The organism is Collinsella tanakaei (assembly GCF_030373545.1).
GTDB lineage: Bacteria > Actinomycetota > Coriobacteriia > Coriobacteriales > Coriobacteriaceae > Collinsella > Collinsella tanakaei_C.
This window is the reverse complement of sequence record NZ_JAUDCO010000003.1, coordinates 228,682-275,874: the sequence shown is the minus strand read 5'-3', so window position 1 is coordinate 275,874 and position 47,193 is coordinate 228,682. Positions and strand designations below refer to the sequence as shown.

50 protein-coding genes (1 of these 50 only partly in view) are annotated in these 47,193 nt (G+C 65.4%); 46 read left to right on the top strand and 4 right to left on the bottom strand.

Annotated elements, in window-relative coordinates; translation table 11 throughout:
* Positions 1 to 274: 274 nt before the first annotated feature.
* The 23 genes from rplE to QUW00_RS04005 all read left to right on the top strand — a co-directional run bounded on the left by rplE (position 275) and on the right by QUW00_RS04005 (position 15,842).
* Entirely contained in the window at positions 275 to 832 is a 558-nt protein-coding gene (gene rplE, locus QUW00_RS04115; protein ID WP_289613125.1) for a 50S ribosomal protein L5, read from the top strand.
* Between the two features lie 84 nt (positions 833 to 916).
* On the top strand, positions 917 to 1,102 hold the full coding sequence (locus QUW00_RS04110; protein ID WP_087205372.1) for a type Z 30S ribosomal protein S14: 186 nt from the start codon (positions 917 to 919) through the stop codon (positions 1,100 to 1,102).
* Positions 1,103 to 1,228: 126 nt separating this feature from the next.
* Positions 1,229 to 1,627, top strand: coding sequence for a 30S ribosomal protein S8 (gene rpsH / locus QUW00_RS04105; RefSeq protein ID WP_289613124.1), 399 nt, complete (start codon positions 1,229 to 1,231; stop codon positions 1,625 to 1,627).
* Positions 1,628 to 1,660: 33 nt separating this feature from the next.
* Complete coding sequence (gene rplF, locus QUW00_RS04100) at positions 1,661 to 2,197, top strand: 50S ribosomal protein L6 (RefSeq protein ID WP_289613123.1); 537 nt, start codon at positions 1,661 to 1,663, stop codon at positions 2,195 to 2,197.
* Between the two features lie 69 nt (positions 2,198 to 2,266).
* Positions 2,267 to 2,629 (top strand): 50S ribosomal protein L18, encoded by a 363-nt coding sequence (gene rplR / locus QUW00_RS04095; protein ID WP_289613122.1) that lies wholly within the window; start codon positions 2,267 to 2,269, stop codon positions 2,627 to 2,629.
* A gap of 14 nt (positions 2,630 to 2,643) precedes the next feature.
* The gene (rpsE, locus tag QUW00_RS04090; protein WP_289613121.1) at positions 2,644 to 3,168 is read left to right on the top strand and encodes a 30S ribosomal protein S5; all 525 of its coding nucleotides are present in this window, start codon (positions 2,644 to 2,646) and stop codon (positions 3,166 to 3,168) included.
* Between the two features lie 2 nt (positions 3,169 to 3,170).
* The gene (gene rpmD / locus QUW00_RS04085) at positions 3,171 to 3,353 is read left to right on the top strand and encodes a 50S ribosomal protein L30 (protein WP_072415187.1); all 183 of its coding nucleotides are present in this window, start codon (positions 3,171 to 3,173) and stop codon (positions 3,351 to 3,353) included.
* Positions 3,354 to 3,355: 2 nt separating this feature from the next.
* Complete coding sequence (rplO, locus tag QUW00_RS04080; RefSeq protein ID WP_289613120.1) at positions 3,356 to 3,805, top strand: 50S ribosomal protein L15; 450 nt, start codon at positions 3,356 to 3,358, stop codon at positions 3,803 to 3,805.
* Complete coding sequence (gene secY / locus QUW00_RS04075; RefSeq protein WP_289613119.1) at positions 3,799 to 5,088, top strand: preprotein translocase subunit SecY; 1,290 nt, start codon at positions 3,799 to 3,801, stop codon at positions 5,086 to 5,088. Before rplO ends, secY begins: the two co-directional genes overlap by 7 nt.
* A gap of 15 nt (positions 5,089 to 5,103) precedes the next feature.
* Positions 5,104 to 5,730: an adenylate kinase gene (locus QUW00_RS04070; RefSeq protein ID WP_289613118.1), complete on the top strand. Its 627-nt coding sequence runs from the start codon at positions 5,104 to 5,106 to the stop codon at positions 5,728 to 5,730.
* Complete coding sequence (gene map / locus QUW00_RS04065; protein ID WP_289613117.1) at positions 5,727 to 6,515, top strand: type I methionyl aminopeptidase; 789 nt, start codon at positions 5,727 to 5,729, stop codon at positions 6,513 to 6,515. Before QUW00_RS04070 ends, map begins: the two co-directional genes overlap by 4 nt.
* 570 nt (positions 6,516 to 7,085) lie before the next feature.
* The gene (infA, locus tag QUW00_RS04060; protein ID WP_009141477.1) at positions 7,086 to 7,304 is read left to right on the top strand and encodes a translation initiation factor IF-1; all 219 of its coding nucleotides are present in this window, start codon (positions 7,086 to 7,088) and stop codon (positions 7,302 to 7,304) included.
* 154 nt (positions 7,305 to 7,458) lie between these two features.
* Positions 7,459 to 7,572, top strand: a complete 114-nt coding sequence (gene rpmJ, locus QUW00_RS04055) for a 50S ribosomal protein L36 (protein WP_006363204.1) — start codon at positions 7,459 to 7,461, stop codon at positions 7,570 to 7,572.
* Positions 7,573 to 7,587: 15 nt separating this feature from the next.
* Complete coding sequence (gene rpsM, locus QUW00_RS04050; RefSeq protein ID WP_204559653.1) at positions 7,588 to 7,962, top strand: 30S ribosomal protein S13; 375 nt, start codon at positions 7,588 to 7,590, stop codon at positions 7,960 to 7,962.
* A gap of 16 nt (positions 7,963 to 7,978) precedes the next feature.
* Positions 7,979 to 8,389 carry a 30S ribosomal protein S11 gene (rpsK, locus tag QUW00_RS04045; protein WP_289613116.1) on the top strand — a complete coding sequence of 137 codons (411 nt, stop codon included), beginning with the start codon at positions 7,979 to 7,981 and terminating at the stop codon, positions 8,387 to 8,389.
* A gap of 23 nt (positions 8,390 to 8,412) precedes the next feature.
* A complete protein-coding gene (gene rpsD, locus QUW00_RS04040) occupies positions 8,413 to 9,006 on the top strand; it encodes a 30S ribosomal protein S4 (RefSeq protein ID WP_235421744.1) in 594 nt (197 codons plus the stop codon).
* Between the two features lie 32 nt (positions 9,007 to 9,038).
* On the top strand, positions 9,039 to 9,980 hold the full coding sequence (locus tag QUW00_RS04035) for a DNA-directed RNA polymerase subunit alpha (protein WP_289613115.1): 942 nt from the start codon (positions 9,039 to 9,041) through the stop codon (positions 9,978 to 9,980).
* A gap of 31 nt (positions 9,981 to 10,011) precedes the next feature.
* A complete protein-coding gene (rplQ, locus tag QUW00_RS04030) occupies positions 10,012 to 10,512 on the top strand; it encodes a 50S ribosomal protein L17 (RefSeq protein ID WP_289613114.1) in 501 nt (166 codons plus the stop codon).
* Positions 10,513 to 10,624: 112 nt separating this feature from the next.
* A complete protein-coding gene (locus QUW00_RS04025; protein ID WP_289613113.1) occupies positions 10,625 to 12,292 on the top strand; it encodes an ABC transporter ATP-binding protein in 1,668 nt (555 codons plus the stop codon).
* Positions 12,289 to 13,089 carry an energy-coupling factor transporter transmembrane component T family protein gene (locus tag QUW00_RS04020; RefSeq protein WP_289613112.1) on the top strand — a complete coding sequence of 267 codons (801 nt, stop codon included), beginning with the start codon at positions 12,289 to 12,291 and terminating at the stop codon, positions 13,087 to 13,089. Before QUW00_RS04025 ends, QUW00_RS04020 begins: the two co-directional genes overlap by 4 nt.
* A gap of 23 nt (positions 13,090 to 13,112) precedes the next feature.
* Positions 13,113 to 13,952: a tRNA pseudouridine(38-40) synthase TruA gene (gene truA, locus QUW00_RS04015; protein WP_289613111.1), complete on the top strand. Its 840-nt coding sequence runs from the start codon at positions 13,113 to 13,115 to the stop codon at positions 13,950 to 13,952.
* 155 nt (positions 13,953 to 14,107) lie between these two features.
* A complete protein-coding gene (locus tag QUW00_RS04010; RefSeq protein WP_289613110.1) occupies positions 14,108 to 15,163 on the top strand; it encodes a glycosyltransferase family 2 protein in 1,056 nt (351 codons plus the stop codon).
* A 241-nt stretch (positions 15,164 to 15,404) separates the two neighbouring features.
* Entirely contained in the window at positions 15,405 to 15,842 is a 438-nt protein-coding gene (locus tag QUW00_RS04005; RefSeq protein ID WP_289613109.1) for an arginine repressor, read from the top strand.
* A 322-nt stretch (positions 15,843 to 16,164) separates the two neighbouring features.
* Here QUW00_RS04005 and QUW00_RS04000 read toward each other — a convergent pair whose 3' ends face one another.
* Positions 16,165 to 18,399, bottom strand: coding sequence for a transglycosylase domain-containing protein (locus QUW00_RS04000; protein WP_289613108.1), 2,235 nt, complete (start codon positions 18,397 to 18,399; stop codon positions 16,165 to 16,167).
* 184 nt (positions 18,400 to 18,583) lie between these two features.
* Here QUW00_RS04000 and QUW00_RS03995 point away from each other — a divergent pair, with 184 nt between their 5' ends.
* The 3 genes from QUW00_RS03995 (at position 18,584) to QUW00_RS03985 (ending at position 23,565) form a co-directional block, all read left to right on the top strand.
* The gene (locus QUW00_RS03995) at positions 18,584 to 20,626 is read left to right on the top strand and encodes a U32 family peptidase (RefSeq protein WP_289613107.1); all 2,043 of its coding nucleotides are present in this window, start codon (positions 18,584 to 18,586) and stop codon (positions 20,624 to 20,626) included.
* 191 nt (positions 20,627 to 20,817) lie between these two features.
* Complete coding sequence (gene tyrS / locus QUW00_RS03990) at positions 20,818 to 22,032, top strand: tyrosine--tRNA ligase (protein WP_289613131.1); 1,215 nt, start codon at positions 20,818 to 20,820, stop codon at positions 22,030 to 22,032.
* A gap of 468 nt (positions 22,033 to 22,500) precedes the next feature.
* A complete protein-coding gene (locus QUW00_RS03985) occupies positions 22,501 to 23,565 on the top strand; it encodes a zinc-dependent alcohol dehydrogenase (RefSeq protein WP_289613106.1) in 1,065 nt (354 codons plus the stop codon).
* A gap of 97 nt (positions 23,566 to 23,662) precedes the next feature.
* Here QUW00_RS03985 and QUW00_RS03980 read toward each other — a convergent pair whose 3' ends face one another.
* Together QUW00_RS03980 and QUW00_RS03975 are read right to left on the bottom strand one after the other, a co-directional pair.
* Positions 23,663 to 24,514 carry an HAD family hydrolase gene (locus tag QUW00_RS03980; protein WP_289613105.1) on the bottom strand — a complete coding sequence of 284 codons (852 nt, stop codon included), beginning with the start codon at positions 24,512 to 24,514 and terminating at the stop codon, positions 23,663 to 23,665.
* A 24-nt stretch (positions 24,515 to 24,538) separates the two neighbouring features.
* Positions 24,539 to 24,826, bottom strand: a complete 288-nt coding sequence (locus QUW00_RS03975) for an ACT domain-containing protein (protein ID WP_289613104.1) — start codon at positions 24,824 to 24,826, stop codon at positions 24,539 to 24,541.
* A gap of 228 nt (positions 24,827 to 25,054) precedes the next feature.
* On the opposite strand from QUW00_RS03975, the gene rpmE reads away from it, so the two are divergent.
* A complete protein-coding gene (gene rpmE, locus QUW00_RS03970) occupies positions 25,055 to 25,495 on the top strand; it encodes a 50S ribosomal protein L31 (RefSeq protein WP_289613103.1) in 441 nt (146 codons plus the stop codon).
* Between the two features lie 293 nt (positions 25,496 to 25,788).
* Here rpmE and QUW00_RS03965 read toward each other — a convergent pair whose 3' ends face one another.
* Positions 25,789 to 26,286 (bottom strand): pyridoxamine 5'-phosphate oxidase family protein, encoded by a 498-nt coding sequence (locus QUW00_RS03965; protein ID WP_289613102.1) that lies wholly within the window; start codon positions 26,284 to 26,286, stop codon positions 25,789 to 25,791.
* Between the two features lie 411 nt (positions 26,287 to 26,697).
* On the opposite strand from QUW00_RS03965, the gene secA reads away from it, so the two are divergent.
* From secA to QUW00_RS03870, 19 genes are all read left to right on the top strand, one after another.
* On the top strand, positions 26,698 to 29,598 hold the full coding sequence (secA, locus tag QUW00_RS03960; RefSeq protein ID WP_289613101.1) for a preprotein translocase subunit SecA: 2,901 nt from the start codon (positions 26,698 to 26,700) through the stop codon (positions 29,596 to 29,598).
* On the top strand, positions 29,598 to 30,716 hold the full coding sequence (gene prfB, locus QUW00_RS03955) for a peptide chain release factor 2 (protein WP_289613100.1): 1,119 nt from the start codon (positions 29,598 to 29,600) through the stop codon (positions 30,714 to 30,716). The genes secA and prfB overlap by 1 nt, the downstream gene beginning before the upstream one ends.
* 64 nt (positions 30,717 to 30,780) lie before the next feature.
* Complete coding sequence (locus QUW00_RS03950; RefSeq protein WP_289613099.1) at positions 30,781 to 31,671, top strand: YitT family protein; 891 nt, start codon at positions 30,781 to 30,783, stop codon at positions 31,669 to 31,671.
* Between the two features lie 387 nt (positions 31,672 to 32,058).
* Complete coding sequence (locus tag QUW00_RS03945; protein ID WP_289613098.1) at positions 32,059 to 32,880, top strand: transketolase; 822 nt, start codon at positions 32,059 to 32,061, stop codon at positions 32,878 to 32,880.
* Positions 32,881 to 32,883: 3 nt separating this feature from the next.
* Positions 32,884 to 33,825, top strand: a complete 942-nt coding sequence (locus tag QUW00_RS03940; RefSeq protein ID WP_289613097.1) for a transketolase family protein — start codon at positions 32,884 to 32,886, stop codon at positions 33,823 to 33,825.
* A gap of 191 nt (positions 33,826 to 34,016) precedes the next feature.
* Positions 34,017 to 35,387, top strand: a complete 1,371-nt coding sequence (locus tag QUW00_RS03935) for a hypothetical protein (protein ID WP_289613096.1) — start codon at positions 34,017 to 34,019, stop codon at positions 35,385 to 35,387.
* A 93-nt stretch (positions 35,388 to 35,480) separates the two neighbouring features.
* Positions 35,481 to 36,722: a radical SAM/SPASM domain-containing protein gene (locus tag QUW00_RS03930; RefSeq protein WP_289613095.1), complete on the top strand. Its 1,242-nt coding sequence runs from the start codon at positions 35,481 to 35,483 to the stop codon at positions 36,720 to 36,722.
* A 107-nt stretch (positions 36,723 to 36,829) separates the two neighbouring features.
* Positions 36,830 to 37,351, top strand: coding sequence for a hypothetical protein (locus QUW00_RS03925; protein ID WP_289613094.1), 522 nt, complete (start codon positions 36,830 to 36,832; stop codon positions 37,349 to 37,351).
* An 11-nt stretch (positions 37,352 to 37,362) separates the two neighbouring features.
* The gene (locus tag QUW00_RS03920) at positions 37,363 to 37,614 is read left to right on the top strand and encodes a helix-turn-helix domain-containing protein (protein ID WP_289613093.1); all 252 of its coding nucleotides are present in this window, start codon (positions 37,363 to 37,365) and stop codon (positions 37,612 to 37,614) included.
* A gap of 220 nt (positions 37,615 to 37,834) precedes the next feature.
* A complete protein-coding gene (gene ftsE / locus QUW00_RS03915) occupies positions 37,835 to 38,995 on the top strand; it encodes a cell division ATP-binding protein FtsE (RefSeq protein ID WP_289613092.1) in 1,161 nt (386 codons plus the stop codon).
* Complete coding sequence (gene ftsX, locus QUW00_RS03910) at positions 38,985 to 39,932, top strand: permease-like cell division protein FtsX (RefSeq protein WP_289613091.1); 948 nt, start codon at positions 38,985 to 38,987, stop codon at positions 39,930 to 39,932. Before ftsE ends, ftsX begins: the two co-directional genes overlap by 11 nt.
* A 143-nt stretch (positions 39,933 to 40,075) precedes the next feature.
* Positions 40,076 to 42,166: a ribonuclease R family protein gene (locus QUW00_RS03905; RefSeq protein ID WP_289613090.1), complete on the top strand. Its 2,091-nt coding sequence runs from the start codon at positions 40,076 to 40,078 to the stop codon at positions 42,164 to 42,166.
* Positions 42,167 to 42,194: 28 nt separating this feature from the next.
* Positions 42,195 to 43,091, top strand: a complete 897-nt coding sequence (locus QUW00_RS03900) for a tetratricopeptide repeat protein (protein ID WP_289613089.1) — start codon at positions 42,195 to 42,197, stop codon at positions 43,089 to 43,091.
* Positions 43,084 to 43,554 carry an SsrA-binding protein SmpB gene (smpB, locus tag QUW00_RS03895; RefSeq protein ID WP_289613088.1) on the top strand — a complete coding sequence of 157 codons (471 nt, stop codon included), beginning with the start codon at positions 43,084 to 43,086 and terminating at the stop codon, positions 43,552 to 43,554. Before QUW00_RS03900 ends, smpB begins: the two co-directional genes overlap by 8 nt.
* Before the next feature lie 22 nt (positions 43,555 to 43,576).
* The gene (locus QUW00_RS03890) at positions 43,577 to 44,476 is read left to right on the top strand and encodes an ankyrin repeat domain-containing protein (protein WP_289613087.1); all 900 of its coding nucleotides are present in this window, start codon (positions 43,577 to 43,579) and stop codon (positions 44,474 to 44,476) included.
* Positions 44,477 to 44,568: 92 nt separating this feature from the next.
* On the top strand, positions 44,569 to 45,072 hold the full coding sequence (locus QUW00_RS03885) for a flavin reductase family protein (protein WP_289613086.1): 504 nt from the start codon (positions 44,569 to 44,571) through the stop codon (positions 45,070 to 45,072).
* Between the two features lie 138 nt (positions 45,073 to 45,210).
* Entirely contained in the window at positions 45,211 to 45,351 is a 141-nt protein-coding gene (locus tag QUW00_RS03880) for a rubredoxin-like domain-containing protein (protein ID WP_066834651.1), read from the top strand.
* A 192-nt stretch (positions 45,352 to 45,543) separates the two neighbouring features.
* Positions 45,544 to 46,233 carry a Bax inhibitor-1 family protein gene (locus QUW00_RS03875; RefSeq protein ID WP_289613085.1) on the top strand — a complete coding sequence of 230 codons (690 nt, stop codon included), beginning with the start codon at positions 45,544 to 45,546 and terminating at the stop codon, positions 46,231 to 46,233.
* A 371-nt stretch (positions 46,234 to 46,604) separates the two neighbouring features.
* Positions 46,605 to 47,193, top strand: the 5' portion of a protein-coding gene (locus QUW00_RS03870; protein ID WP_289613084.1) for an ABC transporter substrate-binding protein. 569 nt of this gene lie beyond the right edge of the window; the window shows 589 of its 1,158 coding nt (coding positions 1-589); its start codon is at positions 46,605 to 46,607; the stop codon falls past the right edge of the window.

Genomic DNA, 47,193 nt, shown 5'->3' with positions numbered 1-47,193 from the left:
AGATGTGTATAAGAGACAGCCCCCGCGGCCACCTGCCCGGTCCCGCGCTAAATGTGGATTTCCGCGGCACAAAAGCTTTTGCTGGCAATCGGTGCCACATGCGCGTATCATACCGACTCGTATTGCCCGGCTCCTGTCGGTCAATCGTCATGCCGGTCAGCCATAGCCGGCATGCACGCGACAGGAGGCACGAGGACAGCAACGCGCGAGGTCGTGCATACCGACCGACAAGCGCAGCGCACAGCCCCGTGCTTAAAACCCCAAAGGAGTGAACATGGCAGAAGAAAAGTACGTCCCGCGCCTCAAGGCCAAGTACGAGAACGAGGTCAAGCAGCAGCTGCATGACAAGTTCCAGTACAAGAACGTCATGATGATCCCGAAGTTCGAGAAGATCGTCGTGAACATGGGCGTCGGCGAGGCCGCGACCGATTCCAAGGCGATCGAGGGCGCTGTGCGCGACCTGCGCGCTATCACCGGCCAGCAGCCGATGGTCACCCGCGCCCGCAAGTCCATCGCTTCGTTCCACCTGCGCGCCGGCATGCCGATCGGCGCCAAGGTCACCCTGCGCGGCGACCGCATGTGGGAGTTCTTTGACCGCCTGACCTCGGTGGCCATCCCCCGTATCCGCGACTTCCGCGGCATCTCCGCCAAGAGCTTCGACGGCCGTGGCAACTTCTCCATGGGCGTCACCGAGCAGCTGATCTTCCCCGAGATCGACTTCGACTCGATCGATCGTACCCGCGGCATGGACATCACCATCGTCACGACCGCGAAGACCGACGAGGAGGCCAAGGCCCTTCTCGACGCCTTCGGGTTCCCGTTCAAGAAATAGGTTCATCTGCCCCGGCTCCGGGCGGCGCGCAACCGGCGCGCCGCCCGTCCGGCGCTTTGATACATACAGGTGAGGAGGAAATAAGTGGCTAAGACATCGATGATCGTCAAGCAGCAGCGCAAGCAGAAGTTCTCGACGCGTGAGTACACGCGTTGCCAGCGTTGCGGCCGTCCGCACTCGGTCTACCGTAAGTTCGGTCTGTGCCGTGTCTGCTTCCGCGAGCTCGCGCTCAAGGGCGAACTTCCCGGCATCAAGAAGGCCAGCTGGTAAGTCACTGCCAGCGCATCGCGCCCGAACAGGCGCGATGCACGGAAGATCGTGCCAGCTCAAGGCTCGTCCGCTAAGGGTGGGCGAGAACCAGTGGCACAGGTTCATCAAGAACGAAGGAGAATCTGCATGAACGTCACAGACCCGATCGCAGATATGCTTACGCGCATTCGCAACGCGAACTCTGCGAACAAGGCCGAGGTCTCCATGCCGAGCAGCAAGAAGCTCGTGGAGATCGCACGCGTCATCTACGAGGAGGGCTACATCGAGGGCTACACGGTGGAGGACACCACCCCTCAGAAGACCCTTCACATCACCCTCAAGTACGGCCCCAAGAAGACCAAGGTCATCAAGGGCATCAAGCGCATTTCCAAGCCCGGCCTGCGCAAGTACGCCGGCGTTGCCGACCTTCCCCGCGTCCGCGGTGGTCTGGGCACCGCCATCATCTCGACCAGCCGCGGCGTTATGACCGACCGCGACGCCCGCGCGACGGGTGTCGGCGGCGAGATCGTCGCATTCGTCTGGTAGTCGTTTCGGCGCGTAGAAGGAAAGGATACACCCGTGTCTCGTATCGGTAATAAGCCTGTCCAGATTCCCGCCGGAGTCGAAGTGGCAGTCGACGGCAACCACATCGCCGTCAAGGGTTCCAAGGGCACCCTGGAGATGGACTTCTACAACAAGCTGTCCGTCAACATTGAGGACGGCGTTCTGACCGTCTCCCGTCCCGACGACGAGCGTGAGACCCGCGCTCGCCACGGCCTCACCCGCGCCCTCATCGCCAACATGGTCGAGGGCGTCTCCGAGGGCTTCACCAAGTCCCTCGAGCTCGCGGGCGTCGGCTACCGTGTTCAGCTCAAGGGCACGACCCTCGAGCTCTCCCTCGGCTATTCGCACCCCGTGACCTACCCTGCTCCCGAAGGCATCACCTTCGAGGTGCCCGACAACACGCACATTCACGTGAAGGGCATCAGCAAGCAGCAGGTCGGCCAGGTCGCGGCCGAGATTCGCTCCAAGCGTCCGCCTGAGCCTTACAAGGGCAAGGGTATCCACTATGTCGGCGAGCACATCCGCCGCAAGCTCGGTAAGGCCGCTAAGTAGTAGGCGTTCCCACGCCGGTAAGACCGGCACCCCGTCAGGTGCCGGCACAGTACTTCTAAGGAGTTTCGCATGGATAAGAACAAGGCGAAGAGGGAAGGCCTCAAGCGCCGTCAGCGTCGTGTCCGCGGCAAGATCTTCGGTACCCCCGAGCGTCCGCGCCTGCGCGTCACCCGCACCAACGCCAACATCTACGCTCAGATCGTCGACGACACCAAGGGTCACACCATCGTGTCCGCCTCGACGCTCGAGAAGGAGTTCGAGGGCATGACCACCTCGAACAAGGAGGCTGCCGAGAAGGTCGGCGAGCTCGTGGGCAAGCGCGCCCTCGAGGCCGGCATCGAGGCCGTCACCTTCGACCGCGGCGGCCGCATCTATCACGGCCGTGTCAAGGCCCTCGCCGATGGCGCCCGCGCCGCCGGCCTGAAGTTCTAGGAGGTATGTAGCAAATGGCTCGCAACATCAAGCAGCAGCGCGAGGCCTCCGAGTTCGAGGAGCGCGTCGTCTTCATCAACCGTGTGTCCAAGACCGTCAAGGGTGGTCGCCGCATGTCGCTCGTGGCCCTCGTGGTCGTCGGCGACGGTAAGGGCAACGTCGGCCTCGGCATGGGCAAGTCCGCCGAGGTGCCCCTGGCCATCTCCAAGGCCTCGATCGACGCCAAGAAGAACATGTTCCATGTTCCCGTGACCGAGGAGGGCACCATCCCGCACGAGGTCATCGGTCACTTCGGCGCCGGCCGCATCATCATCAAGCCCGCTGTCGAGGGTACCGGCGTTATCGCCGGCGGCGCTGTGCGTCCCCTCTTCGAGCTCGCGGGCATCAAGAACGTCCTGTCCAAGTCCCTGGGTACCGACAACGGCCTGAACATCATCAAGGCCGCTGCCGAGGGCCTGAAGGAGCTCTCCAGCCCCGAGGATGTCGCTGAGCGTCGCGGCCTCACCGTTTCCCAGATGTTTGTCGGGAAGGAGAAGTAGGCATGGCTAAGACCATCAAGATTCAGCAGGTCCGCAGCATCAACGGCTGCAAGGAGGACCAGAAGAGGACCGTGCGCGCGCTCGGCCTGCACCGCATCCGTGAGGTGCGCGAGATCGCCGACAACGAGAGCGTTCGCGGCATGATCTTCAAGGTCAAGCACCTTGTCGAGATTGTAGAGGAGTAGCAATGCAGCTTCATGACCTTAAGCCCAGCGAGGGCTCTACTCACAAGCGCAAGCGCATCGGTCGCGGCAACTCTTCCGGCCAGGGCACCTATGCCGGCCGTGGCCAGAACGGCCAGGGTTCCCGCTCCGGCGGCACCAAGGGTGCCGGCTTCGAGGGCGGCCAGACCCCGCTCGCGATGCGTCTGCCCAAGCTCCCCGGCTTCAAGAACCCCCGTCGCATCGAGTTCGCCGCTGTGAACGTCTCCCGTCTCGAGGAGAAGTTCGAGGACGGCGCTGTGATCGACGGCGCCGCGCTCAAGGCCGCCCGCATCATCAAGAACGAGTTCGAGCCCGTCAAGGTGCTCGGCAACGGTGATATCACGAAGAAGTTCACGGTCAAGGTCGACAAGGTCTCGGCTTCCGCCAAGGCCAAGATCGAGGCCGCCGGCGGAAAGGTCGAGCTCCCGTGCTAACTGGTCTTAAAAACGCATTCCGTATCAAGGAGCTGCGCGACAAGATCATCTTCACCATTGCCATGCTCGTGGTGTACCGCATCGGTGCCCACGTTCCCGTGCCCGGTATCCCCTTCCAGGGGATGCTGGGCCTTTTCGAGGCTACCGGCAACACGGTTGCCTCGGGCGCAATGGCGCTGCTGAACCTTTTCTCGGGCGGCGCGCTCTCCTATGTCTCGGTGTTCTCGCTGGGCATCATGCCCTACATCACGAGCTCCATCATCCTGCAGATGCTGCAGAGCGTCGTTCCCTCCCTGCACGAGCTCGCCCGCGAGGGTGAGGTCGGTCAGACGAAGATCACTCAGTACTCGCGTTACCTGACGCTGGCGCTGGCGATCCTCAACGCCATCGGCTACCTGTTCCTCTTCAAGAGCTTCGGCATCTCCTTCACCGGCGCCGACGCTCCCGAGGTCATCCTGGACATCATGGTCGTCGGCACGCTCGTTGCCGGCGCGATGCTCATCATGTGGATCGGCGAGCTCATCACGCAGCGCGGCATCGGCAACGGCATGAGCCTGATCATCTTCGCCAACATCATGGCGGGCCTGCCCCAGGCGATCTTCAGCTCCGTGTCCGATGGCTCCACCGCCAGCATCATCCTCACCGCGGTCATCGTGGTGGTCATCCTGCTGGTCATCCCCCTGATCGTGTACCTGGAGCGCGGCCAGCGCCGCATCCCGGTGCAGTACGCCAAGCGCGTCGTGGGTCGCCGCATCATGGGCGGCCAGTCTACGTACCTGCCGATCAAGGTGAACACCGCGGGCGTCATCCCCATCATCTTCGCGAGCGCCATCCTGTACCTGCCCGCCCAGCTTGCCGTGTTCTTCCCCGGCATTGGCTGGATCCAAGCGGTCGCCGGCGCGCTCTCCTCGGGTTGGCTCAACTGGATCCTCAACGTGGTCCTCATCGTGTTCTTCGCGTACTTCTACACCTCCATGGTGTTCAACCCCGATGACACGGCCGAGAACCTCAAGAAGCAGGGCGGCTTCATCCCGGGCGTCCGTCCGGGTCGCGCCACGGCCAACTACATCAAGAACGCCCTGAACAAGATCACGCTTCCGTCGGCCATCTTCCTGGCGCTCATCGCCATCGTGCCGTCCATCGTGTTCTCGTTCACCGGCAACCAGCTCATCCAGGCCTTCGGTGGCACCTCGGTGCTCATCATGGTCGGCGTGGTGCTCGACACCATCGCCAAGCTGGAGAGCCAGCTCAAGATGTACGACTACGACGGTTTCTTCAAGTAAGGGTTAGGAGTACCAATGAATCTTGTGCTTTTGGGAGCTCCCGGTGCCGGCAAGGGCACCTTGGCCCAGCAGCTCGTCGCTGAATTCGGCATCGCTCACATCTCCACCGGCGACCTGCTTCGCGCCGCCGTCAAGGGTGGCACCGCCCTTGGCATCCAGGCCAAGAAGTATATGGACGCCGGCGAGCTCGTTCCCGACCAGCTCGTGATCGACCTGGTCAAGGAGCGCCTGGCTGCCGAGGACGCCCAGAAGGGCTTCATCCTCGACGGCTTCCCGCGCAACACCATGCAGGCTGTCACGCTCGACTCCGAGCTGTCCGGCCTCGGCCGTGCGCTCGACTGCGCGCTGCTCGTGGATGTCGCCTCGAGCGTCATCATCGACCGCCTGTCCAGCCGTCGCGCCTGCCGCGACTGCGGCTACACCGGCACCGCCTCCGACGAGGTCTGCCCCAAGTGCGGTGGCGAGATGTACCAGCGCGATGACGACAAGCCCGAGACCATCGCCAACCGTCTGGACGTGTACGAGAAGAACACCGCCCCGCTCGTGGAGTACTACCGCGGCCAGGGCAAGCTCAAGATCGTCGACGGCCAGGGCAAGATCGATGAGGTCTACGCCGCTGCGAAGGAAGTCCTCGGTCTATGATCAAGATCAAGTCTGCAGAAGAAATCGAGCAGATGAAGAAGGCTGGAGCGCTGTCTAAGATGGCGCTCCGCCGCGTTGGAGCCATGGTGCGCCCCGGCGTCTCCACCTTCGAGCTCGATCAGCTCGCCGAGCAGATCATCCGCATGCACGGCGGCGTGCCTGCCTTCAAGGGGTACGGCGGTTTTCCCGGCACCATCTGCGCGAGCGTGAACGACCAGGTCGTCCACGGCATCCCCAATCCGGATGTCATCCTGCGCGACGGCGACATCGTGTCGGTCGACACCGGCGCGATCGTTGACGGCTGGGTAGGCGACAACGCGTGGACCTTCTACTGCGGCACGCCCTCGCCCGAGGTGCAGGCCCTGTGCGAGATCACGCGCGACTGCCTGATCGCCGGCATCGAGCAGGCCGTTCCGGGCAACCACATCGGCGACATCGGTCACGCGGTCCAGACGCTCGCCGAGGAGCACGGCTACGGTGTGCTGCGCGATTATGTCGGTCACGGCGTCGGCCGCAACATGCATGAGGACCCCAACGTCCCGAACTATGGTAAGAAGGGACGCGGTGTCCGCCTGCAGGCCGGCATGGTCATCGCCATCGAGCCGATGATCACCCTGGGCACCAACCATGTGACCACCGGCGCCGACGGCTGGGTCGTCACGACCAACGACCACCTGGCTGCTGCCCACTACGAGAACACCATTGCCATCACCGATGACGGTCCGGTTATCCTGACGGTCGACGAGCGCGGCCCTTGGTGCTCTATGCAGGGCGGCCAGCTCTAGCGGTCCGATCCCAAACGGCTCCTGGGGGCCCCGGGATATCCTTCCGTGCTCAAACAGTCCTCGCGCTTCGCGCTGCGGAACTGCGCCGTAAGGATATCCCGGGGCCCTTCTTGTAACGGGGACGGCCCGCGTGTCGCCTGGGGGCGAGTTGCAGCGGCGGGTCGGGCGCTTATCAGCGCCGCTCCCCGCCGCCGGCGCATGCCGGGGCATGCGCTCCTCCATTCCAAGCGTTAACTCGGGCGGCATAGGGGATAGCGTGCGGTTGCGAGCCGAACTGAGGGACCGAGAGCCAAAACGACTTCCGACGACTGAGAATGATTCAGCGAGCAGGGGAGACCCTCATTCGCAAAGCTCGACGATGGTTGAGCCATGGCGCGGGCGGCCTGTATACCCGTCGCGCGCAGTTCCGCAGGCCGAAGGCCGAGGACCTGTCTGAGCACGACGGGTATATCGGGGCCCCGCGCCCCACACCCCTCAATCAATTGTGGAGCCATTACGAATCTGCCATCCCCAGCATGCTTTTTGTTATCATTCTCAGTTGCTGTCGTTTTCTAGAGAAAGATGATTGCTTTGAAGAAGGAAGATGCTATCGAACTCGAGGGCACGGTAACCGAGCCCCTGCCCAACGCGATGTTCCGCGTTGAGCTCGAGAACGGTCATTCGGTTCTGTGCTCCATCTCGGGCAAGATCCGCATGAACTACATCCGCATTCTGCCGGGCGACAAGGTCGTCGTGGAGCTGTCTCCCTACGATCTGACGCGCGGACGCATCACCTATCGCTACAAGTAGCGACCGCACCATACGTGCATCTCTGCGATCGTAAGGCCTGCTCAACCGTACGATCGCGTCTGCATGTTCTGACCAGCCATCAGTTATTCACGCCTGCGGCTGGGCGAGTAGATACATTCCATTTGTAGTTTGAGCACTACCGAAAGGAAGAACGATGAAGGTACGTCCTTCGGTCAAGAAGATGTGCGATAAGTGCAAGATCATCCGGCGCCACGGCAAGGTTCTCGTCATCTGCGAGAATCCTCGCCACAAGCAGCGTCAGGGCTAAGAGAGGAGACCAACGTTGGCCCGTATCAATGGTGTCGACCTTCCGCGCGAGAAGCGCGTTGAGATCGGTCTGACCTACATCTACGGCATCGGCCGCACCACCGCCACCAAGATCTGCAACGACTGTGGCATCAATGTCGATACCCGCGTCCGTGACCTCACGGACGAGGAGGTCGATAAGATCCGTAAGTACATCGACCAGAACCACATCATGGTCGAGGGTGACCTCCGCCGTGAGCGCAACCAGAACGTCAAGCGCCTGATGGACATCGGCTGCAACCGTGGCCTCCGTCACCGCAAGGGCCTCCCTGTCCGTGGCCAGCGCACCCACACCAACGCTCGTACCCGCAAGGGTCCGAAGCGCCAGATCGGTGCCAAGAAGAAGAAATAAGGGAGACTGACTACCTATGGCTACTGCTAAGAACAAGCGCAACGCGCGTGACACGCGCATCAAGCGTTCCGATCGCAAGAACATCTCCGTGGGTCAGGCCCACATCCGCTCGACCTTCAACAACACGATCGTGTCCATCACGGACTCCCAGGGCAACGTCATCGCTTGGAAGTCCGCCGGTACCGTCGGTTTCAAGGGTTCCCGTAAGTCCACCCCGTTTGCCGCCCAGATGGCTGCCGAGGCCTGCGCCAAGATCGCCATGGAGCACGGCATGCACAAGGTCGCCGTCTTCGTGAAGGGCCCCGGTTCGGGTCGCGAGACCGCGATTCGCTCCCTCCAGGCCGCCGGCCTCGAGGTCTCGAGCATCCAGGACAAGACCCCCATCCCGCACAACGGCTGCCGCCCCAAGAAGCGTCGCCGCGTGTAACTCATCGAAAGGATCGATAAACTATGGCAATCGATAGGACTCCGGTTCTCAAGCGCTGCCGTCAGCTCGGGATCGATCCCGCTGAGCTCGGCTACAGCGGCAAGGAATCCAAGCGTCAGCCCAAGCGTCGCCGCAAGGAATCCGAGTACGGTATGCAGCTGCGCGAGAAGCAGAAGGTCAAGTTCATCTACGGCGTGCTCGAGAAGCAGTTCCACAGCTACTTCGTCCGCGCCCGCAAGATGCCCGGCATTACCGGCGAGAACCTCATGATGCTGCTCGAGACCCGTCTCGACAACGTCGTCTTCCGCCTGGGCTTCGCCCGCACCCGCAAGGAGGCGCGTCAGTCCGTGCGTCACGGTCACTTCACCGTGAACGGCCGTCGCGTCGACATCCCCTCCTACCTCGTCAAGCCCGGCGACGTCGTCGCCGTGGGCGAGAAGTATCGCGACCTTCTCCCCATCAAGGAGGCTCTGATCCAGTCCGAGCGTTTCGAGGTCCCCGGCTGGCTCGAGGTTGATATCGAGAAGCTGTCCGGCAACGTGCTCGCCAACCCGAGCCGTGAGCAGATCAGCGGCGACATCAACGAGCAGCTCATCGTCGAGCTCTACTCTAAGTAGTCCATTTGGGCTGCTGAGGCTGGAGGTATTACATGTCAGAATTCATTAGGCCCCAGGTTCAGGTCGAAGAGATCAACGAGACGTCCGCCCGCGTTTCCGTCGAGCCGCTTGAGCGCGGCTACGGCGATACGCTCGGCAACTCGCTTCGCCGCGTCCTGCTCTCCTCGCTGGAGGGTGCCGCGGTCGAGGCCATCCAGATCGATGGCGCCCAGCACGAGTTCATGACCATCCCCAACATGGTCGAGGATGTCACGGATATCGTTCTGAACGTCAAGGGTCTGGTGTTCCGTTCGCTCGGCACCACCGACGAGGGCACCGCGACCATCTCGGTCGACGGCCCCTGCGAGGTCACCGGTGCGGACTTCTTCATCCCTTCGGAGTTCGAGCTCGTCAATCCCGAGAAGCACATCGCCACGCTGAACGAGGGCGGGCACCTCACCATGAGCATGCGCATCGGCTACGGCCGCGGCTACGTGTCCTATGAGGGCAACAAGCGCGACAACGACCCGATCGGCGTCATCCACGTCGACTCGCTGTACTCGCCGGTCCGCCGCTGCGCCAAGCTCGTCGAGGCCTGCCGCGTGGGTCAGCACACCGACTACGACCGTCTCGTCCTCGAGATCGAGACCAACGGTGCCATCAGCCCGCGTGAGGCCGTGGTCCAGGCTGCGAACATCATCAACCAGCACATGGCTGCGTTCATGAACCTCGCTGACGCCCCCGAGGCGGAGGAGGAGGTCTCGATCTTCGCTCCCGAGACCACCAGCGACAACGCTGAGCTCGATAAGCAGATCGAGGATCTGGACCTTTCGGTCCGCTCCTACAACTGCCTCAAGCGCGCGAGCATCCACTCCGTGCGCCAGCTCGTCGAGTTCTCGGAGAACGACCTGCTCAACATCCGCAACTTCGGCGTGAAGTCCATTGAGGAAGTCAAGGACAAGCTCGAGTCCATGGGCCTGAGCCTCAAGGCTTAATGCCCTATCGGTAATAGAGGAGACCATACCTATGCGTCATAACAGGAAGAAGGGCCTGAAGCTCGGCACCGACGCGAGCCACACCAAGGCCATGAAGAAGAGCCTCGCCAAGGCGCTCTTCACCAACGACCGCATCAAGACGACCGAGACCCGCGCCAAGGCGCTTCGCGGCTACGTCGAGCCCATCATCACCTGGGCCAAGAAGGGCGACCTGCACTCCCGTCGTCTGGCCATCGCCAAGCTCGGCGATAAGGACCTGGTGAAGGAGATCTTCGAGAAGGCCGCTCAGGGCATGTGGGCCGACCGCAACGGCGGTTACACCCGCATCATGAAGCTCGGTCACCGCAAGGGCGACAACGCCGAGATGGTCATCATCGAGATCGTCTCCGAGCCGGTCGTCAAGAAGGCCGCTGCGCCCAAGAAGGCCACCGAGGCCAAGAAGGCCCCCAAGAAGGTCGAGACTCCCGCCGAGGAGGCTCCCGTCGAGGAGGCTGCGACCGAGGAGGTCGCCGAGGAGCAGGCTGCCGAGTAACACGGTTGCTGCATCCGTCAGTGTTAAGAAGGGCACGTCTTGCCGACGTGCCCTTTTTTGTGTAACGTGCGGGCGAGACTGTCGTATCAGAGCGGCCGAGGAGGTGTTCGCCATGCTTATCGCCACTGACGTGACGGCGCGCTACAGCCCCGATGCGCCGCGTGCGCTCGATGGCGTGTCCCTGTCGGTGCGCCCGGGCGAGGTCGTCTCGCTCATCGGCGCCAACGGGTCGGGCAAGTCGACGCTCGGCGCTTTGCTCGTGGGTATGCGCTTGGCGGATACCGGCCGCATCGAGGTCGACGGATGCGATCCTGCCCGCGATGCGGCATCCCGCCGCGAGGTGAGGCGCCGCGTGGGCTTTGTGCGCCAGCATCCCTTCGACCAGCTCGTGTCGACGGTCGTGTACGACGAGGTCGCCTTCGGTCCGCGCAACCTCGGTGCGCGTGGCGACGAGCTGCGCTCGCGCGTGACCGACGCGCTCGCCCGCGTGGGGCTGGAGGGCTACGAGAGGCGCGACACCACCGCCCTGTCCGGTGGCGAGCAGCAGCTGCTCGCTTTTGCCGGCGTGCTCGCCATGCAGCCGAGCTATCTGGTGCTCGACGAGGCGTCCTCGATGCTCGACTCGTCGGCGCGGCCGCGCCATCGCGCGCTCGTTCGTGCGCTCGCCGATGACGGTCTTGGCATCGTGCAGATCACGCACGACCCGCTCGAAGTGCTCGCGTCCGATCGCGCGGTCGTGCTCGAGGCGGGGCGTATCCGCTTTGACGGAAGCCCTCTCGAGCTCGTGCTGTCCGAGCGCAGCCTTTGGGATGCGACGGTTGTCGCCAGTCCCTGCGTAGATGCGCTGAGAGCCGTCTGCGCGCTTGGATATCAAGCTTGTGCTCCCGTGGACCTCGATGGGGTCATGTCGTGGCTTGAAGACGCTCTGAGGGGCTCGTGCGTCGATGCTCAGGCGGGCGCGACGGTGCTTGCGCGCATGCGCGCCGCGCTGTTGGGCGATGGGCGCGCCCCCCGTCCCCAGGGGGCATCGGCAATCGACCTGCTGTCGGTCTGCTATTCCTACGACCGCGACCAGCGCGCACTGGATGGCGTGTCCGTCAATGTGCACGCAGGCGAGGTTCTGCTTATCGCGGGGGCGTCCGGCTCGGGCAAGTCGACGCTGTCATGTGTCGCGGCGGGGCTGATCGCACCCGACGCCGGGTCAGTCGAGGTGGGTGGCGCCCGCGTGCGCACGGGCGACGTGGGCGTCGCCTTCCAGCGGCCTGAAGACCAGCTGTTCTGCGAGAGCGTCGCCGACGAGCTCGCATTTGCCCCGCGCAACCTCGGCTGCGACGAGGGCGAGGTGGATGCCCGCGTGCGCCGCGCGGCGGACCTTGTCGGTCTGCCGTCTGAGCTCATGGACCGCTATCCCTTCGACCTGTCGGGCGGCCAGGCGCGCCGTGTCGCGGTCGCGTCGGTGCTGTCGCTCGGTGCGCGCATCTACATGCTTGATGAGCCGACCGCGGGGCTCGATGCGGCGGGCCGCTCGGCCATGCACGAGCTCGCGCGCACCCTTGCGGGCGAGGGGCTGGCGGTAGCGGTCATCAGTCACGATATCGAGGAGTGGCTCGCTGTCGCCGACCGCGTCGCGCTCATGAGCGCCGGACGGGTCGTGTGGGGCGGGTCGCCCGGTGCGCTGGTTGACGATCCGGGTGCCTTCGCGCGCGCCCGAATGGAGGAGCCGCAGGCCGTCGCGCTCGTGCGGCGTCTGGCCGGCGAGCTGGAGGGCGGTGCGCGATGAGGCTTACCAACCCGCTCGGCTCGTTCGTGGCGCGCGACACGGCCCCTGCCCGTATGGACGCCCGCGTGAAGATCCTGCTGTTGCTGGCCTGCGCCATCGGCGTGTTCGCCACCGGGGCGTCCTGGGTCTTCTTCGCGTGGGTCGCCGTGCTGGTCGGCCTGTGCGCGCTTGCGCGCTTGGACGTCGCCGCCCATCTGCGCGCGCTTGCGCCCGTGGCGTTCATCTTGGCGTTCACGCTCGCCGCCAACGCGCTCGCCCTTGACGGCCATGGCGATATCGCGCTCGCGGGGCCGATCGGCATCGATACCGCTGGCGCCCTGCGCGGCCTGCTCGCGGTGGCGCGCATCGTCATCCTGCTGGGTCTGGCGCTCGTCGTGTCGTCTTCGACCACGCCGCCCCAGCTCGCTGACGCCTGCGTGAGCCTGCTGTCGCCGCTGGCGCGCCTGGGTGTTCCCGTTGCCGATATCGGCCTTATGCTCTCGCTTGCCCTGCGGTTCATCCCGATCGTGTCCGAGGAGTCCTCCCGCATCCAGCTCGCCCAGCGCTCGCGTGGCGTTGATTTCGATCACGGGGGCCTGGTGACGCGGATCTCGTCGTGGGCATCGGTGCTCACGCCGCTCGTCGTCAGCCTCTTCCGGCGCGCCGAGCGCCTGGGCGAATCCATGGAGGCGCGCTGCTACGGCACGTCGGATGGGTCCTTGGTGACGATGGGGCGCCTGCGCCCGCGCGATGCGGCGGTTCTTATTGTGGGGTTGTCGGTGTGTATTGCGATTCCGGTTATGGCCCGGTTTGTGTGAAGATGTGGAAAGGGGAGCGCGACATGGCTGACGAGCAGAGTGCCTGCGCGTACGAGAACGTGGATGAGCGGCCGGCCGATGGCACGATTGTCATGCGCATCGGCTATGACGGAGCGGGCTATGCGGGGTTTGCCGAGCAGCCTGGTCAGACGACCGTCGCCGGCGAGATCCGCCGTGCGCTCGAGACGTTTTTGCGACGCGAGGTGGAGCTCACCTGCGCGGGACGCACGGATGCCGGCGTGCACGCCGTGGGGCAGTACGTGAGTTTCACGGCGTATGCGGACGAGCTCGAGGTGACTCAGAAGCGCTGGATGCGCGCGCTGGCCGCCCTGCTTCCGCGCGACATCGCCGCAAGCGAGATCTATCACGCGCGCCCCGACTTCTCCGCGCGCTTCGACGCCCGCTCGCGCGTCTACACCTACCGCATCGCCACCGGCGACGCGCCGCCGCTGCTCACGCGGCCGGTCACGTGGTGGCACCGGCCCGCGCTCGACGTCGCCGCCATGCAGGACGGCGCCTCGCGCCTGCTGGGCGAGCGCGACTTCAAGAGTTTCTGCAAGACGTCCTCGGCCGTGGGCAAGCCCACGCACCGCTGCGTCATGGAGGCCTCCTTCGCGCCTGAGCGCAACCTGGGGGAGGATTGCCTGGCATTCACCATCAGGGGTAACGCCTTCTTGCACTCCATGGTCCGCACGATCGTGGGGACGCTGGTGGAGGTCGGCTGCCATCGCCGCGAGCCGGCGTGGATCGACGAGGTGCTTGCGGCCTGCGACCGTGCGGCGGCCGGCCCCACGGCGCCCGCCTGCGGCTTGTGCTTCATGGATGTCGAGTACGACGAGGGCGCGCTTACGGTGTGTCCTTAGGGCCTCCCGGCCCATTTCGCGCCGGGTCGTGGCGAAGGTGTGATGGGGGAGTGTGATTCGTCTGTTGACGGCGGTTCCGCTGCCCGCGAGGGCCTGAGGGCGGCGCGGACTGGTGATACCATGGCCGTATAGTCCGTGTCACCAGGAGGATGACGTTGGCCCACCAAGCACCAAAGCGACCGCGCGTATCCGTCGTCATGGCCGTCCATGACGGCGCAGGGCACCTGACGCGCGCCGTCGACAGCGTGCTTTCCCAATCGCTTTCCAATATCGAGTTCATCGCGGTCGACTGCGACTCACACGACCGCACCCCTGCGATGCTCGAGAGCTCGCGCGACCGCGACATCCGCGTCGAGGTGATCACGCGCGCATCGGATGACCTGCTTGCGGGGTTTGCCGCAGGGCTTGCGGCGGCGCGCGGCGACTACGTTGCGTTCATGCGGCAGGACGACTGGCTGGCTCCCGACTACCTGCGCGTCCTTATCGAGCGCGCGGACGAAGACGACCTCGAGCTCGTCTTTGGGACCCGTTCGGCCGACACATGGGACCGCAAGGGCGACACGTGCGATTCGCGCTGTCTGAGTTGGGGCGACGAGACCTGGACGACCCCTGAGGAGATTCGCGGACGCGTGGGCGTGCTGTACGAGCGCGGCTTGTTCGACGGCGCCGCGGGCGCGCTGGTCGCCCGTCCGCTCGCCCAGACGAGCCATGGCGCATCGACGACGGTGGTGCAGGGGTTCGCGTACATCATGGCGTGCATTGCCCATGTAAGCCGTATGGGCGTCGTCGAGAGCCCGTGCTATCACGCCGTCTCCTACAAGACGGCGGCCTCGCGCGCCTTCGACCCGCGTCTGGCCGAGCGCTGCGCCGACGAGCACGCGCAGATCATGGGGCTCGTCACGGCATGGGGACTCCAGCTCAATCCCGACGTCATGGGACCCATCCATCGCCGCCATGTGAGGCGGCTGATCGAGTGCATCGACAACGCCAGCGTGGGCACGAGCAGCAGCGCCACGAGCAACGAGCGCGTCGAGCAGGTGCAAAGCATGATTGACGCGGACGACGCACGGGAATCGCTCAGGGCGGTGGAGCCCGACTCCCACGAGTTCGGCATCATGTATCGGCCGATGGCAAAGGGAAACGCCCAGGGGTGCTGCTTCGGCGCTCGCCTGCGTGAGTTCGCGCGCATCTCGCATTTGCCGCTCGTATAGCATAAGCAGGCAAAATGGTGGCGCCGGGTGCCATTCCCGTGCGACGCGCTTCGGATGCGGGGATACATGCTTGCGTGTAAATATGCCTGACTATGCAGAATGGCATCCAAAAATCAAGGGTTTTTGAAGAATTGAGTCATATGTGTTAAATCATGTGACATCGTGACATAAGACTCTTTATGACGCTAAAGTAATGCGGAATTAACGGACAGGCAAGACAGTGGCGGGAGGTTGTGTGCCCATGGCTAAAAAGCGGAACGGGCGCCAGGATGCGATTCGCGAGATCGTTCGCAACAAAGACGTGCGGACGCAGCGAATGCTTGTCGAAGAACTCAAGGCGAGTGGATTCGATTGCACCCAGGCGACGGTTTCGCGAGATATCGCCGATATGGGCCTGCGCAAGCTTCCCGAGGGCGTCTATGTGCTGGCTGAGGACCTTCACCTGCAGCGCATGGTGTCCGAGCTCGTGATCGACGTCATGCGTGCCAACAACCTCGTGCTGGTCAAGGCACAGCCGGGTACCGCTTCCGGTATCGCCGCGGCCATCGACGCCGCAGAGCTTTCCGACGTGCTGGGATCGCTTGCGGGCAACGACACGATTCTTGTCATCGCCAAGAGCGACGAGCAGGGCGAGCGTTTCGAGCGCATGATCACCAAGCTGCGCAGCGTGCGCAAATAGTCGTTCGCGCAAAGAGATGCTGAAAGGGGAGAGGGTTCGCCGCCTCCCCTTTTTTTGTTGGCGGTGCATGTGGCGTTCCGGGGCTGTGATGGGTGCGCGAGCGCTGCTCTTGAGACCTCGATGCAACAAAACGGATGTATGGCGCGAAACGCTGAAGTGGGATGTGGCGCCAAACGACAACATCGAGCGAACGACGTCGAATGGGGAAGGTCCACGAGACAACGTCGAACGAGTGACGTCAAATAGAAAACACTTAAGCAACGACGTCAAAAAGAAGGGGACGGAAAGCCGGTGGGCTTTCCGTCCCCAAAGATTGGTCGGTCTACGCCGCGCCGCCTTCCTCGACAGGAGGCGTCGGCTCAGGTTCCGGTTCAGGCTCCGGTTCAGGCTCGGGTTCCGGCTCCGGCTCGGGTTCGGGCTCGGGTTCGGGCTCCGGCTCAGGCTCGGGGACCGGCGTGGTTGCCCCGCCGTTGCCACCGGTGTTGCCGCCGGTGGTGCCGCCGTTCTCGTCGCTCGGCTCGGTTTCCGTACCGGTGGTCTCGTTACCCTCGGTCGGCTCGGTGTACTCGCCGTCACCGTCGTCCTCGGATGCGCCGCCGTAGTTGCCGCCAGAGAACTTCCACTCGCTCTGCGACTTGTACTCGGGCGTCTCGTCGCTTGCCGGGAAGTCCTCATAGGGCGTCTCGGCCAAGACAGCGTTCATGAACTCGCGGAAGATGGGCAGGACCGTATCCTGGGTGTGCAGGTAGGGGATGGCGGCGTTGCCGCTGGAGCGGCCCACCCAGATGGCCACGGAGAGCTGCGGGGTGTAGCCGCAGACCCACAGGTCGGTGGTGTCGCTCGCCGAACCGCCCGTACCGGTCTTGCCGGCGACGGGCTGGTTGATGGCGTAGGGGTAGCCGGGTGCGCCGGTGCCCTCGCCGGTCATGACGCCCTCGAGCACCTGGTTGACCGCATTGGCGACGCCGCCGGAGATGGCCTGCTCGGGCTCGTCCTCGTGCTGGTAGAGGATTTCGCCCTCGCGGTTGGTGATCTCGGTGATCGCGACGGCCTCGCGGTGCTCGCCGCCCGCGGCGAACGTGGCGAACGCCTCGGCCATCTCGAGCGTGGAGCAGCCCCAGGAGCCGCCGGTGAGGGTGAGCGACGCCGCTGCCGGGTCCATACCGGCCGCCTCGGTGTCGATGCCCAGGCGCTCGCACATGTCGATGATCTTGTCGTTGCCGATCGCCAGGGCGACCTGAACGTAGCCGGTGTTGGACGAGATCGCGGTCGCCGAAGCGAGCGAGCGGACGCCGTAGGAGTAGCCGCCGTAGTTCTGCAGGCGGTAGTCGGGCGTGATCTGCATGGGCGAGCTGCAGTTGATGTAGGTGTTGAACGGGTCCATGCCGTCCTCGATGGCCGCGGCGAGCGTGTAGGCCTTGAAGGTCGAGCCCGTGGAGCGGCGCGAGGTGGCGTGGTTCACGTGCTCGTCGTCGGCGTAGTAGTCGCGGCCGCCGACCATGGCCTTGATGTAGCCGGTCTTGGGGTCGATGACGGTCATGCCGACCTCGAGCTCGTCGTTGCCCAGGCTGTCCATGCGGTCAGTTGCGGCTTCCTCGGCCGCCGCCTGGATGACGGGGTCGATGGTCGTCTTGATGGTGAGGCCGCCGGCGAACAGCGCGTCGGTGGTGAACTCGTTGGACAGCAGGTTGCGGACGTACTCGACGAAGTACGGCTGCGCGTAGATGCCGTTGATGGGCTGCTCGGTGACGTCGAGCACGAGCTCGGCGGCCTGTGCCTCGTCATGCTCCTCCTGGGAGATGGAGCCCAGGCGCAGCATGTTGTCGAGCACCTTGTTGCGGCGGTCGACAGCGCCCTCGGGGTTCTTGGTCGGGTCCAGGTAGTCCGGGGCGTTGGGCAGGCCCACAAGCAGCGCGGCCTCGGGGAGCGTGAGGTCGCTCGCGTTCTTGGAGAAGTAGGTCTGCGCAGCCGCCTGGATGCCGTAGGCGCCGTGGCCGTAATAGATGGTGTTGAGGTACATGGTGAGGATCTCCTCCTTGGAGAAGATCTTTTCCATCTGCAGGGCGATCCAGGCCTCGCGCACCTTGCGCTCGATGGTGTTGTCGAACTGCTCCTCGGACAGGATGGTGTTGCGCACGAGCTGCTGGGTGATGGTCGAGGCGCCTTCTGATCCGCCGGTGAGCTGGCTGACCACCGCGCGGCCGATGCCGATGATGTCGACGCCGGGATGCTCGTAGAAGCGCTCATCCTCGACGTCCACGATGCCCTCGAGTACGTAGGGCGAGATCTGGTCGTAGTCGACGATCTCACGGTTCTGGACGTAGAGGCTCGCGATCTCGGTGCCCGTGGAGTCCAGGATGGTCGTAGGCTCCGACACGAGGTAGTTGTCGGTGTTGGTGTAGTCGGGCAGATCGGAGAGCCAACGGTTCACGTTGCCGATCATGCCGATGCCGAACGCCACGCAGAAGATCAGGAAGAACCCGAAGAACGAGGCGATGATGGCAGGGAGTGTATGCGTCTTGGAGCGACGGCGGATGTTGCGCTCGCGAGGACCCATGGCTTGACCTCCAACTGAGATTGCGTGCCGGCGGCCGCATGCCGTCGGCTTGAAACCCATGAACATAGATGATGACACATTACCGCAACACGCGGGCCGCGCAGCTCATGTATCCTGTGCGGTAGCAAATTCCAGACCGACTGCATACCTGTGTGCTTCTGCACACGTTGGGGGACCGCACGATATGAAACGATCGCTACCTGAGCTTTTGGCGCCCGCCGGCTCGCTTAAGGCCCTGCTCGCCGCGCTGGCGGCGGGGGCGGATGCCGTCTACATCGGGCTGGGGTCCTTCAACGCGCGGGCGAGTGCGCCCGACATCGAACTCGATGACTTTGCGCGCGCGTGCGCGCTGGCGCACGAACGCGGCGCGCGGGTGTATGTGACCGAGAACGTGTATCTGCGCGAAGGCGAGCTCGACGACGCCCTGGCGCTTGCGCGCGCGGCATACCGAGCCGGGGCCGACGCGCTGATCGTGGCCGACGCCGGCTTCGCGCGGCTGCTCGGGCGCGCCCTGCCCGACCTGGAGATTCACCTGTCGACCCAGGCGGGCGCGATGTCTGCCGAGGCTGTCGAGCTTGCGGTGCGCGAGCTGGGGGCCGCGCGCGTGACCTGCGCCCGCGAGCTGTCGGTGGACGAGATCGCGCGCCTTGCCGCCACGGGCGTGCCCATCGAGGCCTTCTGCCACGGCGCCATCTGCATCTGCTATGCGGGCGCCTGCGCGTTCTCGGCGCTGCGCCGCGGACGCTCCGCCAACCGCGGAGACTGCACGCAGCCCTGCCGGCTTGCCTACGCGCTCGAAGACGGGGGCGGGCGGCGCGTCGACGCCGCCGGCGGCGACCGGCTGCTGTGCCCGCGCGACTACCTCTCCGTGCGCCATCTTGCCGAACTTGTCGACGCGGGCGTGGCGGCCCTCAAGATCGAGGGGCGCATGAAGAACCCGGACTACGTGTACAACGTGGTGCGCGCCTACCGCGAGGCGCTCGATGCGCTCGCGGGCGGGGGGAACGGGGCGGGCGGCCCGGCTTCGCTTGACACTGCCGCCCTGGATGACCTCGAGTTCCGCCTCGGCCGCTCGTTCAACCGCGGCTTCACCGACGCGTATCTGCGCGGGAGATCGGGCTCCGAGCTCATGAGCCCGCAGCGCGCCATCAACCAGGGCGTTCGCGTGGGGACGGTCGTGGAGCGCGGTCATCACGAGGTCGTCGTCGCGCTGGACGCCCCCGTCGAGGCGGGCGACACGCTCGAGATCAGGACCGTGCTTCCCGCGGACGCCCCCGCCGATGTGCCCGCCCGCTGCCCGCTGGTGACCTGCGAGGTCGACGGCGTCGCCGGCGAGCGCATCCGGGTGCGGTGCAAGCGGCGCGTCGGCGTGGGCAGCCCGGTCCACCTGACCGCGAGCGCCCACGCGCTCGCGGACGCGGCGGCCGCCGTCGATGCGATGCGGGCGCGCTTCGATGCGGTGCCTGTGCCGTCCGAGCGCGTCGAGGGGGACCGCCGCGATGCTCCGGCGGCCGTCGCCGAGCCCGTCGGGGCTGCGGTGGTGCAGCCGGTGCCTGTGCTGCGCACCGTTCGGCTCGTGGCGTCGCCTGCCGAGGCGATTGCCGCTCTTGACGACGCGGATGTGCACGAGGTCGCCGTCTGCGCGTGGCGGCTGCCCGACGACCCCGCCTGGGAGGAGCTGCTGCCCCGGCTGACCGTTGTGCTCGACGAGGTCTGCCGCGCCGCTGACCTGCCGCGTGTGCGTCGGCTCTGCGAGCGCGCCGATGCCGTTGTCTGCCGCAACCTGGGTCAGCTCGATGTCGCCCGTGCGGCGGGCGTGCCCTTCGACGCCGCGGCGCCCCTCTCGGCGACGAACGCCGAGACGGTTCTGTGGCTGGTCGGCATCGGGGCGCGGCGCGTCTGGCTTCCCGACGAGCTTTCCGCATCGGAAATCGAGCGCGTGGTGCATGCCGCTCCGGCCGGATCGGTCGGCGTCGCGGCCGGAGGGGACGCGCAGCTGATGGTTTGCGAGCACTGCCTGCTGCTGGCCGAAGGGCCCTGTGACGGCGATCATGCGCATTGCGCCCGCCGTCGGGCCGACCGCTTCTTGGTGGAGGCATCCGGCGCGTGCCTGCCGGTGGCCGTCGATGCCCTCGGCCGCACGCGTATCTTCAACGACGCTGCGCTCGATCGCACCCCCGAGCTGGACGCCCTGATCCGTGCGGGGATCGCGGCGATCATAGTGTAGATAAGGTGCCGCCGCGGGTCCGTGTCGCCTGCGAGCCGCACGTCCGTGCCCGTTTCGTCTGGTCTGCTTTTCCGCGCGCGCTGCATCTGCAACTCGGCTACAATGGTCCGGTTTACGAAACCCAGCACCGCCCTCGCCGCACCGGCGCCGAAGGGGCGAGGGTGCTATCTATGCGCGAGGAGGATGCTGATATGCTGCCTGTCGACGAGCAGATGCGCATCATCACCTCGGGCGCGGCCCAGATCGTGCCCGAGTCCGACCTGAAGAAGAAGCTCGAGCGCGGTGTGCCGCTAAACATCAAGCTGGGCGTCGACCCCACGAGCCCCGATCTGCACCTCGGCCATGCCGTGCCGCTGCGCAAGATGCGTCAGTTCCAGGATCTGGGTCACAAGGTGACCCTGATCATCGGCAACGGCACCGCCATGATCGGCGATCCGTCGGGCAAGAACTCGACGCGTCCGCAGCTCAGCCAGGAGCAGGTCGAGGCCAACGCCGCCACCTACGTGTCGCAGGCCATGAAGATCCTCGACCCCGAGAAGACGACCATCGTCCACAACGGCGACTGGATCTTGTCGCTCGACCTCAAGGGCATGCTCGAGCTGTGCTCCAAGTTCACCGTCGCCCGCATCCTCGAGCGCGACGACTTCACCAAGCGCTACCAGAGCCAGACGCCGATCGCCCTGCACGAGTTCCTCTATCCCGTGATGCAGGCGTTCGACTCGGTCAAGATCGACGCCGACGTCGAGATGGGCGGCACCGACCAGCTGTTCAACCTGCTCGCCGGTCGCGAGCTCATGGAGAAGATGGGCATGGAGCCCCAGGTGGCGCTTACCATGCCGCTGCTCGAGGGCACCGACGGCGTCCGCAAGATGTCCAAGAGCTACGGCAACTACATCGGCCTGACCGACGAACCGGCCGACATGTTCGGCAAGACGATGTCCATCCCGGACGAGATGATCGGGAAGTACTACCGCCTGGCGAGCTCCAAGACGCCCGACGAGGTCGACGCCATCGAGGCCGCGCTGGCCGACGGCTCCGCCGACCCCTACGAGCTCAAGCGCGCGCTCGGCCGCGACCTGTGCGACACCTACCACGGCGCCGGCGCGGGCGAGGAGGCCGAGGCGGCCTTCGACCGCGTGTTCAAGCAGTCGCAGCTGCCCGAAGACATCGCCGAGGTCGAGGTCGACCTGACGCCCAACGACGAGGGTCTCGTGTACCTCGCCGGCGTGCTCAAGGAGGCCGGGCTCGCCCCGTCGGCCGGCGAGGCACGCCGTCTCATCGACGGCGGCGGCGTGAAGATCGACCAGCAGCCGGTGGCTCCCAAGAGCTACAACGTCGACCCCGCCCTGCTGCACGCGGGCGCGGTGCTGCAGGTGGGCAAGCGCAAGTACGCGCGCCTCAAGTAGCGTATTCAGCAGACGAGTAGCTCGGAAGGGCCGCCGGGGCATTCGCCCCGGTGGCCCTTTTTGACGCTTGGGGCCCCGTTTGACCCCTCGATTTCCCATGCCCCCGTTTAGAAGACGGTTTTGGAGGGACCCCTCGAGTGGATGGCGTCCTCGCCCCGTAAAACCCGCAGGTAAACGCGGTGTGCGAATTGGGTCTACTCGGGATCCCGCCGCAAAACCGTCTTCTAAACGGGGGTATCGGTTTTGAGCGTGTTTCGGCGGGCGAGATGTGCCGCAAGCCTGCAGAATGCGGACGCCTGCGGCTTTGCCGCGCGCCTGCAGCTCGGCTGCCGAGTTCTAAGATGTATATAGATACTGCTGGTGAATATCTGGAGCTACGCGTCGGGCGGGGCTGCGGCCAACGCCGCCACCGCGCTGCAGGAATCGAGGCAATCGGGGCGCCGGTCATGGCGCCGGAAAGGAGCATCCATGAAACCTATCGTCTCCGAAACCCGTGCCGCCATCATCGCGGGCGTGCGCGATGCCCAGATCGTGACCCGTAAGCTGCGCGACCTCGCGCCCCACGACGTCCTCGTCAAGATCGAGTCATGCAACTTGTGCACCTCGGAGTTCGGCCTGTGGAGCGGCGCGCGCACGAACCGCCCGCTGCCCATGACGTTCGGTCACGAGTGGGCGGGCGAGGTCCTGCAGGTGGGCGAGGCCGTGCGCGGCCTTGAGCCCGGCGACTTCGTGGGCGGCAGCCACGAGTACGACCCGTATTCCGACGAGGCGCGCGACGGGCGCACCTCGGAGGCGCCCGGCGTGAAGTCCTACGACACACAGTGGGCCGACGGCTATTACGGCCGCTACGAGGGCTGCGCCGAGTACGTCGTGCAGTCGCAGGAGTCCATCTACAAATTCGCGCGGCGCATCCCGGCGCCCGAGGCGGGCTTTCTGGAGCCGCTCGCCACGGTCGTGAACGGTCTGCGCAAGATCGATCCGCACGAGGGCGAGACCGTCGTCGTCATCGGTGCGGGCACCATGGGCGTGCTGAATGCGCTCGTGGCGGCGCGCAGCGGCGCCCGCGTCATCGTCACGGAGGTCATGCCGGACAAGGTCCGCGTTGCCGAGCAGCTCGGCCTCGAGGTCGTCGACGGCTCGACCTGCGACGCCGTCGAGGAGGTTCGCCGTCGCACCGGCGGGCGCGGCGCCGACAGCGTCGTGGTCGCCGTGGGCCTCACGGTCGCCAACCAGCAGGCGTTCGGAATGCTCAAGAAGTTCCACGGCAAGGTGCTCTTCTTCGCGGCGGGCTATCCGGCGCCGGAGGTCGGCGTGGACGTGAACAAGATCCACTACGGCAAGATGGAGCTTTACGGCACGCTCATGGCCGACTACGTCGACTTCAAGGAGTCCTGCCGCCTCTTGGGCGAGAAGATCATCGACGTCTCGCCGCTCGTCTCCGCCCGCTTCGCGTTCGACGACATCACGGCGGCCTTCGAGCACGCCGTGCAGCCCGGCGGCTACCGCACCGCCGTCATCATGGACGGCAGATAAGGACAACGTTCTTCTCGGTTAAAACGCGCGCCGCCCGCGCCGATCAAGCGGCGCGGGCGGACGGTTCTGCCTGATGGACTGCTGTGCGGGTGCGGCCTTACGCGCTCGCCTCGGCGCTCAAGCGCTCGATGATCGTGCGCGCCACGCCGTCCTCGTCGTTGGAGGCCGCGACGATATCGGCGGCGGCGCGGACCTCGTCCTCCGCGTTGGCGACGGCCACGCCGAGCCCTGCTGCCTGCAACATCTCGATGTCGTTGAAGTTGTCGCCGAAAGCGATCGTGTCGGCGAGCGTGCCGCCGAGCTCGGCGACGAGCCAGGACATGGAGGCGCCCTTGGAGGCGTTCCCATCCATGACCTCGATGTTCATGGGGAAGGAGCGCGTGACGGCGATGCCGCCAACCCGGCTGAGCGCGTTCAGGATCTCGTCGCGGTCGTGCGGGTCGTGCCAGTACATGGCGAGGCGCTCGAGGGTATGGATGCGCGCGAGCGTTTGCTCGGGCTCCTCGTCGACCGGCGTGCGGTTCCAGCGGATCGAGTCGAGCGTGCCGGGGTCGCCGGGCACGAACTCGGCGAGCCGATCGTACAGATCGCGGCGCAGATAGCTGTGGCCGTCGGCAAAGATGTCGAAGGTGACGTCGTGGCTGCGGGCGATATCCAGGACCTCGAGGGCCTTATCGCGCGAGAGCGGCACGTTGCGCATCGTCTGCGCGCCGTCGGCCGTGCGATTGCAGGGGTCGATGCGGCTGACGACGGCGCCGTTGGAACTGATTGCGTAGTGCACGCAGGGATGCGCGAGGACCTCCTGCGGGATGCCGACGAGGGCGCGGCCCGTGCAGGGGATGAACTCGACCCCGTGCGCGGCCATCGCGTCGAGCGCCGCCAGGGAGCGCTCGCTCACCCGCTTGTCGGTGGTGAGGAACGTTCCGTCCATGTCCGAGAATACGATCATGGGAGTCCTTTCCGCAGCTGTACCTTACAGGCGGTACATGAAGTTGAAGACGTCCTCGCGCTGCACGGTGACGGTCACGCCGGCCAGCTCGCCCGCCTCGCTGAGGGCGCCCTGCAGCTCGTGGAAGTCGAGCTTGGAGGCGGAGATGTCGGCGAGCATCGTCATGGTGAAGATGTCGTCCAGGATGCTCTGCGTGATGTCGCGGATGTCGACGTTCGCCTCGCCGAGCACGCGGGTGACGCCGGCGACGATGCCCGGACGGTTCTTGCCGAGCACGGTGATGACGATGCGGTTGGATGCGGTCTGTGCCATGGGCGGGCCTTTCATGCGATGGGTGGATGCTCGCACTATTGTAGCGACCTTGGCACGGCGTGTCCCCTGTGGGGACGGGAGAAAACCGGGACATGGTGAGCGCGTGAACCTTTTGTGGCACGCTCGCACCTGTGCTATTCTAGGCAGGCTGTTTTGTCTTGGTCGGAAACCAAGACACCCCTTATGCCCTGATTGGTAACCAGGGCAACGAAGAAGAGGAGCCCTGCCATGAAGTCCGGAATCCATCCCGAGTACGTCGAGTGCACGGTGCGCTGCAGCTGCGGCAACACCTTCAAGACTCGCGCCACCAAGCCCGAGATCCAGGTCGAGCTTTGCAACGAGTGCCACCCGTTCTACACCGGCCAGCAGAAGTTCGTCGACACCGGTGGACGCGTCCAGCGCTTCGCCGACAAGTTCGGCGGTGCCGCCCAGGCCGCTCTCGAGCGCGAGGCCGCCAAGAAGGCCGAGCGCGCCAAGAAGGCCGAGGAGGAGGCCGCTAAGCGTGCCGCCGAGCGTGAGGCCAAGGCCGCTGCCAAGGCCAAGCGTGCCGCCGAGTTCGAGAAGAAGGCCGCCGCTGAGGCCGCCAAGGCCCCCGCTGCCGAGGAGGCTCCTGCCGCCGAGGCTGAGGTCGCCGCTGAGGCCGAGGCCACCGAGGCCGCTGCCGAGTAACTCGCGCACCCATCCCATCGGGAACGAAACGGGGCTCCGCCATCGCGGATCCCCGTTTTTTCGTGAAAACCCCGCGGCGAAACCGTTCGGGCTGTCTCGCTCCAAGGGAGCCGCCCGCTGCGGACTGAAATGGCGTTTAGGGGACGGATTTGGGGGCGATCGTCGGATAGGTGCCCTCTCTTGTGGAGAGAACGCGCAGGTAGAAGAGGTGCGATTTAGATGGCTACACATCGGTAGTCCGAAAAACCGTCCCCTAAACGGGGGTTTGGAAACATCGCGCGCATCCCGGCCCGTCAGGACCGCCGTTTGGCGCTCAAGCGCTCGACATCGAGGCGGAAGATGGCGACGCGCCCCATGCCCTCATGCGTAAACGCCGCCGGTGCCCCGGGCGCCGCATGCGCCATGAGCAGGCGCAACCCTTTCTCGCGCTCCGCATCGTCCACAACCTCGCGCACGCGCCCGCATCCCATGACGCTCGCATACGCCCGCGAGTACGCGCACGAGTAATCGCCCACGATATTCCCGCCATCCACGTCAAGCTCAAACGCAGCAGCGGCGCCATCCGCTCCTCCTGCCAACACAGCCTCGGCCTTGCGCCCTTCTCGCGCCGAATGCACATAAAAGCGGGGAAGGCCCGTCTTTTCATCCCAGGCATATCCAAAGTTGACCGGCACGATGAACATGCCCTCCTCATCGATCAGGCCAAGTCGAAGCACCTGACAATCCTCAATGATTCGACGAACCTCGCCGGCGTCGGTCACCGCACGCTTGCGCAATCTCATCTCCCGCATAAACCCCTCCTGTCCTGGTTGCTTGCGATCATACTACCCAAACATGCCGACGAACAGCGTCCGCAGATGTGACGGGCGTGAGGGGGCGGGGCGGGGCGCGCAGCGCATCCGCACCGCCCCCTCACGCCCGTCACATCATTGCGGCAGGAGAGCTTCGACCCCGACCCCCGCCAAAACTCATCGGTGGGGGTCGAAGGTCGTGGGCGGGTAGGGTCCTGAGCGATTCCGCAGGCCGAAGGCCGAGGACCAGCGAAGGGCCCTGCCCGCGCGCGGCCGGCGGGCACGGCCCCCGCCGTGGTTTCCCTGTGTCTGCACGCAACCTGCGCATAACTAAAACTCCGATTGGCTAGAGTAGACGTCGGCTGTGTCTGCACGCTCGCCGCGTGCTCGAGATACGAGAAGGAATAACCTATGGGATTCATGTCTAAGCTGCTCTCGTTCGGCGCCGATAAGGACCTCAAGCGCTACGAGAAGATGGTCGGGAAGGTCAACGACCTCGAGCCCACGTACCAGAAGATGGACGACGCGGAGCTCGCTCACCAGACCGTCCTGTTCCGTGAGCGCTACGAGGCCGGCGAGAGCCTGGACGACATGCTGCCCGAGGCTTTCGCCGTCGTGCGCGAGGCGAGCCGCCGCACGACCGGCCTGCGCCACTTCGACGTGCAGCTCATTGGCGGCATGGCCCTGCACGAGGGTCACATCGCCGAGATGAAGACCGGTGAAGGCAAGACGCTCGTCTCCACGCTCGCCGGCTACCTGAACGCGATCGCCGGCAAGGGCGTGCACATCGTCACCGTCAACGACTACCTCGCCAAGCGCGACTCCGAGTGGATGGGCAGGATCTACCGCTTCCTCGGCATGACGGTCGGCCTGCTGCAAAATGGCATGCCGCTCGACCAGAAGCGCCCGGCCTACGCCGCCGACGTCACCTACGGCACCAACTCCGAGTTCGGCTTCGACTACCTGCGCGACAACATGGTCATCCGCGCTTCCCAGCGCGTGCAGCGCGGGCATGCCTACGCCATCGTCGACGAGGTCGACTCCATCCTGATCGACGAGGCGCGCACCCCGTTGATCATCTCGGGCGCGGGCACCAAGTCCGCGAGCACCTACAAGGACTTCGCGCGCGCCGTGCGCGGCCTCACGCGCGGCGAGGAGCCCCAGTTTGACATGCTGGCGCCCGGCGAGACGGCCGAGCCCACCGGCGACTTCGTGATGGACGAGGCCAAGCACACGATCGCCGCCACCGAGCAGGGCCTCAAGAAGATCGAGCAGCGCCTGGGCATCGACGATATCTACGCCGACCTGTCCGGCCAGCTCGTCAACCACCTGCAGCAGGCGCTCAAGGCCCAGTACATGTTCCACCGCGACAAGCAGTACGTCGTCACCGGCGGCGAGGTCAAGATCGTCGACGAGTTCACCGGCCGCATCATGGAGGGCCGTCGCTACTCCGAGGGCCTGCACCAGGCCATCGAGGCCAAAGAGAGCGTGCTCGTGCGCGAGGAGAACCAGACGCTCGCCACCATCACCCTGCAGAACTACTTCCGCCTCTACGACAAGCTCGCCGGCATGACCGGTACGGCGCTCACCGAGGACGCCGAGTTCCGCGAGATCTACAACCTCGCTGTGCAGGTGATCCCGCCCAATAAGCCCGTCATCCGCCAGGACAACGACGACTTGGTCTACCGCACCGTCGACGCCAAGTTCAACGCGGTGGCCGACGACGTCGCCGCCCGTCACGACGCGGGTCAGCCCGTGCTCGTGGGCACGGTGTCCATCGAGAGCTCCGAGCGTCTGTCGCGCCTGCTCAACAAGCGCGGCATCGCACACGAGGTCCTGAACGCCAAGTACCATGAGCGCGAGGCCCACATCGTCGCGCAGGCGGGCCGTCTGGGCGCCGTCACCATCGCGACGAACATGGCCGGCCGTGGTACGGACATCCTTTTAGGCGGCAATCCCGACGAGCTCGCCCAGGAGGACGTGCTGGCGCGCGATTTCGGCATCGACGCCGCGACGGTGGAGCGCATCCTCGCCGCTGGCGAGCCCGAGCGCCTCAAGGTCTCCGACCTCGCCGCGCAGGGCATCGAGGTCGACGACGCGACGCTGTCGGCCATCGCCGACGCACTTGCCCAGGCGCGCGAGCAGGCCAAGAAGGTCTGCGCCGCCGAGCGCGAGCAGGTGCTCGCGGCGGGCGGCCTGTGCGTCATCGGCACCGAGCGCCACGAGTCCCGCCGTATCGACAACCAGCTGCGTGGCCGTTCCGGCCGTCAGGGCGACCCCGGCGAGACCCAGTTCTACCTGTCGCTCGAGGACGACCTCATGCGCCTGTTCGGCGGCGACCGCATGGACAAGGTCGGCGCCATGATGCAGCGCTACGACATGCCCGACGACATGCCCATCCAGAACAAGATCATCTCCAAGGCCGTCGAGGGCGCCCAGCGCAAGGTCGAGAACATCAACTTCTCCATGCGTAAGAACGTCCTCGAGTACGACGACGTCATGAACAAGCAGCGCCAGGTCATCTACGCCGAGCGCAACAAGATTTTGGACGGCAAGGACCTTGCCGGCCACATCGACGACGTCATGGACGACACCGTCTCCCGCTGCGTTCAGGAGTTCTGCGCCGTCGACTCGCACGATGGCGAGCGCGACCTCGAGGGCCTGCACAAGTGGCTCGTCGAGCTCACAGGTAAGCAGGACGCCCCGACGTTTGCTGACGAGTCATACGAGGACCTCAAGCGCGACGTGCTCACCTACGTGGAGAGCGTGTACGAGGACAAGTCCGAGCGTCTGGGCGAGAAGCTCATGCGCGACCTCAACACCCAGGTCATGCTGCGCGTCATCGATACCCGCTGGATGAACTACCTGCAGGAGATGGACTACCTCAAGCAGGGCATCGGCCTGCGCGGCTTCGGACAGCGCGACCCGCTCGTGGAGTACAAGTCCGAGGCCTTCGCCGCCTTCCACACGCTTGTCGACACCATGTACGAGGACTACCTGCGCACCGTGCTGCGCATCGAGGTCCGTCGCGCCACGCCTGCGCCCGAGCCCGAGCAGTCCCCGGCGCTCTCGCACGCGACCTACTCCGGCCCCGCCGATCCCGATGGCGGCTCGGCCCTGCGCAATCAGGCTGCCGCCCAGGCGGCTGACTCCGTGGGCCACGCGCCCCAGGGCACGGCGGGCAACGCCGGCGCCGGCGTGCGCACCTACGTCAAGTCCGAGAGCGATCCGTACGCCAATGTGGGCCGCAACGACCCGTGCCCGTGCGGCAGCGGTAAGAAGTTCAAGAACTGCCACGGCAGGAACCGCTAATGGAGCAGCACGAGCAGATTACCCCTGAGGGACTCGACGCGCTCGGCGCTCGCTTGGACGAGGTGGCCGCCTACCTGCATGTCGAGGAGAAGCGCGGCCGCGTGGCGGAGCTTGAGCGCGAGAGCGCGGCGCCCGGCTTCTGGGATAACGCCGACGCGGCGCGCGCCACCATGGCCGAGCTCTCCGCCGCCCGCGACGACGTGGCGTCCGTCGACGACGCCCGCGGCGAGCTTGACGATGCCCGGGCCGCCCTCGAGCTCGCCGCCGAGATGGACGGGGACGAGGAGCTGATGGGGGAGGCCACCGCCACCGCCTCCGCCCTTGCCGCCCGCATCGACGAGCTCGAGCTCTCGTCGTGGTTCACCGGCGAGTTCGACCACGGCGACGCCATCGTGACCATCAAGCCCGGCCAGGGAGGCCTGGAGGCCCAGGACTGGACCTTCATGCTGTTCAAGATGTACATGAAGTACTGCGAGCGCCGCGGCTGGAAGGTCACGGTCAACGACTGCCCGGCGGCCGAGGTCATCGGCATCGACCGCGCGACCTTTACCGTCGAGGGCAAAAACGCCTTCGGCATGCTGCGCGCCGAGGCGGGCGTGCACCGCCTGGTGCGCATCTCGCCGACCGATGCCAAGAAGCGCCGCCAGACGACGTTTGCCGGCGTCGAGGTCATTCCCGTGCTGCCCGACGACATCGAGATCGAGGTCGCGCCCGACGACATCCGCGTGGACGTCTACCACGCGAGCGGTCCGGGCGGTCAGGGGGTCAACACCACCGACTCGGCCGTGCGCGTGACGCACCTGCCGACCGGTATCGTCGTGACCTGCCAAAACGAGCGCAGCCAGATCCAGAACAAGGCGGCGTGCATGCAGATCCTGAAGGCGCGCCTCTACGAGCTGGAGCTGCAGAAGCGTGCCGACCAGCTCGACGAGATCCGCGGGCCCAAGACCGACATCGGTTTCGGCAACCAGATCCGCAGCTACGTGCTGTATCCCTACCAGATGGTGAAGGATCTGCGGACCGGCGTGGAGACCGGCGACGTCGACTCGGTCCTCGAGGACGGCGACCTCGATCGCTTCATCGTGGGGTATCATCGCTGGGCGACAGGAAACGAATAGCGGTCGATATCTTCGGCGCGGCGCTTCGGCGCGAGCTGACGGCCGACGAGGGGTGAGGAGTGCTATGCCGAAGCGTATCGATATCCAGGGCATCATACGGTCGCGGTTCTTCCGCGACCTGCCGCTTGTCGCCGCCGGATGCGCCATCGCCGCGTTCGCCGTCGACATGTTCATGGTCCCGCAGGGCCTGGCGGCCGGCGGCCTGACCGGTCTTGCCACCATCATCGCCGAGCTGGGGCGCCGTGCGGGCGTGAACCTGCCCGTCGGTATCCAGACCATCGTCATGAACGCCGTCTTGCTGCTGTTCGTCGTGCGCACGGGCGGCGCCCGCTATGCGGTGCAGACCATCACGGGCTTCGTTCTGTTCGGCTTCTTCACCGACCTGTTCGCGCCCTTCATCGTTCCCTTCGACGAGAGCGACCTCATGCTGTGCGCCCTGTGGGGCGGCATCATATCCGGCTTGGGATACGGCTTGGTGTTTCGCTGCGGCGTCAACACCGGCGGGTCGGACACCATCGCTCAGATCATCTCGCGCAAGACCTCGCTGCCGGTCGGCTCGACCGTCATGGCGATCGACGTCGCGGTGTGCGCCGCGAGCGCGCCGGTGTTCTCCGTCGAGAACGCCCTGTACGCCGCGCTCGCCATGGTGCTGATGGGTATCGTGGTCGACCGCGTCGTCGACGGCACCGACCGCCGCCGCGCCGCCTACGTCATCTCCGAGCGCCATGCCGAGATCGCCGACGACGTGATGTACGAGATGGGCCGCGGCGTGACCGAGCTCGCCGCGCGTGGCGTGTGGAGCGGCAAGAGCCGCCCGATGCTCATGATCATCCTCGACCGCCGCGAGGTGTCGATTCTAAAGACGATCGTGGCCGAGCACGACCCCGAGGCCATCATGTTCTTCAGCGACGTCACCGAGGCGATCGGCGAGGGCTTCAAGGAGCTCGGCGACTGATCGGCGACGATTGCCCGATATTCACGTGATACCACGGGGGCGCGCCGCCCTGCCGCATCATGGCAGGGCGGCGCGCCCCATTGTCGTATCGGATGTGCTCCCGCCGGTCGCGCGCCGGTAGGATCCTTCGCTGGTCCTCGGCCTTCGGCCTGCGGAATCGCTCAGGACCCTGCCGGCGCGCGACCGGCGGGACGCTCGTGGCCGCTTTGACTCCGTTACGCGAAAGCGCACGAGGTGAACAGCTGCGTGTGGTATGGTGAAAGTGCCTGCGGGCGGAGCGCCGACACGCTCCGAACGGTCGAGGTCGGCACCCGAACGGTGCCGTTGCATGGTCTATGTGACGCGGGGGAGGGCATGCCCCCGCGCACGCCCACGAAAGGAGGCACCATGAGCGACGACGAGCTCAAAAAGGTTGCCAACGAGGTCCGTCGCGGGATCGTGACGGCTGTCCACGCCGCCAAGTCCGGCCATCCGGGCGGCTCCCTGGGAGCTGCGGACATCATCACCTATCTGTACTTCGAGGAGATGAACGTCGACCCGGCAGATCCGCATGCCGCCGGCCGCGATCGCTTCGTGCTCTCCAAGGGCCACTGCGCCCCCGCGCTGTACTCGGTGCTCGCCGAGCGCGGCTACTTCCCCAAGTCCGACCTCGAGACCCTCCGTCACATCGGCAGCCACCTGCAGGGCCACCCCAACATGAACGACACGCCGGGCGTGGACATGTCCACGGGCTCTCTCGGCCAGGGCATCTCCGCCGCCGTGGGCATGGCGCTTGCCGCCAAGCACTGGGGCGATAGCTATCGCACCTACTGCCTGCTCGGCGACGGCGAGATCGAGGAGGGTCAGGTCTGGGAAGCCGCGATGTTTGCCGGCAACCACGCGCTGGACAACCTCTGCCTGATCGTGGACCACAACGGCCTGCAGATCGACGGCACCATCGAGGAGGTCAACTCCGCGATGCCCATCGCCGACAAGTTCCGCGCCTTCAAGTTCCACGTGATCGAGCTCGCCGACGGCAACGACATGGCGCAGATCCGCGCCGCCTTCGACGCGGCCCGCGAGGTGAAGGGGCAGCCCGTGTGCATCGTGGCCGAGACCGTGAAGGGCAAGGGCGTCTCCTTCATGGAGAACAACGTCGGATGGCACGGCAAGGCGCCCAACGACGAGCAGTTCGAGCAGGCTCTGGCCGAGCTCGCGAAGGAGGCGTAAAGCATGGCTGACGTGAAGAAGATCGCAACGCGCCAGAGCTACGGCGAGGCTCTCGTCGAGCTGGGCGCCGAGCACGACGACTTCGTCGTCCTGGATGCCGACCTTGCGGCGGCGACCCAGACCGGCAAGTTCAAGGCGGCCTATCCCGACCGTTTCTTTGACGCCGGCATCGCCGAGTCCAACCTGATGGGCCTTGCCGCCGGCATCGCCACCACCGGGCGCGTCGCCTTTGCGAGCACCTTCGCGATGTTTGCCGCCGGTCGCGCGTTCGAGCAGGTGCGCAACTCCGTCGGCTACCCGCACCTTAACGTCAAGATCGGTGCCACGCACGCCGGCATCTCGGTCGGCGAGGACGGCGCCACGCACCAGTGCTGCGAGGACATCGCCCTCATGCGCGCCATTCCAGGCATGACGGTCATCGTCCCGTCCGACGACGTCGAGGCAAAGGCCGCCGTGCGTGCCGCCTACGAGTTCGACGGACCCGTGTACATGCGCTTCGGCCGCCTGGCCGTGCCGGTCATCAACGATAGCGACGGCTACGAGTTCAAGATCGGCCGCGGCATCAAGCTGCGCGAGGGCAAAGACGTGACCATCGTCGCGTGCGGCCTCATGGTCCAGGCCGCGCTCGAGGCCGCCGAGACCCTGGCTGCGCAGGGCATCGACGCCGAGGTCATCAACATCCACACCATCAAGCCGCTCGACGAGGATATCATCGTCGAGAGCGCCAAGAAGACGGGCCGCGTCGTCACCTGCGAGGAGCACTCGGTGATCGGCGGCCTGGGCGACGCCGTCTGCGCGGCGCTTGCCGAGAAGCACCCCGTCCCCGTCAAGAAGGTCGGCGTGAACGACGTGTTCGGCGAGTCCGGCCCCGCCGTCGACCTGCTCCACAAGTACGGCCTGGACGCCGAGAGCGTTGCGGCTGCCGTCAAGGAGTTCGTGGCGTAGCGCCATCGGGATATCGGCTGCGCATGACCGGGCGTTGTGGCCTTGCGCCGCGACGCCCGGTTCTTTCTGCTTGCCTCAACCGCATGGCGCGTTTTCGCGGGGTGCGGGCGGCACGGCCCCGCCATGGGGTACACTTTTGTCGGCCGTGATGGCCAACGATTCCGGTATCAAGCGACAACGGGGGTTGATTCATGAGCGATATGCAGCGCGAGGACGCGTCGGCTCCCGTCGATGCTGCCGATACGCAAGCGGTGACCGCGACGCCCGCGACGCCTGAGACGGGCACTCCCTCGTTTGCCGACGCATGCGAGCGCGCCGCGCTTGCCGTCCAGGACATGCGCGAGCGCGACCAGGCCATGGAGACCCTGCTCATGCCGGCTGCCACGACCGCGGTGCTCACCGAGGCGACGCGCTCCGGCGGCACGCAGGAGATGCCGGCGAGCCTGCGCGTCGCAGCCCAGCAGACGGCAACGACATCGACCGAGACGTCGGAGAATGCCGCGCTGCCCGACGCCCCGCGCTTTCCGCGCCGTCGCGTCCTGATCGCCGCCGGCGCCGCCGTCGCGCTCGTGCTGATCGGTCTTGCGGCATGGTGGGGCATCTCGTCGCTGACGCGCGTGGACGCGACCGTCGTCACCCAGGTGCTCGAGGCGGACACGTCGTTTATGGACGGCTTCGCATCCGACGATTACGTCGAGCCCTCACCGTATGCCCTCGAGGACGTTCAGGTCGTTTCGGTTCAGACAGACGACGACGGGTCCTCCATTGCCGATGTGACGGCCCGGCTCGAAAACGAAAGCTTCTCCTCCGAGGTGAACGCGACGATCAAGCTTGCCCGGTCATCTGAGAGGGCCCGCTATTCCGAGCTGAAAAACGCGCCCGCCACCGATTCCGGCTGGTCGGGTGCGGTCGTCGCGTCCTCTGCGACCACGCGGGCGATCGCCGGCGTGACGGTTGACGACGAGTTCCCGGACGGATTCGATCCGGCCTTCGATGCCGCTGCGCAAACGTGCACCTATACCGCCGAGCGCACGTTTGACCTCTGGTTTGCCGCAAGCACGGTATCGACGCCCTACACCTATACCTTTGACGGAACGGCGTGGGCGCGCTCCGAGGGCGCATCCGAGCGGACGGTCACCTACGACGCGGCGGCTCTCGAGGGTGCATATGCGCCGGGCGACGGCGACACGGGCGCGCTGACGGACGTCACGCTGTTGGGGTTTGATGAGCAATCGGGCACGTTTGCCATCGAGTACCGCGCATCGACCCCGGGTTTCGGCGCCGCTTCGGTGAGTGGAACGCTCCAGTGCACGCTCGCCCCCGCGGAGCCGACCGACGACGCGGCCGCCTATCGTCAGGGCGACGGGCAGTCGTATACGTTTGCCGGCGAGGGCACGAGCACGGGCGGTGCGGGCACGGCGTCGATCACCGGTGTCGTGGGGCTCGACGGAAACCTGGTCGTCTCGCTTTCGATCGACTATACCGAGGAGCCGTTTTTGTTCGGCTCGCCGAGCGACGAGACGATGACGGTCGCCGGCGTGCTTGTCCGCCTGCAGGAGTAGCCGCCGCGTACCCCTGATGTAAATTACCGTATACATCCAATTTCTGACGATATGTATAATGACATCTAGTTTAACGCGGAGATTGGATGCGCCATGAGATTCAACGCATCGGTTGCGCGCTTTGATCTGGGTGGAATCCCCGTGGTGGGAAACGTGGCGACGGGCTGCATCGTCGGCCTCACGCCTGAGGGCGATGCCCTGTGCGTCGAGCTGATGCGGCGCGATGTGGCACCAGCAGAGATTCCGCCATCATGTGCCCCACTGGTCGAATACCTCTCCGCACAAGGGTTCTTCGCTGCCGCCGCGGCACAGCCCCGGCTTTCGTCGGCCTATCTCCATGTGACCAATACTTGCAACCTGTCGTGCACGGGGTGCTATTCGAGCGACGCCAACCGCAACCGTGCGCTGGACCCGACGTGCGCCCAGCTCGAGCACGCGGTGGTCCTTTTGGCCGAGCTGGGCGTCGAGCGCCTGGTGATATCGGGCGGCGAGCCCTTTGCGCGCCGCGACCTTCCCGCCGTCGTCCGCGCGGCTCGCGATGCGGGCATCACCTCGGTGGCGGTGCTCACCAACGGAACGCTGTGCACCCCTGAGCGCTTGGATGAGCTGGCGGGACTGATGGACGTCGTCTCGGTCTCGTTTGACGGGACCTCGGTGAAAGCCTGCGCCTATGTGCGCCAGGAGCAGCTGTTCGACCGGCTTGTCGAAGCGGTTCGCGCCATCGCGCGAGCGGGTATCCGACCGCACATCCTTCCTACGCTGCATGCGAAAAACGCTGCCGACGTCGCGGCGTATGTCGAGCTTGCCCGTTCGCTGGACGCGACGGTCAGCTTCAGTCTGCTGAGCGGTTCGCGCGCAGAGATCGGGGACCTGTGGCCGGACGACGCCTGTCTTGGCTGCCTTGCCGATGCCCTTTTTGCGGTCGGTGCGTCCGCGGAGGGTGTCGACTACGACGGGCGCTTCGATGCCGCGTCGGCCCTTGCCGCCCGCACCTCGTGCGGAGCGGGGCGGAAGGGCGTCAGCGTCGCGTCGGATGGATCGATCTACCCCTGCCATATGCTGCATGCTCGGGACTATCGGCTCGGCGACGCGTTCGTCGATGCCGCCGAGGATGTGTGCGCCGCCTTGCGCTCGTTCGACCTGCCGGCGGTCGATACGATAGCGACATGCTCATCGTGCGGTAAGCGCTACCTGTGCGGAGGTGGTTGTCGAGCGCGCGCTTACCGTGCAACCGGTCGCTTGGACGCTGCGGATCCCTACTGCGCCTATTACGACCGGGCACTCGAGAAGGCGGTCGACGCGTTCGTGTCGGCCCTCGCATCCCAGAAAGGATGATTGCCATGCTGTTTGCGATTGAGAAAAAGCCCGATAGCCGCGATCTGTGCTTTGATGTTTTCGGAATAAGGATTGGCTACTAAGTAAGCAGGTGACGGGGGTCTCGGATGAAACGCAGGCTAAAGCAGCATGTTCCACTTGTACCCAAACCTCGGCAGCTCCTTGTAATCATGTGGGGCACAAAAATCGTTGGCGCCCTTTCTATCTTTGCTGCCGTTTTATCGACGACGGCGGCGCTATGCGCGCTTCCAGGGGTGATGGGGGAGAGCATTTCTCTGGCAAATTGCCAATATCTCACATTTACGCTCTTCAATGCCGTTTTGACTGCAGCGATAGCCTGGCTTTTCAGTCACTTTATCTGGGATATTGGCAAGAACAGCGAGATATTTACACGCGACCAGAGCGAGCGATTAATCTCCCTGGCGTTCTTGAACCTATGCATGTTCTTAGTCAGATTAATTGCCCCCACAGTCGATTCGCTCGGCAGTCCGGTTTCATGGTTCCAACCTGCAGCCGTTCATCCAGAAATCGACCTCCAATTGTTAATGTTTGCTGCAATGTTCTTTGCACTTGCAGGGGTATTCGAATACGGTAGAATGCTAAAGAAGGATTCTGACAGCATCGTCTAAGGTGGTATCACGTGCCTATCGTCATGAGACTCGACCGCATGATGGCCGACCGCAAAATGTCCTCGCTCGAGCTCGCCCAGAAGATCGGGATCTCCCCGGTCAACGTCTCCCGCATCAAGACCGGTCGCCTGAAGGGCATCCGCTTCTCCACGCTGACCGCGATGTGCGAGGCGCTTCACTGCAAGCCCGGCGACATCATCGACTGGATGGACAACGACGAGTACATCGAGGCGTTCGGCTCGCTGCCCGAGGACGACAAGTAGTCCGTCCCGTCCTCCGTCACAATGCAATACCGCATGCCCTGACGGCACCCGCTGCAGCACGCGTGGCGGGTGCCGTCTGCCGTCTGCGTTCGATGCATCTTTTGCGCGCTATCGGGGGACGTCCATGCATGCCGGTCGTGCAAACTCTGTGCATAGGGGCATTCACTGATAGAATATCGGAGTCTATGTAGTTCAAACGCACGACACGAAGGAGCTTATAGTGGGTAACCACTTCCGTAAGCCCAGTGACGAGCAGGCTGCTCCGCAGCCGATGGCGTCCGATGCGCAGTACGCATCCGACCCCTTGGCTTCAACCGGTGGAGAAGACCTGTTCGCGCAGGCACCTGCGCCCGTGAACGCGCAGACCGCATCCGATCCCTTTGCATACAATCCGTCGCTCGACCAGGTGGGCGCGATGCAGGTTCCCGATCCCATGGATCCCCCTGCGCCCGCTGCCGCATCGACGCCGCTGGCAAACATCCCGTCGCCCGACCAGCCGCCCGCGCCCGCCCCGACCGGGGTGTTCATGACGCAGGCCGGCCCGGCGGTGCCCTCGACGGACGCCACCGAGCAGCGCCAGATCGCCGACGTCGACTCCGCGCTGCAGAGCCCCGACTTCACGTCGGTGTTCGCGCCGGTCGGCGAGTCGCGTAAGAAGATGGCCCGCGAGGCAGGTGTCGAGCCCGTCATCCTGATGGAGCACCTCACCAAGATCTACGCCGCGCAGCCCAACAAGCCCGCGCTCGACGACGTGAACCTCGAGATCTACCCCGGTGAGTTCGTGTTCCTCGTCGGCCACTCCGGATCCGGCAAGACCACGCTGCTGTCCACCATGGTCCGCGACGTCAAGCCGACGTCCGGTCGCGTGCTCGTCGCCGGTCAGGACCTCATGCGCATCAAGAACCGCAAGGTGCCGTTCCTGCGCCGCCAGATCGGCACGGTGTTCCAGGACTTCAAGCTGCTGCCCAACAAGACCGCCTACGAGAACGTCGCCTTCGCGCTCGAGTGCATCGGCAAGCCCCGCGCGGTCATCCGCAGCCAGGTCCCCGAGGTGCTGCGCCTCGTCGGCCTCGCCGACCAGATGGACTCCTATCCCGATCAGCTCTCCGGCGGCGAGCAGCAGCGCGTCGCCGTGGCGCGCGCGATGGTCAACCGTCCGCCGCTGCTCATCTGCGACGAGCCCACGGGCAACCTCGACCCGGCGATCTCGCTGGGCATCATGAAGCTTCTCGAGCGCATCAACCGCACCGGTACGACGGTCGTCGTCGCCACGCACGACCGCGAGATGGTCGACTCCATGCACCGCCGCGTCATCGCGCTCGAGGCCGGTCATGTCGTTCGCGACCAGGAGAGGGGAGGTTACGGCAGCTATGGCGCCTAGTAACTTTGGATATTCGCTGCGCGAGGCGGGCAGTCACTTCTTCCGCAACCTGGGAACCTCGCTCGGCGCCGTCATCACGATCTTCTTGTCCCTGTTCATCATCGGCCTGTTCATCATGGGCTCCGCTCTGGTGAACTCCGTGATCGGCACGGTGGAGCAGCAGGTCACCATCAACGCCTTCATCTCTGACGACGCCACGGACGAGCAGATCGAGGCGTTCCGCGACAAGCTCGAGAGCTGGGAGAACGTCAGCAGCGTCGACTTCAAGACCAAGGAGGACGCGCTGGCCGACTACACCGGCAACATCTCGAACAACGCCGAGGCGACGCTGGCCGCCCTCGACGGCGAGAACCCGCTGCCCCGCTCCTTCGTCATCGAGATGAACGATCCCTCGCAGGTCCAGTCCACCGCTGAGCGCATCAAGGAGGACCCGGACTTCCGCGAGATCGTCGATGACGAGGACCCCGATGTCGATGACGTCGACGGTGACGTGAACGCGAGCGTGCTGTACGGCCAGGAGGAGGTCGGCCGCCTGTTCCAGGTGACCACCTACATCCGCATCGCCGCGGTCGTGCTCGTCGGTCTGCTGACTTTCATCGCCTTCATCTTCATCAACAACACCATCCGCCTGTCCATCACAGCGCGCCGCCGCGAAATCGGCATCATGCGCCTGGTCGGCGCCTCCAACAGCTTCATCCGCGGGCCGTTCATCACCGAGGGCGTCATGCAGTCCATCCTGGGCGCGCTGCTCGCCATCGGCGCACTGGAGCTGATTCGCAACTTCGGCATCCCGGCGATCCAGAACGCCGTCTCGTTCATCTCGTTCGCCCTGCCGATCGAGATGTATCTCATGACCTACGCCGCCCTCGTGATCGTGGGCATCGTGATCGGTCTGTTCGGCTCCGCCATCGCCATGGGCCGCTACCTCAAGGTGTAGCGGCATCTCCGATAGGGCCTGATGCGCCGGGTCGCCTGCGGGCGGCTCGGCGCTTTTTTGACGCAAGCGCGTCCGCGCTGCAGCACTTGTTATGCGCTCGGACGCAAGGGTATACGAACACAAGAAACGAAAAGGGAGGTGCCATGGGGCGCAAACGCAAAGGCGGTGCGCGTCGTCCGACGCGCTCGCGGCATACGGGGCGATTGACCGGCACCGTGCGCATCACCGATACCGGCGCGTTCGTCGAGTCGTCGGAAGGTGAGTTTCGGCTGACGCAGCGCGGGGTCCGCGAGGCGATGAACGGCGACACCGTGACGTTCAGCCTGCATCGCGGACCGGGCGGTCAGATGCGGGCCGTGGTCGAGAGCACGGTCTCGCGCGTGACCGAGGTGCTCGTGGGCACCTATGACGTCGCCGGCCCGCTCGGGGTCGTGCGCCCCCTCGACACGCGTGTGCGCCAGGACTTCTTCGTGCTGCCGCGCGACGGTTCGGCGGCGGCCTGCGGGGTGCAGCCGGGCGACATCGTGAGCGCGCGCATCGTGAGCTATCCTACGCGCTACGAGTCCGGCGTCGTGACGATCGAGCGTCGTATCGGCAGCTCCGATGCTCCCGATCTGGGAATCCAGTGCGTCATGGCGCGCTACGACCTGGCGGACGGCTATCCGCGGGCGGCGGTCGACGAGGCGCGCGGCTATGCGTTGGATATCGATGCGGCCCTTGCCGATCCGCTGCGGCGCGACATCCGCGAGCGATTCGCGATCACGATCGACCCGATTGACGCGCGCGACTTCGATGATGCCATCTCGGTGGAGCGGACGCCTGAGGGCGGCTGGAAACTCGGCGTCCATATCGCCGACGTCTCCCACTACGTGCCGTGGGAGTCGCATGTGGATCTGGAGGCGCGCCGTCGCGCCACGTCGGTCTACCTGGCCGATCGCGTGCTGCCGATGCTTCCCGAGGAGCTGTCGTGCGAGCTGTGCTCGCTTAAGCCGGACGTAGATCGTCTGGCGTTCACAGTAGATATCGAACTTGACCGTCGCGGGCGGGTGCGCGGCCATACGGCCTATCCGAGCGTCATTCGTTCGCGCGTGCGCACCGATTACGATGCGGTCGATGTCCTGCTTGCGGACGGTATCGACGATGCACGCGCGGACGATGCCGAGCGCGCCCGTGCGGCGTGCGAGCGCGCGTCGCGATGCGGCGTCGACCTTCCGGCGTTTTTGCGCGATGCCGACGCCCTGGCGCAGGCCAGGCGCGAGATCAGGCGGCGGCGCGGGTCGATTGATTTCGAGACGGTCGAGGTCCATGCCCTGCTCGACGAGACGGGCCTGCCCGAGCGCATCGTGACGCGCGAGCGCACGAGGGCGACGTCGCTTGTCGAGGAGGCCATGCTGCTGGCAAACGAATGCGTCGCCGGCTGGCTTGCCGACCGCGGCCTGGACGCGGCGTATCGCGTGCACGAGGCGCCATCGCCCGACGAGCTCTCGGCGGCCGCCAAGACACTCGCAGGCATCGGGGCGATCGATCGCGCGGTGGCCGCGGGAATCCGGGCGGGCGACCCCTCCGCCATCGAGCAGGCGGTGGTTGCGAGCCACGATACGGGGTTTGCGCCCCTGGTCAACGCGCTGCTGCTGCGCGCCATGCAGCGCGCGGTGTACCGCCCGCACAACGCGGGGCACTATGCGCTCGGCGCCGGCGCGTACTGTCACTTCACGAGCCCGATCAGGCGCTATCCCGACCTGCTCGTGCACCGCGCGCTCAAGTACCAGCTGGCGCTGGAGCGGCTCGGGCGCCCGCGCGCCCGCGAGCGCGCAGGCGCGCTCGTCGGATCCGGTGACCAGGCGCTCGTGCGCATTCTGCCGCAGCTCTGCCGGCAGTCGAGCGCTGCGGAGCGCACGGCCGACGCCGCAGCCCACGCGTCCCAGAAGGTGAAGGTCGCCCAGTACTATGCGCGGCGCATAGGGGAGCGCTTCGCCGGCTGCGTTTCGTGGATCGACACCATGGGCGCCTTCGTGCGCCTGGACGATACGGGTGCGGAGGGCCTGGTGCGCATGAGCGAGCTGGGCGGCAACGAGTGGTGGGACCTCGACGAGGACCTGCTGCAGCTGACGGGTACCGCCACGGGCCGCACCCTCGCGCTGGGGACGCGGGTCGTCGTCGAGGTCATCGGGGCGAATCCCGTGCGAGGGCATGTCGATTTCAGGCTCATCCACGCAAGCCGTGCGCTACACTGATAGCTCAGCGAACCCAACAGGAGGAATCGTGGACCTACCTATTTCGGAGATGGATATCGAGCAGGCCGAGGCGTACCTGGCCGCAGGCGACCTCGCGTCGGCCACGCCGCTGCTCGAGCGCCTTGTCGAGCAGGCGGAGGAGTATATCGACGCGGAGTGCAAGACCACCGATGAGGTGCAGTACTTCAGCTTCGCCGATGCGTTCGAGCGTCTGGCGTACCGTCGCATCGAGCGCGATCCGCGCACGCTCGTGCAGGTCGAGGTGCCCTTCGACCGCCTCTATTCGGCGCTCGCCTTCGCCTACATCTGCCAGCAGGACTACGTGAGCGCGCGCAATGCGCTCTCCCAGGCCGTGCGCTGGAATCCCATGAACTGCGCCTATCGTCTGGATCTGGCGGAGCTCTTCCGCGCGCTCGACGATACGCAGGAGTGGGCGGCGCTCAGCCATTCGGTCATCGAGCGCGCAAGCGATGCGCGCTCCGCCGCGCGCGCCTACGCGAACCTGGGAGAGTTCTTCCTCGACGCGCACAACGCGCTCGCCGCATCGGGCTGCGCGCGCACCGCGCAGCGCCTGGCGCCGCATGACGCGCGCGTGGAGGCGCTTGCCGAGCGTCTGGCGTCCGAGCGCCCCGAAGCGGCCGAGGCCACCGACGAGGAGGCCGTCTCCGAGCTCGCGGCGCAGGGCGTGGACGCCACCCCGTCCGCCGAGATCGCGATCTGCCTGCTTATGTGCGCCTCTGACGCCGCGGCGGCGGGGGATCGCAACGAGGCGACGCAGCTGACGGTCCGCGCGCGCGGCCTGATCGGCGACGAGGCGTGCCGCGCGCTCGTCAAGCTCATCCGCGAGTCTGACGCCGAGCTCGCGGCGGAGCGCGCCGACGGCGCCGAAGCGGGTCCTGCAGCGGGGGAGGCCGAGCATGCCTAGCCGCAAGGAGCGCAAGACCATCGCCAAGAACCGCTCTGCGCATCACGAGTACTTCATCGAGGAGACCTTCGAGTGCGGCATCGTGCTCGCCGGCACCGAGGTCCGCAGCCTGCGCGAGCGCGCCTGCCAGATCACCGACACCTTCGCCCTCATCCGCGGCGGCGAGTGCTGGCTGGTGGGCGTGCACATCCACCCCTATAGCCATGGCTCGATCTTCAACCGCGACCCGGACCGTCGGCGCAAGCTGCTGCTCCACCGCAAGCAGATTAACTACCTCGACGCCAAGCTGCGCAACCGCGGCTACGCACTCGTGCCGCTCGAGCTGTACTTCGACGACAACGGCCGCGTGAAGCTCACCTTGGGCCTCGGTCGCGGCAAGAAGCTCTACGACAAGCGCGAGGACATGGCCAAGCGCGACGTCCAGCGCGAGATCGACCGCGCTCTCAAGCAGCGCAGTCGCTAGACACCAAGGAGTGCGATGCCCTATGGGAGGATGCTCGGTTCTCGTTTTGCTGGGAGCGCTGCTCGCAATGGGCGCTGCGTTTCTCATCGCGTTCTTGGGCGCCCTCGGGCTCTTTCTCGTGGCGGTCACCCTGACGATCGTCTTCGCCGTGCGCACGCCCCGCAGGCGCGCCGCGGGCAAGAAGCTCGGCGCGCTCATCGCCATCCCCATCGTGCTGTACGCCGTCAGCATTCCCGTGCTCGCGTTTTCGCTCACGCAGGTTATCGTGCCGTTTGCGGTGGATTACACCACGGCCAACTACAACGATGCGTGCGAGGCGGTGCGGCACGATAATCCCGACGAGCTCGCGCGCTGCTTGACGGCGACCACGTTTGCCTTCGACGACGCGCAGGGCGACACGCCCGAGAACCTGCTTGCGCTCGCCTTCGAGTACCGCTCCGCGCGATGCGTGGGGCCGCTGCTCGACGAGCTCGACGGGCTCGGGCACCCCATCGATGTGAATGCACCGCTCGATCGCACCGATATCTCAGGCGAGGCCTACCGCTCCCAATACCCGCTGCTGTGGGTGTGCGAGGAGGGCAACGCCGAGCTCGACGCCGTGCAGGCGCTGATCGAGCGCGGTGCGGATATCAACATCCAGGACGAGGATACCGGCTGGACGCCCCTCATGTGGGCGTGCACGGGCGCGTTCGAGGGGTATTGGGACGCCTATGACGGGGACGAGGCGGCCTGTCTTGCGCAGACGGAAGACGCCATCGATCAGCTGCTCGCGTGGGGAGCGGATCCGGGCCCTGCGAGCGCGGAGGGGGACACGGCGCTGTCGATCTTCGAGGCCTATATCGCCGATCTGCAACTGACCGGCCTTTCCGAAGACGATGCGCTCAAGGCGCTCTCGACATATCGGGACAAGCTCGCGCCCTGAAGCTCGGTAGAGATTGTGATTCCGCGCGCCTCGCTTCGCCGGCAGCAAGCGGGTATAAGGGCAGCAGTATTCATTTTAAGGAAGGGATTCCCATGGATATGACCGCCTTTTTCTCGATGAGCTACGGGCTGTATGTCGTCTCGGCCGAGGCGGACGGCCAGCGTGCGGGCTGCGTCATCAACACCGCAACGCAGGTGACCGCCACCCCGCCGCGGCTCATGGTCGCCGTGCACAAGGACAACGTCACGACGGGCGTGATCGAACGCGCCGGCGCGTTCACGGTGACCGCGATCGACAAGACGGCGGACATGCCCTATATCGGCAACTTCGGGTTCCGCACGAGTGCGAACTTCGACAAGTTCGAGAAATACGGCTGCGAGACCTCGGCGGTTGGCAGCCCGTATTCGCCCGAGCACGCCTGCGCGCTGTTCGCGTGCCGCGTGGTTGAGACGGTGGACGCGGGTACCCACCTGCTGTTTATCGGCGACGTGGTCGATGCTCAGCGGCTTTCGGATGAAGAGCCGCTCACCTATGCCTACTACCACGCGACGCTCAAGGGCAAGACCCCGCCGAAGGCATCGAGCTATCAGGGATAGCGCGCGATGGCGGAGCGGTTGTAACTATTGAGAATGTGTCCTAATTGCGAAGAATCTGCGCTGGCGGAATCGTCGGTTAGATTTCGCGCGAGCTGGATATACTAGCCATATGTTCATCGCCTACGAAAGGATGTCATCATGGCTGACGAGAAGAAGTATAAGTTCGTGTGCGTCGTGTGCGGCTACGAGGTCGAGGTCGACACGCCTGAGCTGCCCGAGGACTACGTCTGCCCCGTCTGCGGCGTCGGCCCCGATCAGTTTGAGCTCGTCGAGGAGTAACCTACTCCAACCGAACCGATAGCGCTTGCATCAAGCGGACCCCGTGCGATCGTGCGCGGGGTCCGCTTGTCATACGGGGCCAAGCCCCCCCTTGTGCGCCTGTGTTGCCGATGCGGAAATCTCTTCCGCTTTCTAACTGCGGAATCGTCGGACACGGGTACAATGTGAGCACCTTCGAGTGAAAGGATCGCCATGAACGAGATCCAGCGAGATGTCTCTCCGATCAGGGCAGAGGAGCGCTCCGCCCGCCCCATCAGCCCGCGCGCCTACAACCTCATCATCGCCGGCCTCATCTTCGGCGGCTTCTGCGTGATGAGCCTGGGCGTCAACATCGTCTCCACGCCCGCCTTCATGATGTGGGTGGCGCGCAACAGCCTGCTGTACCTGATCGGCTCGTTTGCCGGCACCATCGCGGGCATCCTGCTCATGAGCAGCGCGGTCAAGCGCCAGTCCGTCGCGCGCTCGCTGGCGGGCTTTGCGCTGTTCATCTGCACCTTCGGCCTCATGCTCTCCATGACGGTCATGGCATACGACCTGCCGACCATCAACACCGCCTTCATCGCGACAGCGGGCATCACCGCCGTGTTCGGCGCGCTCGGCCTTGCGTTCCCGCACGTGTTCCAGCGCATCGCGGGCGTCTTGAGCGTGAGCCTGCTCGCGCTCATCGTCGTGCAGTTCATCATGCTGCTCATGGGCGTGGACCAGACTTGGCTGGACATCGCGGTCGTGGTCGTGTTCTGCGGCTTCATCGGCTACGACATGCACACGGCAGCCACGATGGCGCCCACCGTTCCCAATGCCGTCTTCATGGCGTGCAACCTGTTTTTGGACATCGTGAACGTGTTCATCCGTCTGCTGCGCATCGTGAGCGATAACCGCTAGGCTGGTTGCGGCGAGGACGGCCGTCCTTGCCGATACATAAGCGAGTATGCGGAACGGCTCCTGCATCCGAGTGATGCGGGAGCCGTTTTTTCATGCCGCTCCGCCGCGCACCGAGGGCGTTTTCGTAAGTGCATCGTACCGGGTTTATCAAGAGACGCTGAGAGGATGTAAGCGCTTACGCAAAACCTGTCAGGCCCGTGCAAAGGATGGCGTCCCATGCGCCCGCACGCGCTGCCGGCTCGCTATAGTGACCGAGGTTTTGCGCGCGGCGGATTTCGAGTACGACGTCTAGCTCGGAAAACTCCATCGAAGCTGTTGGAATAATCCGCTGCGCAAACGGTTTTCCACGAAGAGGAGATTGGAGAGCATCCATGGATAGGAACATGGTTGTTCGTGCGGCGATCGAGCGCGGCATGTCCCGTAGGCAGTTCTTTGCGATGCTGGCGGGTGCCGCCGGGCTTGCCGCCACGGCGAGCATCGGCCTGACCGGCTGCAGCGAGGGCGGCGAGCCCGTCGAGGAAGTCGACTACAACAGCATGTCGCTCGACGAGATCATCGCGCAGGCGCAGGAGGAGGGCGAGGTCAATTCCGTCGGCATGCCCGACACCTGGGCAAACTGGGTCGAGACCTGGGAGGACCTCGAGGCCGAGTACGGCATCGCCCATACCGACCAGGACATGTCCTCCGCCGAGGAGATCGCCATGTTCAAGCAGGAGGGAACTGACGGCACCAAGGACATCGGCGATGTGGGCCAGCAGTGGGGCCCGACCGCCGAGGAGGAGGGTGTCACCCTCAAGTACAAGACCAGCTACTGGGATGAGATCCCCGATTGGGCGAAGGACGATGACGGCGACTGGGTGGTCGGCTACTACGGCACCATGTCCTTCATCGCCAACGACGAGCAGGTTCCCAACGCGCCCACGAGCTACCAGGATATCCTCGATGGCGACTACAAGGTGA

Coding starts and splice junctions, on each gene's coding strand:
- rplO (WP_289613120.1), top strand. CDS start 3,356: ATGCAGCTTCATGACCTTAAGCCCAGCGAGGGCTCTACTCACAAGCGC.
- ftsX (WP_289613091.1), top strand. CDS start 38,985: ATGGCGCCTAGTAACTTTGGATATTCGCTGCGCGAGGCGGGCAGTCAC.
- QUW00_RS03935 (WP_289613096.1), top strand. CDS start 34,017: ATGAGCGATATGCAGCGCGAGGACGCGTCGGCTCCCGTCGATGCTGCC.
- rplR (WP_289613122.1), top strand. CDS start 2,267: ATGGATAAGAACAAGGCGAAGAGGGAAGGCCTCAAGCGCCGTCAGCGT.
- QUW00_RS03880 (WP_066834651.1), top strand. CDS start 45,211: ATGGCTGACGAGAAGAAGTATAAGTTCGTGTGCGTCGTGTGCGGCTAC.
- QUW00_RS03965 (WP_289613102.1), bottom strand. CDS start 26,286: ATGCGGGAGATGAGATTGCGCAAGCGTGCGGTGACCGACGCCGGCGAG.
- QUW00_RS03995 (WP_289613107.1), top strand. CDS start 18,584: ATGAAACGATCGCTACCTGAGCTTTTGGCGCCCGCCGGCTCGCTTAAG.
- QUW00_RS03905 (WP_289613090.1), top strand. CDS start 40,076: ATGGGGCGCAAACGCAAAGGCGGTGCGCGTCGTCCGACGCGCTCGCGG.
- QUW00_RS03930 (WP_289613095.1), top strand. CDS start 35,481: ATGAGATTCAACGCATCGGTTGCGCGCTTTGATCTGGGTGGAATCCCC.
- QUW00_RS03985 (WP_289613106.1), top strand. CDS start 22,501: ATGAAACCTATCGTCTCCGAAACCCGTGCCGCCATCATCGCGGGCGTG.
- QUW00_RS04000 (WP_289613108.1), bottom strand. CDS start 18,399: ATGGGTCCTCGCGAGCGCAACATCCGCCGTCGCTCCAAGACGCATACA.
- QUW00_RS03940 (WP_289613097.1), top strand. CDS start 32,884: ATGGCTGACGTGAAGAAGATCGCAACGCGCCAGAGCTACGGCGAGGCT.
- QUW00_RS03980 (WP_289613105.1), bottom strand. CDS start 24,514: ATGATCGTATTCTCGGACATGGACGGAACGTTCCTCACCACCGACAAG.
- QUW00_RS03925 (WP_289613094.1), top strand. CDS start 36,830: ATGAAACGCAGGCTAAAGCAGCATGTTCCACTTGTACCCAAACCTCGG.
- rpmE (WP_289613103.1), top strand. CDS start 25,055: ATGAAGTCCGGAATCCATCCCGAGTACGTCGAGTGCACGGTGCGCTGC.
- QUW00_RS04020 (WP_289613112.1), top strand. CDS start 12,289: ATGAGGCTTACCAACCCGCTCGGCTCGTTCGTGGCGCGCGACACGGCC.
- QUW00_RS03890 (WP_289613087.1), top strand. CDS start 43,577: ATGGGAGGATGCTCGGTTCTCGTTTTGCTGGGAGCGCTGCTCGCAATG.
- rplQ (WP_289613114.1), top strand. CDS start 10,012: ATGCGTCATAACAGGAAGAAGGGCCTGAAGCTCGGCACCGACGCGAGC.
- QUW00_RS04035 (WP_289613115.1), top strand. CDS start 9,039: ATGTCAGAATTCATTAGGCCCCAGGTTCAGGTCGAAGAGATCAACGAG.
- rpsD (WP_235421744.1), top strand. CDS start 8,413: ATGGCAATCGATAGGACTCCGGTTCTCAAGCGCTGCCGTCAGCTCGGG.
- rpmJ (WP_006363204.1), top strand. CDS start 7,459: ATGAAGGTACGTCCTTCGGTCAAGAAGATGTGCGATAAGTGCAAGATC.
- rpsE (WP_289613121.1), top strand. CDS start 2,644: ATGGCTCGCAACATCAAGCAGCAGCGCGAGGCCTCCGAGTTCGAGGAG.
- rpsK (WP_289613116.1), top strand. CDS start 7,979: ATGGCTACTGCTAAGAACAAGCGCAACGCGCGTGACACGCGCATCAAG.
- QUW00_RS04025 (WP_289613113.1), top strand. CDS start 10,625: ATGCTTATCGCCACTGACGTGACGGCGCGCTACAGCCCCGATGCGCCG.
- tyrS (WP_289613131.1), top strand. CDS start 20,818: ATGCTGCCTGTCGACGAGCAGATGCGCATCATCACCTCGGGCGCGGCC.
- rpsH (WP_289613124.1), top strand. CDS start 1,229: ATGAACGTCACAGACCCGATCGCAGATATGCTTACGCGCATTCGCAAC.
- QUW00_RS03950 (WP_289613099.1), top strand. CDS start 30,781: ATGCCGAAGCGTATCGATATCCAGGGCATCATACGGTCGCGGTTCTTC.
- smpB (WP_289613088.1), top strand. CDS start 43,084: ATGCCTAGCCGCAAGGAGCGCAAGACCATCGCCAAGAACCGCTCTGCG.
- secA (WP_289613101.1), top strand. CDS start 26,698: ATGGGATTCATGTCTAAGCTGCTCTCGTTCGGCGCCGATAAGGACCTC.
- prfB (WP_289613100.1), top strand. CDS start 29,598: ATGGAGCAGCACGAGCAGATTACCCCTGAGGGACTCGACGCGCTCGGC.
- map (WP_289613117.1), top strand. CDS start 5,727: ATGATCAAGATCAAGTCTGCAGAAGAAATCGAGCAGATGAAGAAGGCT.
- truA (WP_289613111.1), top strand. CDS start 13,113: ATGGCTGACGAGCAGAGTGCCTGCGCGTACGAGAACGTGGATGAGCGG.
- QUW00_RS03975 (WP_289613104.1), bottom strand. CDS start 24,826: ATGGCACAGACCGCATCCAACCGCATCGTCATCACCGTGCTCGGCAAG.
- rplE (WP_289613125.1), top strand. CDS start 275: ATGGCAGAAGAAAAGTACGTCCCGCGCCTCAAGGCCAAGTACGAGAAC.
- QUW00_RS04070 (WP_289613118.1), top strand. CDS start 5,104: ATGAATCTTGTGCTTTTGGGAGCTCCCGGTGCCGGCAAGGGCACCTTG.
- QUW00_RS03945 (WP_289613098.1), top strand. CDS start 32,059: ATGAGCGACGACGAGCTCAAAAAGGTTGCCAACGAGGTCCGTCGCGGG.
- QUW00_RS04005 (WP_289613109.1), top strand. CDS start 15,405: ATGGCTAAAAAGCGGAACGGGCGCCAGGATGCGATTCGCGAGATCGTT.
- QUW00_RS03885 (WP_289613086.1), top strand. CDS start 44,569: ATGGATATGACCGCCTTTTTCTCGATGAGCTACGGGCTGTATGTCGTC.
- rpmD (WP_072415187.1), top strand. CDS start 3,171: ATGGCTAAGACCATCAAGATTCAGCAGGTCCGCAGCATCAACGGCTGC.
- QUW00_RS03875 (WP_289613085.1), top strand. CDS start 45,544: ATGAACGAGATCCAGCGAGATGTCTCTCCGATCAGGGCAGAGGAGCGC.